The following is a 55236-nucleotide window of genomic DNA, read 5'->3' on the forward strand; positions in this document are numbered from 1 at the left end:
GCGACCGCATCGCCGCGCTGACCCGCACCGTCCGCGCCTATGAAAGCGGGCTTTCGGCCCTGCGCGAGGGACTGCGCCAGGCCAATGCGCGCGAGGCCGAGATCCGCGCCCGCTTCGACCGGGAGCGCGGGCGGCTCGGCGGCATCCTTGCCGCGCTCGAGACCATGCAGGGCTCGCCCGAGGCGCTGTTGCTGCTGCATCCCGACGGCGCGCTCGGCACCGCGCGGGCGGGCATGATCCTGTCCGACGTGACGCCCGCGCTGCTGGCGGAGGTGCAGGGGCTGAAGGTGGCGCTGGAGGAGATCGCGACGCTGCGCGCGCTCGAGGCCAGCGCCGCGACCACGCTGGCCGAGGGGCTGGCGGGGATCCAGGAGGCGCGCACGAAGCTGAGCCTCGCCATGTCCGACCGCACCGACCTTCCGATGCGGCTGACCGAGGATGCCGCGCAGATGAAGCGGCTGGCCGAGGGGGCGCGGACGCTGGAAGGTTTCGCGGCCGGGCTGTCGGCGCTGCCGGGCGACACCGTGGGCCGCAGCCTGCCGGATTTCGCCGATGCGAAGGGCGACCTGGACCTGCCGGTGCAGGGCCGGGTCCTGGCGGGGTTCGACGAGGCCGGGCCGGACGGCGTGAAACGGCCGGGCCTGGTGCTGGCGGTGCCGCCCGGCGCGCTCGTCACCACGCCCTGGCCCGCGACGATCCGCTATCTCGGGCCGCTTCTGGACTACGCAAATGTGATGATCCTTGAGCCCTCTGCCGGGTATCTGCTGGTGCTCGCCGGGCTCGGGACGGTCTATGGTGAGGTCGGCCAGGTGATCCCCGAGGGCAGTCCCGTGGGGCTCATGGGCGGAGGGGCGCCGGGGCTCGAGGGCTTTCTGACGCAGGCCGCGGGCGGGGATGGCCAAGCCCGCGAGGAGACGCTTTATTTGGAACTGAGAGAAGGGCAAGGTCCCGTGGACCCCGCAGGGTGGTTCAGAATGGATGAGGAATGATCGAGAGATGAGAAAATTCGCAGTCGCCGCCCTGGGCGGAACCCTCGCCGGGGTGCTTCTGACATCGCAGATCGCGGGGCCCCTGGTGGCCCAGGAAGCCGAGAAAAACTCCAGCGTCTACGAGCAGCTCGACCTGTTCGGCGACATTTTCGAGCGGATCCGCGCCCAGTACGTCGAGGAGGTGGATCCCGAGAAGCTGATCGAGTCGGCGATCGACGGGATGCTGACCTCGCTCGATCCGCACTCCTCCTACCTGTCGCCGGCGGACGCGGCGGCGATGCGGGTGCAGACGCGGGGCGAATTCGGCGGGCTCGGGATCGAGGTGACGCAGGAAGAGGGCTTCGTGAAGGTCGTCTCGCCGATGGACGGCACGCCGGCCGACGAGGCCGGGGTCGAGGCCGGCGACTTCATCACCCATGTCAACGGCGAGTCGGTGCTGGGCCTGACGCTGGACGAGGCGGTCGAGATGATGCGCGGCCCGGTGGGCAGCGAGATCGTCATCACCGTGGTCCGCGAGGGCAAGGACGAGCCGATGGACATCTCCATCATCCGCGACACGATCAAGCTGACCGCCGTGCGCTCGCGCCGCGAGGGCGAGTCGGTGGTGCTGCGGGTCAGCACCTTCAACGACCAGACCTCGCCCAACCTCGAGGAGGGGATCAAGAAGCAGGTCGAGGAGGCCGGCGGCATGGATCACGTCAACGGCTTCGTCATCGACCTGCGCAACAACCCGGGCGGCCTTCTGACCCAGGCGATCCGCGTCGCCGACGACTTCCTCGAGTCGGGCGAGATCGTGTCGACCCGCGGCCGCGATCCCGCGGACAGCGAGCGCTACAACGCCACCGCGGGCGACCTCGCGAACGGCAAGCCGATCGTCGTGCTGATCAACGGCGGCTCGGCCTCGGCGTCCGAGATCGTCGCGGGCGCGCTGCAGGATCATCGCCGCGCCATCGTCATCGGCACCAAGTCCTTCGGCAAGGGCTCGGTCCAGACGGTGATGCCGCTGCGCAGCTCAGGTGCCATGCGGCTGACCACGGCGCGCTACTACACGCCGTCGGGTCGGTCGATCCAGAACCTCGGCGTTTCGCCCGACATCGTGGTGGCCCAGCCGGCGAAGCGGCCCGAGGCCGAGAGCGAGGAGGATCTTCCGGCACGTCCGCTGCGCTCGGAAGCCGACCTGCGCGGCGCGATCACCAACGACGCGGTGTCCGAGGACGAGCAGAAGATCATCCTCGAAGAGCAGAAGAAGGCCGAGGAGGCCGCCAAGCTGCGCGACGAGGACTACCAGCTGGCCTATGCGATCGACATCCTGAAGGGTCTGTCGGCGCTCGGCCCGAAGGAGTGAGCCGCGCCTGAGACGTGAGGAACGCCCCGGCCTGTCCGGGGCGTTCGCTGTTCCGGGCCTGCCTGCCGGACCATCGGAGAAAGCGAATGACCCCCGAAGAGATCGAGAAGCTGCCCTATCGCCCCTGTGTCGGCGTGATGCTGGTGAACGGCGCGGGGCGTGTCTTCGTCGGCGCGCGGATCGACACGCCCGGCGCCTGGCAGATGCCCCAGGGCGGAATCGACCCCGGCGAGGATCCGCGCGACGCGGCGCTGCGCGAGCTCCGGGAAGAGACGGGGGTCGCGCCCGAGAAGGTCGAGATCGAGGCCGAGACCGACGGCTGGATCGCCTACGACCTGCCGCACCACCTTGTGCCGGGGCACTGGAAGGGACGCTTTCGCGGCCAGAAGCAGCGCTGGTACCTGATGCGCTTCCGCGGCGAGGACGGCGAGATCGACATCTCGGGCCCGCCGCCCGAGTTCTCGGAATGGCAGTGGATGGACAAGGACCGGCTTCTGGACAGCATCGTGCCGTTCAAGCGTGCCGTCTACCAGGCGGTGCTGGCGGAACTGGGGGGCCGGATATGAAGGCCACGGTCGCCGCGCTCTGCCTCGTGGCCACCGCGCAGCAGGCGCTGGCGCTGTCCTGCGTCGCGCCCGACCCCTTGCGCGCCTTCGCCGAGGCGGCGGCGGCGCCCGAGGTGCATATCGTCGTGCAGGGCAGCTTCGCCTTCGAGGGGGCGTTTCCCGAAGGCGGCGGCGACACCCAGCCCGAGCCGAAGGCGATCCCCGCGCGGTTCACCGGCCATGGCCTGACCGCCGAGGGCTTCACCACGCCGCTGTCGATGTGGGTGACGCTGGACGCCTCCTGCCTCGGGCCCTGGTGCGGCAGCCTTGCCCCGGAGACCGAGCAGCTGGCCTTCCTGGAACGGCGCGTCGACGGCTATCACCTGGCGGTGGGTCCCTGTCCGACCCGGCTGTTCGCCCCCGCCGACGTGGCCACCGCCGAAAGCCTGCAGGCCTGCATCGCCAAGCCCGGCGCCTGCGGCGGCTGACCGGCTGGACGCCGCGCAAGACCGGCGACAGGCCCGGGGGCAGCGTGGTAGGGTCCGGGCAGAGCACGGCGGTTCCGGGAACGGGTCCCGCGGCCCGGTCCGTGCCGATGTCCCGGGTCGCGTGCCCCTGGGGGCCGCCCCGCCGTTCGTTCAGGATTTTTCAACATGTCATTCGTGCAGGCCAGACTGAACCGCGCCTTCTCCACCTTCCTGCATTCCCTGAAGGGAAGCGAGAAAGCCGACATGGACGCGATCCTCGCGGACATCCGCATGATGAACAATCCCTCGGTGCACCAGAATCTGGGCAATCCCCGCCTGTATACCGCCGGGTTCTGGGTGCGTGACCTGCCTGCCATGAAGGGCGTGGACAAGGGCGCCAACCGCTTGATCTATTCGGCCCTGGAGCAGGACGCGAATGAGAAGCGCCGCGGCCTGACCGGGCATGTGGATGTCCACGGCATCGGCAATCCCCACGATTCGAGCGGCTTCAACCAGGTGAAGAGCTTCTCGCAGATCAAGTGGCTGTACCACTGACCGGCTGATGCGGGGTGGGCGGACCGCTCCGGGCGGCCCCGCCCTGCGACGACCTTGCGCGGACGACGCCCGCCACCTGCGGCGTCCGCGGCGTCGGCCCGTCGCCGCCGTGCCTACTCCGCCTTCTCGAACTCCACCGCGATGATCGTGCCTTGCGCCGCGCGGGTCACCTGCAGATCGGCGCCCAGCATCTCGGTCAGCCCCGTGACGATCGATCCGCCGACCCCGGAGTGGCCGCAGTGGCCGGTGGTGTCGAGCTCTCCCGACACCGTCTCCGCATGTTCGGTCTGGGTTTCGACGGTCGGTGCCTCGCCGGGCCAGTCGATGCCCTCGGGCAGGCCCACGCCGTCGTCCGCCACGGAAAGACGCACGCCGCCCGTGTCGAGCCGGTGAAATCGCACCTCGATCAGGCCGCTGTCGCGCCCCGCAAAGGCATGTTCGAAGGCGTTGGTCAGCAGCTCCGACAGCAGAAGGCCCAGCCGGGCAGCCTGGTCGATGGGCAGCTCGATCTCCTCGCAGTCCACGTTCAGCCGGATCGCGCTCCGGTCGCCGAGGCGCGACACGACCGAGGCGATGCGGCTGAGATAGGCGCCGGTGCGGATCTTCCGGTTGTCGCCGCCCGATTGCGTGGCCGCGAACATCTCTTCGTAGAGCAGCGCCAGCGCCTCGACCCGGCGCCCGACCGCGCGGAAGGATTCCTCGGTCACCGTGGCGCGGGCCTGGATGCGGATCATGCCGACGACCATCGCGAGGTGGTTCTTCACCCTGTGCTGCAGCTCGCGCAGCAGGTTCAGCGCATCCTCGTTCCGATGCGCCGCGGCGGCTTCGCCGTTCATCTCGCGCTGGACCGAGAAGAAGGCGGTAAGGTCGCCCTGCCGGTCGAACACGGGCGAGATCAGCACCTGATTCGTGAACGGCGTGCCGTCCGCCTTGTAGTTGGTCAGCGTGACCTGGAACTCGGCCTGGCTCCTGAGCCCCTCGCGGATCTTTAGGACCGCTTCGGGTTCGGTGCCCCGGCCCTGCAGGAAGCGGCAGTTGCGCCCCACCGCATAGTCGCGGCTGTAAAGCGTCATGGCCTGGAAGGCGTCGTTCACGAAGGTGATCCGGTGATCGTCGTCGCGGGCATCGGTCAGGACGATGGCAACGGGCGTGCGCTGGATCGCCACTGCGATCAGTTCGTCCGATCCTTCCCCCATGACGCGCGCCTCCCCTCACGGCGTATTGAACGGATTGTATGACCTTCGGTCAACTTTTTTCGTCCCGTTCCGGCCACTTGGCAGCAGGCCGGGGGCCGCTTCCCACAAGCGACTCCCCATGAGAACAAAACGTGAATATACTGGCGACTCGTCCCACCGGAGAAAACGCCATGGATCAGGATCAGACGCCGACACCGGGCTTCGCGGAGCTCTCCGCCACCTCGAACTTCACCTTCCTCACCGGCGGCTCCCACCCCGAGGAATATGTCGAGCGGGCGGCGCTCCTCGGCCTGCCCGCCATCGCCATCGCCGACGAGAACACCGTCGCGGGCATCGTCCGCGCCCATACCCGCACGAAGGAGATCCGCCGCCAGGTCGACCTGCGCCTCGCCGCCGATGCCGATCCCGTCGGCCCGCCGCGCCCCGCCCACCTGCCGCCGCCCCCCGGTCTTGCCATCCGCAACGTCCCCCGTCTGGTCCCGGCGGCGCGGATCGTGCTGGAGGACGGGCTGTCCTTCACCCTGATCCCCCGCGACCGCCCCGGTTGGGGCGGCATGTGCCGACTGCTGACATTGGGGCGGCGGCGTGCGCCGAAGGGCGGCTGCGTGCTGCGCATGGCCGACCTTGCCGAGCACATCGGCGGCTGCGAGCTGCTGGTCCACGCCCCCCGCGAGGCCCGGAAGGGCTGGAGCGCGGGGGTGCGCAACCTCCTGCACCGCTTCCCCGGCGCCGTGTCGCTGATCCTCTGCCCCCGCTACGACGGCCAGGACCGCCGCCGCTTCGCCCGCCTCGCCGCCTTCGCGGCCGAGCTCGGGATTCCCACCGTCGCCTCGGGCGTGCCGCTGATGCACCACGGCGCCCGGCGCCGCCTGACCGACGTGCTGACCGCGATCCGCCTCGGCAAGCGGGTCGACGACCTGGGCCGCGCCGCGCTCGCCAATGCCGAGCAGCGGCTGAGGGGCCCCCGCGAGATGGCCCGCCTCTTCGCCGACCACCCCGAAGCGATGGCCGAGACGCTGAGGATCCTCGACCGCTGCACCTTCTCGCTGAACGAGCTGCGCTATGAATACCCGTCCGAACTGACGGACGGCGAGACGGCGGGCGAACGGCTGTCCCGCCTCGCCCGTGCGGGGCTGAAATGGCGCTATCCCGCCGGCGTGCCGGACAAGGTGGCGGCCATGCTCGCCCACGAACTCGCCCTGATCGGCAAGCTGAGATACGAACCCTATTTCCTGACCGTCCACGACATCGTCGCCTTCGCCCGCTCGCGCAACATCCTCTGCCAGGGGCGGGGATCGGCGGCGAACTCGGTCGTCTGCTACGCCCTCGGCGTCACCTCCGTTTCCCCCGAGATCGGCACCATGGTGTTCGAGCGCTTCGTCTCCGAGGCCCGCGACGAGCCCCCCGACATCGACGTGGACTTCGAGCACGAGCGCCGCGAGGAGGTGATCCAGCACATCTACGAGCGTTACGGCCGCGAGCGTGCAGGCCTCACCGCCACGGTGATCCACTACCGCGGCAAGCGCGCGATCCGCGAGGTCGGCCGCGCCATGGGGCTTTCCGAGGACACGCTCGGCGCCATGTCCTCCCAGCTCTGGGGCTTCTTCTCGACGAAGGGGATCGAGGCGCAGCGGCTGCGCGAGATCGGACTCGACCCCGCCGACCGCCGCCTGGCGCAGACGATGGAACTGGTGGACGAGATCATCGGCTTCCCCCGCCACCTGTCCCAGCACGTCGGCGGCTTCGTCATCACCGAAGGCCGCCTGGACGAACTGGTGCCGGTCGAGAACGCGGCGATGGAGGACCGCACCGTGATCTGTTGGGACAAGGACGACATCGACAGCCTGGGCATCCTCAAGGTCGACATTCTGGCGCTCGGGATGCTGACCTGCATCCGCAAGGGGTTCGACCTGCTCCAGATGCATCACCGGCTGGATTACACGCTGGCGACCCTGCCGCCCGAGGATCCCGAGGTCTACGACATGCTCTGCCGGGCGGATTCCCTCGGCGTCTTCCAGGTGGAGTCCCGCGCGCAGATGAACTTCCTGCCGCGGATGCGGCCGCGCTGCTTCTACGACCTCGTGATCGAGGTCGCGATCATCCGGCCGGGGCCGATCCAGGGCGACATGCTCCACCCCTATCTGCGCCGCCGGAACGGCGAGGAGCAGGTGCGCTTCCCCTCCGACGCCCTCGGCCAGGTGCTGGGCAAGACGCTGGGCGTGCCGCTGTTCCAGGAACAGGCGATGCAGATCGCGATCATCGGGGCGGGCTTCACCCCGGACGAGGCCGACCGGCTGCGCCGCGCGCTGGCGACGTTCAAGAAGCACGGCAGCGTCAGCGAGTTCCGCGACCGCTTCCTGCGCGGCATGGCCGCCAACGGCTATGACCGCGACTTCGCCGAACGCTGCTTCTCGCAGATCGAGGGGTTCGGCAGCTACGGCTTCCCCGAAAGCCACGCGGCCAGCTTCGCGCTGCTCGTCTACGCCTCGGCCTGGCTGAAATGCCATCATCCGGCGGTCTTCGCCTGCGCGCTGCTGAACGCCCAGCCCATGGGCTTCTACGCGCCCGCCCAGATCGTCCGGGACGCGCGCGAACACGGCGTCACGGTGCTGCCGGTCTGCGTCAACCGCAGCTTCTGGGACAACGTGCTGGAGAAGGACCGGAGCGGAGAGCTGTGCCTGCGCCTCGGCTTCCGGCAGATCAAGTCCATGGGCGAGGAGGAGGCGACCTGGATCGCCGCCGCCCGCGGCAACGGCTACCACACGGTGCAGGACGTCTGGCGGCGGGCGGGGATCGCGCCGCAACAGCTGAAGGTGCTGGCCGAGGCCGACGCCTTCGCCGGGCTCGGGCTCGGCCGCCGCGCGGCGATCTGGGAGGCCCGCGGCATCGGCGGCGCCACCCCCCTGCCGCTCTTCGCGGGCGATCTCGACGGCGAGGGCATCGTCGAACCGGCGGCCCACCTTCCCCCAATGGCCGAGAGCGAACAGGTGGTGGAGGACTACGTGGCGATGCGCCTGACCCTGCGGGCGCACCCCATCTCCTTCCTGCGCCCCCGGCTGAGCCCGCGGGAGGACGGGCTGCGCCCGTCCGAGCCTGCGGCGGGCGGGGGGGCCGCCCTGCGGGCGGCCCCGCAGGACGGCGCGCGGGTGCTCGCGATGGCGGGATGAACCGCGGCCGTCGGGCATCGCCCCGCGGTCTGTCGCGGCATCTTCCGTGGCGCCCGATGCCGCCCGTGCCGGGCGGCTGCCTCCGGCGGGGATATTTGGGAAGCAAAGATGGGAAGGACAGCCTCAAGGGCCGTCACGTAGCGTGAAGAGAAACGGGCCCTCGCGCGGATCAGCGAGCCCCCGAAACGAAGAACGGTCCGCCCGAGGGGGGGCGGACCGCCATCTTCGCTTGCGGTCACAGGCTTCCCGGCCTGTGCCGCATGTGCAGCCTGAGGGAGAAAGGTTGCGTTAAGGTTAACGCCCCCCATCTTTGCTTCTCAAATATCCTCGGGGGAGGCGGCGCAGCCGCCGCGGGGGCAGACAGCCCCCGTCGACGCCTGCCACGGGCGGAGGTTCCGGGACAGGAGCGCCGCATCCCGGAAACCGTATCAGGCCACCGGCGGGCGGGTTGCCTGCATCGACGGGCGTTCGGCGAAACGTTCGTACCAGGCGGCGAGACCCGGGTTCCCGCTGCGCCAGCCGCGGACCTCGTGGCGCAGGTCGAGGTAGCCGAGCGCGCAGGCGACCGCGATCTGCCCCATGTCGAGCCGCCCCGACAGGTGGCTCATCCACCGCGTCTCCAGCGCCGAGAGCGCGCGCGAGGCCTTGCCCCACTGCGCCTCGATCCAGTCGTCGAACTGCCTGTCCTCCGGGCGCACGCGCTTCTCGTAGACCATCAGCACCGCCGCCTCCATGATCGCGTCCGCCGTCGCCTCCAGCGTCAGCGTGTCCCAGATCCGCACCTCGGGATAGAGCTTGCCGCCCTTGCGCGCGTCGAGGTACCGGCAGATCACCCGGCTGTCGTAGAGCGCGGGGCCGTCGGGGCGGGTCAGGGCGGGGATCTTGCCGGGGGGGGTGTGGGCCAGGATCTCCGGCGCCGACTTCACCGGCGTCGTCTGCACCGCCACCAGCTCGACCTCGTCCAGCTGGCCGGTTTCGTGGAGCGTGACCATGACCTTGCGCACGAAGGGCGAGGCGGGGGAGTGGAAGAGCTGCATGTCGGGTCTCCGGGATGATGTTCGCGCGCACCCTACGGCGCGTCGCCGGGGAGCGGAAGCGGTCATCGGCGGCGCGGGCGCGCCGCAGGGCGCCCTTGTCCTGCCGGGGGTCAGGCCGTGGCCGGGGGGCGCGCCATCAGCGCGGCCAGAGCCGAGGTCTCCTGGCCGATGCCGTGGTCGCCCATGGCGCGGGCGGCGGCCCGGCGCACCTGCTCGGGCTTGTTCTGGTTCAGCTTCCAGGTGCTGTCGACCGTCTCGATCCGCAGCCGGCAGGGCACGATCGCGCGCATCATCCGCTCCATCACGCCGGGGCTCATCTTGGCCGAGGTCCAGGGCCGCTTCGGCACCAGCATCGCCTCGAAATGCGCCGACTGGCGGTCCAGCATGTCGCGCATTTCCCCCTCCGCCAGCCGCTCCAGCGTGCCGCGCAGGTGGACGGCGACGTAGTTCCAGGTCGGCACCTGGTCCTCGACGCCGTACCAGTCGGGCGAGACATAGCCGTCGGGGCCGTGCACGGCGATCACGGCGGGGCAGGGGGCATCGAGCAGCCCGAGGATCGGGTTCGAGCGCACGAGGTGCAGATCGGCCGAACTGCCGTCGTCGCTTGGCAGGATCGGGACGTGGGACAGGAGCGGCCCCTCCGCCGCGTTGACGGCCAGCGTGCCGAAGGCGCGGGCGCGCACGAAGGCGAGGCTCTCGTCCTCGGGCGTCTGGCGGAAGGCGGGATTGGGGTGCATGGCGGCGCTCCTTCTGGTCCCCGAGTGCTAGCGCCGGGCGCGCTGCCTGCCAAGACGGGGCGACGGGGTTCAGCGTTCTTGCGGCGCGGGCCCGGCGCGGCGCCTGCCGCGGCCCGTCAGAGGGCAACCGCCGCCAGCCGCGCCCCGTCCCGGCCGGTGATCCGGGCGGTCACGATCCGTCCCTCGGGCTGGTCGGCGGCGAAGTCCACCTCGGCGAACTGCTCGGTCCGGCCCATGCGCGGGCTTTCCATCAGCACCCGGTGAACCTGTCCGACCTGCGCCGCCAGGTGCGACTCGGCCGCGCGGTCTCCGGCCGCGCGCAGACGCGCCGCGCGGCCCTTGATCGTGGCGCCGTCCACCGCGGGCATCCGCGCCGCCGGGGTGCCCTGCCGCGGCGAATAGGGGAAGACGTGAAGCCAGGTCAGCCCGCAGTCGGCCACGAGGTCGAGGGACGCTTCGAAATGCTCTTCCGTCTCGGTCGGGAAGCCCGCGATGATGTCGGCGCCGAACACCATGTCGGGGCGCAGGCGGCGCGCCTCCTCGCAGAAGCGGATCGCGTCGCCCCGCAGATGCCGCCGCTTCATCCGCTTAAGGATCAGGTCGTGGCCGTGCTGGAGCGACAGGTGAAGGTGCGGCATCAGCCGCGGCTCGGTCGCGATGGCCTCCATCAGGTCGGGGTCCACCTCGATGCTGTCGATCGACGAGATCCTGAGCCGCGGCAGGTCCGGCACCAGCTTCAGGATCCGCCGCACGAGGTTGCCGAGGCGGGGCGCCCCCGGCAGGTCGGCGCCCCAGCTCGTCAGGTCGACGCCGGTCAGCACCACCTCCTCGAAGCCCTTGCCGACCAGCCGCGCGATCTGCTCCACCACGACCCCGGCGGGGACCGAGCGGGAATTGCCCCGTCCGTAGGGGATGATGCAGAAGGTGCAGCGGTGGTCGCAGCCGTTCTGCACCTGGACATAGGCGCGCGAGCGGGTGCCGAAGCCGTCGATCAGGTGGCCCGCGGTTTCCGTCACCGACATGATGTCGTCGACCTGCACCCGCTCGGTCCCGAAATCCTCCCAGGTGGCGGGCTGCATCTTTTCGGCGTTGCCGATCACGCGGTCGACCTCGGGCATGGCGGCGAAGGTCTGGGGCTCGGTCTGGGCGGCGCAGCCGGTGACGATCAGCGTCGCGCCGGGGTTCTCGCGGCGCAGGCGGCGGATGTCCTTGCGCGCCTTCCTGACCGCCTCGGCCGTCACGGCGCAGGTGTTGACGATCACCGCGTTCTCGACGCCGGCGCGGGTGGCGAGATCGCGCATCGCCTCGGATTCGTAGGCGTTCAGGCGGCAGCCATGGGTCGAGACCACCGGAGCCTTCTTCAGGAACGGCGCGTTCATGCGATGGCCTCCAGGAAGGCGGGGGTCAGCTCGGCCGTGAAGACATGGGCGGTGGGCCCCGTCATCCACACGCCGTCGTCGCGCCAGTCGATGTCGATGCGCCCGCCGTCGAGGTCGATCCGGACGCGCCGCCCCGTCAGCCCCCGCCGCGCCGCCGCCACCGCCACCGCGCAGGAGGAGGAGCCGGAGGCGAGCGTCAGGCCCACGCCCCGTTCCCACACCCGCATCCGCAGGTGATCGGGGCCGACGACATGGGCGACCTGCACGTTGGTGCGTTCCGGAAACAGCGGATCGCGCTCGGTCGCCGGGCCGAGGGTGGAAAGGTCCACCGCCTCGGCATCCTCAACGAAGAAGGTGCAGTGCGGGTTGCCCATGCCCGTCGCCACCGGATCGCCGTTGAGCGGCAGGTGCAGCGTGTCCATCTGCCGCGCCAGCGGGATCCTTTGCCAGTCCAGCAGCGGCGCACCCATGTTCACGGCCGTCAGCCCGTCACCGCGATCCTCGGCCGCGAGCAGCCCGCGTTCGGTCCTCAGCGTCAGCGCCCGCGCCCCGGTCTCGGCCATCTCGTGCGCGGCGATGCAGCGGGTGGCGTTGCCGCAGGCCCCGGCGGTCGAGCCGTCGGCGTTCCAGAAGGTGAGCGCAAGGTCGGCGTCGCGGCCCGCCTCGATCACCGCCAGCTGGTCGAATCCGACGCCCCGGTGCCGGTCGCCGAGCGCCCGCGCCAATGCAGGCGTCACGGCACGCCCGCCCGCGCGGCGGTCGATCACCACGAAGTCGTTGCCGAGGCCATGGAACTTCATGAACCGGAGCGGGGTATGGGGGCTGCCGTCTTGCATGGCGGGCGATATATCCCCCCGCGCGGCCATTTGAAAGGGAGAGCCGAAGAAGGTCAGGATTTCGGCTTGACCTCGAAAATCAGGGCCGTTAGGTGAGCGCCCAGTGGGCCTGTAGCTCAGTTGGTAGAGCAACTGACTTTTAATCAGTAGGTCACGGGTTCGAACCCCGTCGGGCTCACCACTTCGCCTCGATCCGGCCGGTGAACAGGGCGCAGCCCCGGCATCCGGACTCCGCGCGCGTCACGGTGCATCTGGGCCCCGTCCCGCCCGCCCGTGGCGGAAAACCGCAGCCCGCCCTTGTTCCGCCCCCCCGGTTTCGGGCATGTCGTGGCCTGTTGGCGCGGGGCCAGCGCCGGAAGCGGGAAGAAACGCCATGCCGACAGATGCCGCGGTGCAGATCGTCTTCGTGAAATGGGGCCGCAAGTACGGCCCCGAATACGTCAACGCCATGGTCGAGGCGCTGCTGGCCACCGCCTCGCTGCCGCTGAAGCTGATCTGCTTCACCGAACACCCCGAGGGGCTGCACCCTGACGTCGAGACGCGCCCCTTCCCCGATTTCGGCGTGCCGGTCGAATCGATGACCGGGCGGGGCGGCTCGCTCTTGAAGATGTCGATGTTCGAGAAGGGGCAGCTGGAGCCCGGCGTTCCCGCGATCTACCTCGATCTCGACAGCTCGGTCATGGGCGACATCGCGCCGCTGGTCCGCTGCCTCGAACGGCAGCGCGGCCTCTACCTGCTGGTGCGCCACGCCATCCCCCACTGGCGCTTCCGCGGCCTCGTGCGGCTGCTGGCGCCCCACCGCTACTACCTCGGCAACACCGCCGTCATGGCGCTCTATCCCGAGGACTGGTGGCACATCGCCGAGGGTTTCCGCCGCGACTTCCCGAAATATCGCGCGGATCCGGGGCAGCTCGATCCCGTCACCCGCCGCCTCTATGACGAGGGGAACGAGCGCATCATCTCCCACGCCGCCCGCGACGTCTCGCGCGTGTTCCCGGACGACGTGGCGGTGAAGTTCACCCAGGGCTACATGTCCCACTTCCTGTGGCTCGCCAAGCTCAGGAACCGCCTGCCGCAGGTCAGGGCGCGGCGGGCGCGGCAGGCCGTCATCTCCTATCACGGGGACGCCCTGAAGCCCGAGCACCTGGTGAATTTCCGCGAGGGCGACCTCGTCACCTACAAGTCCTACAAGACGATCTGGGACTATCCCGCGATCTCCGCCTACTGGGCGAAGGTGTTCCGCCGCGCCTGAGGCTTGCCTTCCGCGCCGCTTCGCCGCAGGCTCGGACGCAGCGGCGGAAGACCGCAGCAGGGAGGGGCCCATGGCGGTGCTGCGCTCGCAGATCTCACCGAACTCCGACGCCTTCAGGTCCAACGCCGCCGCCCACGCGGAAGCGATGGAGAAGGTGCGCGACGCCGCCGGGGCCGCCATGGCCGGCGGGGGCGAGGCCGCGCGGCAACGCCACACCGCCCGCGGCAAGCTCCTGCCGCGCGAGAGGGTGGCGCGCCTGCTCGACCCCGGCGCGCCCTTCCTCGAGATCGGCCTCTTCGCCGCCCACGGCATGTACGACGGCGCGGCCCCCGGGGCGGGCATGATCGCCGGTGTGGGCCGCGTGATGGGCCGCGCGGTCATGGTGGTGTGCAACGACGCCACGGTGAAGGGCGGCACCTACTATCCGATGTCGGTGAAGAAGCACCTGCGCGCCCAGGAGATCGCCGAGGCGAACCGCCTGCCCTGCATCTACCTCGTGGATTCGGGCGGCGCCAACCTGCCGAACCAGGACGAGGTCTTCCCGGACCGCGACCACTTCGGGCGGATCTTCTACAACCAGGCCCGGATGTCGGCCCAGTGCATCGCGCAGATCGCCGTCGTCATGGGCTCCTGCACCGCCGGCGGCGCCTATGTGCCGGCCATGTCCGACGTGGCGATCATCGTGAAGGAGCAGGGGACGATCTTCCTCGCCGGCCCGCCCCTGGTGAAGGCCGCGACGGGCGAGGTGGTGAGCGCCGAGGATCTGGGCGGCGGCGACGTGCACACCCGGCTCTCGGGCGTCGCCGACTACCTGGCCGAGAACGACGCCCATGCGCTGGCGCTGGCGCGGCGGGCGGTGGGTTCGCTCGGGGCGGGCGCCGGGCCGAAGCCCGGCCCCGATACCATCGAGCCGCCGCTCTACGACCCGGCCGAGATCACGGGCGTCGTACCCGCCGACCTGAAGACCCCCTACGACGTGCGCGAGGTGATCGCCCGCCTCGTCGACGGCTCGTGCTTCGACGAGTTCAAGCCGCGCTACGGCGCCACCCTCGTCACCGGCTTCGCGCAGATCTACGGGATGCCCGTCGGCCTGCTGGGCAACAACGGCGTGCTGCTGAGCGAATCCGCCCAGAAGGGCGCGCATTTCGTCGAGCTCTGTTCGCAGCGCAGGATCCCGCTGGTGTTCCTGCAGAACATCACCGGCTTCATGGTCGGCCGGAAGGCCGAGACGGGGGGCATTGCCAAGGACGGGGCGAAGATGGTGACGGCGGTGGCGACGACGGCGGTGCCGAAGATCACCATGATCGTCGGCGGCAGCTTCGGCGCGGGCAATTACGGCATGTGCGGCCGCGCCTATTCGCCCCGGTTCCTGTGGACCTGGCCGAACGCCCGCATCTCGGTCATGGGCGGCGAACAGGCGGCGGGCGTGCTCGCCACCGTGCGCCGCGAGGGGATCGAGCGGAAGGGCGGTGTCTGGACCGAGGAGGAGGAGACCGCCTTCAGGCAGCCGACCCTCGACATGTTCGCCGAACAGTCCCACCCCCTCTACGCCTCCGCCCGGCTCTGGGACGACGGCATCGTCGATCCGCGCAGGAGCCGCGAGGTGCTGGCCCTGTCGCTCGCCGCCGCGCTGAACGCCCCGGTGCCCGACACGCGCTTCGGCGTGTTCAGGATGTGAGGGGCGGGCGATGCGGATCGAGGTCATCGAAGGCGACATCACGCGGCTGGAAGTCGATGCCGTCGTCAACGCCGCCAACCGGTCCCTGCTCGGCGGCGGCGGGGTCGACGGGGCGATCCACCGCGCGGCGGGGCCGCGTCTGCTCGATGCCTGCCGCGCGCTCGGCGGGTGCGAGACCGGAGAGGCAAAGCTCACCCCCGGCTTCGACCTGCCCGCGCGTTTCGTGATCCACGCCGTCGGCCCGGTCTGGCGGGGCGGTGCGGAAGGCGAGGCGGACCTGCTCGCCGCCTGTTACCGCAACGCGCTCGCCCTTGCGGCGGAGGCGGAGTGCAGGACCATCGCCTTCCCCGCGATCTCGACCGGCGTCTACGGCTACCCGGCGGACGAGGCGGCGCGGATCGCGGTCGGCGTGCTGACCGCCCATGACGCAGCCCTGCCCGAAACCGCCTGCCTCGTCGCCTTCGGCGCCGCCGCGCGCCGGACGATCGAGACGGCCCTGGCGGAGGCCGCGCAATGAGCCCGCGCGTCACGCCGGCCCGCGCCGGACAGCACCCCAACTGGGCACCCGGCCACCCTGGCGGTCGCAGGCAGCCCCCGTGCAGGATCCTCGCGCACCCGCCCTGCTTCTTCTTTGCCCAAATACTCCCGCCGGAGGCGTCCCACCCTTTCCGCCAGCCCCGCCGCGAGGGTCGATGCGCACCGGGGGCATACCCTGACCTTGATCGCCACCCCTCCACGCGCCCTGCTTCCTCCTTTTCAAGATACGCGCGCCGGAGGCATCCGGCCCCCTCCGTCACTCCTGCCGTGCGGACCGGGGAGCGCCGCTGATGTTCACGAAGATCCTCATCGCCAACCGGGGCGAGATCGCGGCGCGGGTCATGGCCACTGCCCGCCGCCTCGGCATCGCCACCGTCGCCGTCCACTCCGACGCCGACGCAGGAGCGCTGCATGTCCGGCACGCCGACGTGGCGGTGCGGATCGGCCCCGCTCCCGCTGCCGAAAGCTACCTGGACCAGCAGGCGATCCTCGAGGCCGCCCGCGCCACGGGGGCCGAGGCGATCCATCCGGGCTACGGCTTCCTGTCGGAGAACCCGGAGTTCGTGGACGCGGTGGAGGCGGCGGGCCTCGTCTTCATCGGCCCGCCCGCGCAGGCGATCCGCGCCATGGGGCTGAAGGACGCGGCGAAGGCGCTGATGGAGAAGGCAGGCGTGCCGGTGGTGCCGGGCTATCACGGCGCGGACCAGGATCCGGGCCTGCTGGCGCAAGAGGCCGAAAGGATCGGCTATCCCGTCCTGATCAAGGCCCGCGCCGGGGGCGGGGGCAAGGGGATGCGGCTGGTGGAACGGCCGCAGGACTTCGCCCGCCTGCTGGAAGGCGCGCAGGGAGAGGCGCGGGCCAGCTTCGGCGACGCGGGCGTGCTGGTCGAGAAATACGTCACCAGCCCCCGGCACATCGAGATCCAGGTCTTCGCCGATGCCCATGGCAACACCGTCCACCTGTTCGAACGCGACTGCTCGCTCCAGCGCCGCCACCAGAAGGTGATCGAGGAGGCGCCGGCCCCGGACAGGCCCGAGGCGGTGCGCGCCGCCATGGGCCGCGCGGCGGTGGAGGCGGCGAGGGCCGTCGGCTATGTCGGGGCGGGCACGGTCGAGTTCATCGCCGACGGCGCGGGCGGGCTGACCGAGGACGGGTTCTGGTTCATGGAGATGAACACCCGCCTCCAGGTCGAACACCCGGTGTCCGAGGCGATCACCGGGCTCGACTTCGTCGAGCTGCAACTGCGCGTCGCCGCCGGGGAACCGCTGCCCTTCGCGCAGGGCGACCTGACGATCACCGGCCACGCGGTCGAGGCGCGGCTTTACGCCGAGGATGCGGCGAAGGGCTTCCTGCCCGCGACCGGCCCGCTCGACCACCTCCGCCTCCCGCCCCATGCCGCCTTCGCCCGCGCCCCCGTGCGGATCGACAGCGGCGTCGAGGCGGGGGATGCGATCACTCCCTGGTACGACCCGATGATCGCCAAGGTCATCGTCCACGCCCCGGACCGCGCGGCGGCCCTCGCCCGCCTCGCCCGGACGCTGGACGAGACCGAGGTGGCGGGCTGCACCACCAACCGCGCCTTCCTCGCCGCCCTCTGCCGCGACGCGGACTTCGCCGCGGGGCGCCTCGACACCGGGTTGATCGCCCGCAAGGCCGACGCCCTCACCGCCGCCGCCCCGCCTTCGCGCAACGCGCTGGCGCTGGCCGCGCTGCTGGCCGAGGGCCTGCTGGACCCCGCCGATCCCGCCGACCCCTGGCAGGCGCTGGCGGGGTATGCCCACTGGGCGCCCATGGATCGCCCCGTGACGCTGCACATCGGGGACCGGGAAGCGACGCTGACCCTGGCCGTCGAGGCCCCCGGCCGGTTCCGGATCGCCGACGCCGAAGGCGCCCGCACCCTCGCCGTCCAACAGCTCGGCGCGGGGCGCTACAGGCTGGGAGAGGAGTCCCTCTCCCAGACCCTCTCCGCCGTCCGCCTCACGGACAGGGTGCACGTCTTTGACCGGGGCCAGAGTCACGCCTTCGCCAGCCCCGATCCGCTGGCGGCGGCCGGGGAGGCGGGGCAGGGGGGCGATCACGTCGCCGCGCCGATGCCGGGGCTCGTGCGCCGCGTCACCGCCGCGCCCGGCGCCGCGGTGGCGCGGGGCGATCCGCTGCTGGTGCTGGAGGCGATGAAGATGGAACACACCCTGACCGCGCCGCGCGACGGCACCGTGGCCGAGGTGCTGGCCGAGGAGGGCCAGCAGGTCGCCGAGGGCGCGCGCCTGATCGTGCTGGAGCCCGACGATGCCTGAACATGTCCGCCTCTACGAGATGGCCCCCCGCGACGGGTTGCAGAACGAGAAGGCGCAGGTCGCCACCGCCGACAAGATCCGCCTTGTGAACCTGCTGTCGGACACGGGTCTGAGCCATATCGAGGTGACGAGCTTCGTCAGTCCGAAATGGGTGCCGCAGATGGCGGACGCCGCCGAAGTGATGGACGGCATCCGCCGCCGGCCCGGCGTGACCTACGGCGCGCTCACCCCGAACATGACGGGGTTCGAGGCGGCGCTTGCGGCGAAGGCGAACGAGGTCGCCGTCTTCGCCTCGGCCTCCGAGGGCTTCTCGAAGGCGAACATCAACTGCACCGTGGCCGAGAGCCTGCGCCGCTTCCCGCCGGTGCTGGAGGCGGCGTTCCTCCATGGCATCCCGGTGCGCGGCTATGTCTCCTGCGTCACCGACTGCCCCTACGACGGCCCCGTCGCCCCGGAGGACACCGCCCGCGTCGCAAGGGCGCTCTGGGACATGGGCTGTCACGAGATCTCGCTTGGCGACACCATCGGCCGGGCGACGCCGGGCACCGCGCGGGCGATGCTCGAGGCGGTGCTGGACCACGTCCCGGCCGACCGGCTGGCGGGGCATTTCCACGACACCGGCGGCCGCGCGCTCGACAACATCGAGGCGGCGCTCGGCCTTGGCGTCAGGATCTTCGACGCGGCGGCGGGGGGGCTGGGCGGCTGCCCCCATGCGCCGGGCGCGGCGGGCAACGTCGCGACCGAGCGGGTGGTGGAGATGCTGGAGGCTCTCGGCTATGCCACCGGCATCGACCGCGAGAAACTTGCCGTCGCCGCCGCCTTCGCCCGCAGCCTGAGGAGCGCCGGAACGCCATGACCTACGACACCCTCCTGGTCGACCGCGACGCCCGCGGCGTCGCCCGCGTGACCCTGAACCTGCCCGGGAAGCGCAACGCCATGTCGGGGCGGATGATCGAGGAACTGACCCACCTGGCGGGCCACCTCGCCACCGCGCCAGAAACCCGGGTGATCGTGCTGGAGGGTGCGGGAAAGGTGTTCTGCGCGGGTGGAGACCTGGCCTGGATGCAGGCGCAGACCGCCGCCGACCGGGCGACGCGGATCGCCGAGGCGCGGAAGCTGGCCCTGATGCTGAGGGCGCTGAACGAGCTGCCGGTGCCGCTGATCTCGGTGCTGCACGGCGGGGCCTTCGGCGGCGGCGTCGGTCTGGCCTGCGTCAGCGACGTGGCGCTTGCGGCGCGGGACTGCCGCTTCGGGCTGACCGAGACGCGGCTGGGGCTGATCCCGGCCACCATCGGCCCCTATGTCGTCGCCCGCATGGGCGAGGGGAAGGCGCGGCGGGTGTTCATGTCGTCCCGCCTGTTCGGCGCGGAGGAGGCGCGGGACCTCGGCATCGTCGCCGGGCTGTTCGAGGCCGCGGAGCGCGAGGCCGCGGTGGCAGCCGAGGTCGATCCCTACCTCTCGGTCGCACCGGGCGCGGTCGCGGCCGCCAAGGCGCTGGCCCGCAGCCTCGGGCCGCGGATCGACGACGCGGTGATCGAGTCCACGATCGCCCGCCTCGCCGACACCTGGGAGGGGGAGGAGGCGGCCCACGGCATCGCCGCCTTCCTCGACCGCAGGCCGGCGCGCTGGTCCGGGGAGGGGGGCGGGCAGGGGTGAGCGGTCGGCTTCGCGCGGGGCCGGCGGCTGGACTCGCCTTCGGCTTCGCCCACCCGCCGACCCCGCGCGCCTTGGGGAGCCGCTTCTCGGCGGGAACCTGCCTCCGGAGACGGTCGGCAAGGCGCCTTTGCCGCCGATGCCGGTCCGGCCGGAACACCTCTGTCGGGGACCACGTTCGGGAACATAACGTCATCCCAAGGGAGCATCCCCATGAAGACCGCCATCCTCACCGCCGCCCTCGCCCTCGCCACCGCGCTGCCCGCCGTCGCGCAGGACGAGCCGATGCCGTCCACCACCCTCTGCGGCGACTACCTGACCATGACCCGCGAGCAGCAGCTTGCCGGTCTCACCTCGCTTCGGGTCGACGAAGGCGAGGTCGGCGGCAGCAACGCCACCGCCGACGCCTCGGACGCGAACGACGCCGCCGACACCAACGCGGGCATGGAGCCCGAGTCGCAGGAAGAGATGGAGGCCAGCGTCGACGCGCTGATCGCCAAGTGCGAGACCAACCCGAACCTGATGGCGTCCCAGGCGCTGGTCGACGTCAGCAAGTGACGGAAGGCTCCGGCGGCGACAGGCTGCCGGAGGCAAGGATCCGGCCCGGTGCGCCTGCGAGGCGCCCCGGGCCTTTTCGTGTCGGCCCGGTCTTTTCGATACCGGCACCGGCGACTCCGCGTTTCCCTTCCGGACGCAATGCTTCTAGCCTCGGGGGAGAGGGATCAGGACGGGGCAGGAGACATGGACGCATTCGCAAACCCCTGGCGCGGTCACGGTCTGCCCGCGGACAGGTTGCCGTCGGATCTGCCCTTTCCTGCCGCGGATGCAGGCCCGCCGCTGGCCCTTCTGGCGCGCTGTCCCGCTGCCGCGGCAACGCCGCTGACGCAGGCTCCCGCCCTGGCCGGGCGGTTCGGCCTGGCCGGGCTTGCGGTGAAGGACGAACGCGGCCGCATGGGTCTGGGCAGTTTCAAGGCGCTTGGCGCCGCCTATGTCATCGCCCATCTCGCCGCCGCGGCGGGCGGTCGGCTGGAGGGAGAGACCTTCGCCACGGCGAGCGCAGGCAACCATGGCCTGTCGGTGGCCGCGGGGGCGCGCGTCTTCGGGGCGCGGGCCGTGGTGTTCATCGCCGCCAGCGTGCCCGAGAGCTTCGCCGCCCGGCTGGCCGCCGAGGGGGCGGAGGTGGTGCGCGCCGGGGCGGATTATGCCGCCAGCATGGCGGCGGCCGAGCGGTCGGCGGCGCAGAACGGCTGGACCCTGCTGTCGGACAGCTCCTGGCCCGGATACGTCGAGCTGCCGCACCGGCTGATGGAGGGCTACCTGGTGATGGCGCAGGAGATCGCGGAGGCGGCGGAGGAGCCGCCGAGCCACGTCTTCCTCCAGGCGGGGGTCGGCGGCATGGCGGCGGCGGTGGCGGCGCTGCTCCGCCGGGCCTGGGGGGAGGCGCCGCACATCGCCGTGGTGGAACCCGCGCTGGCGCCGGCCCTGATCGAAAGCGTCCGGGCCGGGCGCCCGGTCGTCTCCGAGGGCGGCGAATCGGCCATGGGACGGCTCGACTGCAAGGAACCCTCGCTGATCGCCCTGGCAGGACTGGCCCGCGACGCCGACAGTTTCCTGACGATCACCGAGGAGGAGGCCGCGGCCGCGCTGCCGGTGCTCGCGGCGGCGGGGTTCGAGACCTCGGCCTCGGGCGGCGCGGGGCTGGCGGCGCTGATGGCGCTGGCGGAGCACGCGGACGCGGACTCGGACCGGGCGCGGGTGCGCGAGCTGCTGGGACTGGGCCCGCGGTCCCGCGCGCTCTGCATCCTGAGCGAGGGCGCATGAGCGTCTTTCCCGTGGCCGAGTACCGCGCCCGGCTGGCCCGCGCGCAGGGGGCGATGGCCGGGGCCGGGCTGACCGCGCTGCTGCTGACGACCGAGCCCGAGGTGCGCTATTTCACCGGCTTCCTGACGCGGTTCTGGGAAAGCCCGACCCGTCCGTGGTTCGTGGTCGTTCCGGCGGCGGGCGATCCGGTGGCGGTGATCCCCTCGATCGGGGCGCCGCTGATGGCGCGCGGCTGGCTGACCGACATCCGCACCTGGGTCTCGCCCGATCCGGCGAACGACGGCATCCCGCTTCTCGCCGAGACCCTGCGCGAGAAGGGCGGGGCGCGCATCGGTCTGCCGTCCGGGCCGGAGACCCACGTCAGGATCCCGCTCGAGTCCTTCCGGGCGCTGACCGCCGCCGTCGCCCCGGCGCGGCTGGGCGGCGACGGCGGGCTGATGGCGCGGCTGCGCGCGGTGAAGTCCCCGGCCGAGATCGCGCTGATCCGCTCCGCCTGCGCCATCGCCGGGCGTGCCTTCGCCCGGGTGCCCGAGATCGCCCGCCCCGGCGTGCCGCTGTCGCAGGTGTTCCGCGACTTCCAGTGTCTCGCGCTGGCCGAGGGGGCGGACTGGGTGCCCTACCTCGCCGGCGGCGCGGGACCGCGGGGGCAGGGCGACGTGATCTCGCCCGCCACCGACGCGCCGCTCGCCGCGGGCGATGTGCTGATGCTCGACACCGGGCTGGTGAAGGGCGGTTATTTCTGCGACTTCGACCGGAATTTCGCCCTTGGCCCCGTGACGCGGGAGATCGACGACGCCTACAGGACCCTGATCGAGGCGACCCGTGCCGCCTTCGGCGCCGCCCGCCCGGGCGCCACGGCCCGCGACCTCTACGCGGTGATGGAGGGCTTCCTGCACACCGGCGGGCAGGGGCGGCTGGGCCACGGGCTCGGGATGCAGCTGACCGAGGGGTTGTCGCTGATCGCCGCCGACCCGACGCCGCTGGAGCCCGGCATGGTGCTGACGCTGGAGCCCTGGATCGCCACCGGGCCGGGCAGCCTGCTGGTGCACGAGGAGAACATCGTCATCACCGGGGGCGGTGCCGAGTGGCTGACGTCGCCCGCCCCCGAAACCCTGCCGAGGATCTGAGGAAAGACAATGGCTTATCCCTACGACCTGATCGGTCCCCACGGGGACAGGACGCTGGGCCTGATCGTGCTGAAGTCCGACGAGACGATCGAGCCCGACTTCCGCCGCCTGTTCCCCTCGCCGAAGACCGCGCTCTACGTCAGCCGGGTCGAGAGCGCGCCGGAAGTCACCCGCGACACGCTGGCGATGATGGAGGACGACCTGCCCGCCGCCGCCGGGCTGATGCCCGAGTCGGTGCAGTTCCACGCCGTCGGCTACGGCTGCACCTCCGGCACCTCGGTCATCGGCGCGGCGCGGATCGCCGAACTGGTCTCGGCGGGCTGCCGGACCGAGGCCGTGACCGAACCCGTCTCGGGTCTCGTCGCTGCCTGCCGGGCGAAGGGGATCACCCGGCTCGCCTTCCTGTCACCCTACATCGAGCCAGTGAGCCGCAGGCTGCGCACGGTGCTGTCGGACCAGGGCATCGCCACGCCGGTCTTCGGCTCCTTCGACGAGGCGCGGGAGGCGGCCGTGGCGCGGATCTCGCCCGACGCCGTCCGCAACGCGGCGCAGGATCTGGCGGGGCAGGGGGAGGTCGACGGCATCTTCATGTCCTGCACCAACCTGCGCACGCTGGACGTGATCCCCGGGTTGAAGGAGGAACTCGGCATGCCGGTGCTGTCGAGCAACCTGGTGCTGGCTTGGCACATGGCCCAACTGACCGGGGCGGAGACGGCGGCGGCGATCTGAGGCGCCGGGTGTTGCGCCTGGAAAGAGTGGGCCGGTTCGAACGGCTGGACGACTGCGAAGGGATGATGGATGAACGATCCGGCACTCGGACGGTGCCTCTGCGGCGCCGTATCGTTCCGCGTCAGCGGGGCGTTCGAGCATTTCTTCCTCTGCCACTGCGGGCGGTGTCGCAAGGACAGCGGCTCGGTCCATTCGGCCAACCTGTTCTCGTCCACCGCGACGCTCGAATGGCAGTCGGGCGAGGATCACGTCACGACGTTCGGCCTTCCCGGCTCGCGGCACGTCAAGTGCTTCTGCGCGCGCTGCGGTTCGGCGCTGCCTTACGTCCAGCCGGATCCCGCAGCGCTCGTGGTTCCGGCCGGATCGCTCGATGGCCCGATCCATCTGCGACCGGAGGCACACATCTGCTTCGCAAGCCGCGCGGAATGGGAGGACGATCTTGCTGCCCTGCCGCGGCTCGACGGGCTTCCGGGCCAGAACCTGCCGCCTGACTGAAAATGCGAAGGCCCCGGCGTTTCCGCCGGGGCCCCGCGATGTTCCGGACGGGAGGGCGCTTATTCCGCGCCTTCCTCGGCCTTGGCTTCCTCGCCGGTCTCCTGGTTCACGACCTTCATAGACAGGCGCACCTTGCCGCGGTCGTCGAAGCCCAGCAGCTTGACCCACACTTCCTGGCCTTCCTTCAGGACGTCCGAAGGATGGTTCAGGCGGCGGTTCTCGATCTGCGAGACGTGCACCAGGCCGTCGCGCTTGCCGAAGAAGTTCACGAAGGCGCCGAAGTCGACCAGCTTGACGACCGTGCCCTTGTAGATCTTGCCTTCTTCCGGCTCGGCCACGATCGAGTAGATCATGTCGTAGGCCTTCTTGATCGAGTCGCCGTTGGCGGACGCGATCTTGATGATGCCGTCGTCGTTGATGTCGACCTTGGCGCCCGAGACCTCCACGATCTCGCGGATGACCTTGCCGCCCGAGCCGATGACTTCGCGGATCTTGTCGACCGGCACCTGCATCGTCTCGATGCGCGGCGCGTGGACGCTGAACTCCTGCGCGCCGGACAGCGCCTTGTTCATCTCGCCGAGGATGTGGAGGCGGCCGTCCTTGGCCTGGGCCAGGGCCTTCTCCATGATCTCGGGGGTGATGCCCGCGACCTTGATGTCCATCTGCAGCGAGGTGATGCCGTTCTCGGTACCTGCGACCTTGAAGTCCATGTCGCCGAGGTGGTCTTCATCCCCGAGAATGTCGGTCAGGATGGCATAGCTGCCGTCGTCTTCCAGGATCAGGCCCATGGCCACACCGGCGACCGGCGCCTTCAGCGGCACGCCCGCGTCCATCATCGACAGCGACCCGCCGCAGACCGAAGCCATGGAGGAGGAGCCGTTGGACTCGGTGATCTCCGACACCACGCGGATGGTGTAGGGGAAATCGGTGGCGGCGGGCAGGACGGCCTGAAGGGCGCGCCAGGCCAGCTTGCCGTGGCCGATCTCGCGGCGGCCCGGAGGGCCGAAGCGGCCGACTTCACCGACCGAGTAGGGCGGGAAGTTGTAGTGCAGCAGGAAGTTCGACTTGTAGGTGCCATGCAGCGCGTCGATCATCTGTTCGTCGTCGCCGGTGCCGAGGGTGGTGATCACCAGACCCTGAGTCTCGCCCCGGGTGAACAGGGCCGAACCGTGGGTGCGGGGCAGCAGGCCGGTCTCGCAGACGATGGGGCGCACGGTCTTGGTGTCGCGCCCGTCGATCCGCTTGCCCGTCTTCACCACGTCGCCGCGCAGGATGCCCGACTCGAGCTTCTTGATGGCAGAGCCGAGGTTCTCGTCGGCCAGCTGCTCTTCCGAGAGCTTGCCCTTGATCGACTCGACGGCGTTCGCGATCGCGGTGGTCCGCTCCTGCTTGTCGGTGATCGCGAAGGCGGCGCGCATCTCGGTCTCGCCCGCGGCCTTCACGGCGGCGTAGAGATCGGAGTAGTCGACCGGCTGGAAGTCGAACGGCTCTTTCGCGGCGGCTTCGGCCAGGTCGATGATCAGGTCGATCACCGGCTGGATCTGCTGGTGGGCGAAGTTCACGGCGCCCAGCATCTCGGCCTCGGTCAGCTCGTAGGCTTCCGATTCCACCATCATCACGGCGTCTTTGGTGCCCGCGACGACGAGGTCCAGCCGCTGCTCGGGGTTGAGCCGCAGGTTGTGCATGTCGTCGATTTCGGGATTCAGGACGTATTCGCCGTTGGCAAAGCCCACGCGGCAGCCTGCGATCGGGCCCATGAACGGCGCGCCCGAGATCGTCAGGGCGGCGGAGGCCGCGATCATCGCCACGATGTCGGGATCGTTGACGAGGTCATGGGACAGCACGGTGCAGATCACCAGCACTTCGTTCTTGAAGCCGGGGACGAACAGCGGGCGGATCGGACGGTCGATCAGGCGGGAGGTCAGCGTTTCCTTCTCGGTCGGCCGCGCCTCGCGCTTGAAGAAGCCGCCGGGCACCTTGCCCGCGGCATAGTATTTCTCGTTGTAGTGGACGGTCAGGGGGAAGAAGTCCTGGCCCGGCTTCTGCGTCTTGGCGAAGGTGACGTTGGCCATCACGCTCGTCTCGCCGAGCGTCGCGATGACCGAACCGTCGGCCTGCCGCGCGATCTTGCCGGTTTCCAAGGTGAGGGTTTCCTGCCCCCACTGCATCTCTTTCTTGGTGACGTTGAACATCGGTGTTCCTCAAACAGGCCCGCAGGCCATTGCGTAGGGGGCGCATTCCCCCTGACTCCGGTATCTTCTTTGTCGGGCGCTGGAGTCCGGGCGCCGGATTTTCAGATTGTGCGGCCCTATACGACTTTCGCCCTGATGGAAAGGTTCTTGATCGTCACGTCTTTCGGCGGCCCCTGGGCCTTTCGGGCGGTTTCGCGCGGGGCGGGCGGGCAGCGCGCGCCGTGACGCTCCAGCCGCCGGAGGCCATGGCGGTACTCCGCCCGCCCGGCTCGCGCCGAGGCTGCGGTTCTCGATCACCTTGCCGCCGCAGGATCGACCGGGCCCAGGGCTGACGGTCGGAGAGGGCGAGCGCGGGAAGGTCGGCCACGGCGGAACCCATGTGCAGGATGGCGCGCTTCGGGGGCTCCGGGCTTGAGCAACGGGCCGCAGCGCCCCACCTTCACGCCATGGCATCCACAACCCCACGGAGTCTCCCATGTCCAACACGGCTCTCGTCACCGGTGCATCGTCCGGCATCGGCAAGGAAATCGCCCGCCTGCACGCGGAAAAGGGCGGCGACCTGATCATCACCGCGCGGAGCGCCGGGGCGCTGGAGGCGCTGAAGGCCGAGCTGGAACCGGCGCACCAGGTGAAGGTCCATGTGTTCCCGCTGGACCTCGGGGCCGAGGGCGGGGCGCAGGAACTCTACGACAAGGTGAAGGCCGCGGGGCTGGCGGTCGACATCCTGGTGAACAACGCGGGGTTCGGCGGCCACGGCCTGCACACCGAGCGGGCGCTGGCCGACGAACTGGCGATGATCGACCTGAACGTGAAGGCGCTGGTGACGCTGACCCACGCCTTCGCGAGGGACATGGTGGCACGGGGCGGCGGGCGGATCCTGAACGTCGGCTCCAGCGCGGGCTTCATGCCGGGGCCCTACCAGGCGGTCTATTTCGCCACCAAGGCCTTCGTCGCCTCGTTCAGCCAGGCGATCGACCAGGAACTGCGCGACAAGGGCGTGACCTGCACCGTCCTGGCCCCCGGCTATGTCGAGACGGGCTTCGCCAAGGCGGCGAACCTGGAAGGCACCGGGCTGGTGTCGGGCGGCGGCGCGACGGCGCGCTCGGTCGCCAAGGAGGGCTACGACGCCATGCGCCGCGGCGCGCTGGTGGCGTTCAACGAGGGCAGGATCGACTTCGCGGCGAACTGGCTGATCCCGCTGCTGCCGCGCCGCGCCGTGCTGAAGATGGTCGAGAAGATGCAGAAGAAGTGACGCCCCCCGGAAACGAAAAACGCCCGCGTCGTGCGGGCGTTTTCCTGAACTCTGCGCGGGCTGCGGCTCAGCGGCGGATGCCGAGGCTCTCGATCAGCTTGCGGTAGCGCTCTTCGTCCTTGTTCTTGGTGTAGTCCAGCAACTTGCGGCGCTGGGCGACGAGCTTCAGAAGGCCACGGCGCGAGTGGTTGTCCTTCTTGTGGGTCTTGAAGTGCTCGGTCAGGGCGGAGATGCGCGAGGTCAGGATGGCGACCTGGACTTCGGGCGAACCGGTGTCGCCCTCCTTGGTCGCGTATTCCTTCATCAGGCGGGTCTTTTCTTCGGCAGTGATCGACATCGGGATCTCCTTTCGGGGTCAGGGGTGATGGCGCAAGCCGGGATGTCGTCCAGCAGGGCCCGTGGAGAATGCCGCACGGACGCGGCCCGCCGTCCCTAGAGGATTCGCGCCGCGATGGGAAGGGGGCTTGGCGCGAGATTGCCGCGCGGGCGGTGCAGGCGGCGGCGGCAGGCCGGCCTCCAGATCGCTCCACAATCCGGCCTGTCCGGTCGGGATTGTTTCGCGGCTGCCCTGAAAAAGCCACGTTTCCGAACGGCCGGTGAATTTCCATTTACTTTTCATGTGCTTGTGGGACGATTTCGTTGTGGGCCGGGGTGGTCCATCGCGGGGGCATTTTCTTCGGAGAACTTTTCATGCTCATTCTGGCAGCCGCATTGGGAGTGGTCGCGATCGGTTTCCTGATCGACGCATCCAACAACGACGACGACGAACCTGCGGCGCAGGGCCCCGAGGACGGCCAGCAACTGGCCGGCGGGTCCGACGGCGACCTTCTGGAAGGATTCGGCGGGGCCGACACGATCGACGGCAACGGCGGCGACGACACGCTGCGCGGCGGTCCGGGGCGGGACGAGATGACCGGCGGTCCGGGCGAGGACGTCATGGCCGGCGGAGCGGGCGACGATGCCATGGCCGGGGGCGCCGGCGACGACCAGATGCGCGGCGGCCCGGGCTCCGACCTTCTTCTCGGCCTCGGCGGGGCCGACACGCTGGCGGGCGGCGGCGGCGCGGACATCCTCGACGGCGGGACGGACGCCGACCTGCTGAACGGCGGGCCGGGCACCGACACGCTGTTCGGCGACACCGGCGCCGACACGCTCGCGGGGGGCGGCAACGACGATATCCTCGACGGCTGGGACGGCGACGACCGGGTCGACGGCGGCAGCGGTGACGACATCGCCTTCGGCGGCGCGGGCGCCGACACGATGACCGGCGGCACCGGAGACGACGGCCTGTCCGGCGGCGACGACGCCGACAGCATGGACGGCGGACAAGGGGGCGACCTGCTGTTCGGCGGTCTGGGCGCCGACACGATCTCGGGCGGCGACGGCGACGACATGCTCGTCGGCACCGCACCCGCCGAGGACATCCTGACCCTGGCGCCCACCGCCGACGCCGACACCGGCGACGCGATCGACGGCGGGCAGGGGGCCGACACGATCTTCGTCGGCCAGGGCGATACCGTCAGCGGCGGCGCGGACGAGGACAGTTTCGTCATGGGCACCTGGGGGGCGGCGGGGGCGCCCGCGGCCTCGATCATCGATTTCGCGGCCGGGGAGGATGCGCTGGTGCTGGCCTACGATCCGGCGCTGACCCCGGCGCCGGTGCTTGCCGTCGACTACGCGGCGGGCAGCAGCGACGCGATCATCAGCGTCGACGGCGTCACGGTGGCGACCGTACTGAACGCCCCGGGGCTGACCCCCGACGACATCGCGCTGGTCGAGCAGGTCTATACCGATGCGGCGGCCCTTGGCGCGACCGCCGCGGCGACATCCGGCGGGACGGGGGCATCCGCGCCGGTCTGACCGCGACCCTGCCGACGGCCGCCCGGGCGGCCGTCGGCTCGGCATCAGTCGGCGGCGAAGAAGGGCAGGAAGGTGTCCAGCACCGCCTGCGGGTTCTCCTCGATCACGAAGTGGCCGCTGGTGCAGGAGGCCGTGCGCAGATCCGGCGCCCAGCCGCGCCAGAGCCCGCCGGGATCGCCGGTGCGCGCGGGGAAGCCGCTGTCGGCGTAGAGGTAGCAGAGCGGCGCCGCGATCCGTCGCCCCGCCGCCCGGTCCGCCTCGTCCAGCGCCCGGTCGAAGGTCGCCCCGGCGCGGTAATCGGCGCACATGGCGGCGACGCGGGCCGGATCGCGGGCCTGCCGCCGGTAGCTCTCCAGCGCCGCCGCCGAGAAGGGCGACAGGTCGCGGCCGCCCGTCCAGCTGGCCAGCGTGTGGTCGATGTAGGCGACCGGATCGGCGCCGATCATCCGCTCGGGCAGGGGCGCGGACTGGGCGAGGAAGGTCCAGTGATAGGCCGCCATGGCCAGCTCGGCACTCCAGGCGCGCCAGAAGTCGCCGGTCGGCACGATCTCGACGATGCCGAGCCTGCGGACCCTGTCGGGATGGTCCAGCGCCAGGCGGTAGGCGACCCGCGCGCCGCGGTCGTGGCCCAGCACATGCGCCGCCTCGATCCCCAGCCGGTCCATCAGCCCCACGATGTCCCGCGCCATGGTCCGCTTGGAATAGACGGTGTGACCGGCGTCGTCCGGTGGCGCGTCGCTGTCGCCATAGCCGCGCAGGTCGGGGACCAGCACCCGGAAGCGCCCGGCCAGCTGCGGGGCGACCGGCGCCCAGGTCATGTGGTTCTGCGGAAACCCGTGCAGCAGGATCAGCGGCGTGCCCGATCCGGCCTCGTGGACCGAAAGCGTCGCCGCGCCGGTGTCGATCCGGGTCCGGCGGAACCCCGGGATGGCGTCGTCCATGGGCACCTCCTGCCGTTAACCTCAAATTGAACTTCCGTTCGACACCCGAAGTCAACGCGAACACTGTAGCAGCGGGGGGCGAGGGCTTGCTTCGGAGGTCGACATGCTTGCCGGTCTGTTCTTTCTGGGTGTCATAGCGGCCACCGCCATGCCCGATGTCGTGGGGTTGCTGCGGGGCAGCGCCGATGCCGGGCCCGACGAGGACGGACCGCAGGACGATGGCGGGGAGGGGGACCGCGCCGGGTCCGACGGCGGCTCGCTCCTCGACCTGATGCATGGCGTCGAAGGTGCCGCCGCGGATGCCGAAGCCGATCCCGATGCCGGGGACGGGGCGGATGCGGACTCCGGCGACGATGGCGGCGTCGACCTGTTCGCCGAACCCCAGCCGGGCAGCGTCACCACGGTCGAGGCCTTCCGTCCCGGCGCCGACACGCTGACGCTCCGGGTGCCGGAGGGCGCCACCGGTTTCGGCCTCCACGAGGCCGCACCGGGGGAAAGCCCGGGCTTCGGCTATACCCTTGACGGGCAGGCGGTATCGGTCCGCTTCGAGGGGCTGGACACGGTGCCGGTGGGCGACGTCTTCCTCAGGATGCCCGATACCGACGCGCCCGGCCACGATTCCGATGTCGCGCTCGGCCAGCTTCTGCCGCCGCCTGCCGCGGAGGCCGATGACGGGTCCGCGGCAGGCGGGGACGCGTTGCAACCGGTCGATCCCGAGCTTCCCGATCTGCCGCCGGAACCGACCTCCGCCGCGGACCCCGTGCTCGATCCCGTGGACCCCGAACTGCCCGACGATCCGCCGCCCCCCGTCCATGATCCCGTCCATGATCCCGCCCCCGATCCCGTCGTGGTGCTGGATCCGGTCGATCCGGAACTGCCCGACACGCCTGCGCCCCCGCCGGACGGGGCAACCGGCGTCCTCGACCCGGTGGACGACACGCAGGAGATCCCGGAGGGCGGCGCGGAACTGGCCGGGCTGGTCCTGCGCGACGGCGGCGATCCCACGGGGCTCGACACGGCCGGCCCCGCGGCCGACCTGCGGGGCGACGGCGACGAAACGGTGCAGCTGCCCTCCGACGGGGGCGGCGCGCCCGGTCGGCTGGCGTTTTCCGAGGCGATGCCGGTGCTCGTCCCCGGTGACGGCGGCGCGGCGGTCACGGTGACGGACCTCGGCGGCGGCGACGACGTGTTCCAGGCGGGCGACGGCCCCGCCTACGGCTTCGGCGGGGCGGGGGACGACACGATGACGGGCGGCAGCGGGGCCGCGGCGCTGTACGGCGGCGACGGCAGCGACGCGCTCTCGGCCGGGCAGGCACCTTCGGGCGCGGCGCTGCTGCACGGCGGTGCGGGCGACGACCTGCTGACCGGCAGCGCCGGCGCCGATCACCTGGACGGCGGAGAGCACGGGACGGCGGCGGCCGGGGGTGGCGCCGACACCATCCTCGGATACGGCGGCGACGACGTGATCCGCGGCGGGCTCGGCGCTGACGTGCTCTCGGGGGGCGACGGCAGCGACCTCGTCGACCATCGCGGCACCGATGCCGAGCGGATCGTGGCCGAGCATTCGGAACATGCCTGGCACATCGACGGCGCACCCGACGACCTGGACGGCGGCAGCGGCGACGACACGCTGATCTTCGACGGCGCCGACCGGGCCACCGGCGGTGGCGGATCGGATGTCTTCTGGCTCTACTCCGACGCGGTGACGGGGGTTTCGGTGGCCGAGGTGACCGATTTCACGCCGGGCGAGGATTTCCTGCGCATCTCGCTGAACCCCCATGGCGGGGCGACCGGCAATGTCGACGTGGTGGGAAGCGAGGACGGCGCCGACGGCCTGGTGCGGATCGACGGGGTGACGGTGGCGGTGCTGCGCGGCGCGCCGATGGCCACGGTCGGCGACATTTACGTCGAGATCCGGCCCGACGTGTTTCCCTGATCCGCGCGGGATCCTCGCCTGATCCCGCCGCCTCCCTGTCCCGCGGGCCCCCTCGGGGTTGCGGGGGGCGGATCGGGCGCTAGGCTCTGACCGGCCCCTGCCGGAGACCAGAGATGAGCGACGAGATCCAGACCACCGCCGAAGCCGCCGAGGCCGCGGCGATGCCGCGCGCCCATGCCGTCCACACCGATCCCGACGCCCCCTGCGCCGAGCGCGAGCAGCTGCCCGCGACGCTGGCGAAGACCCCGCTCAGCCGGAAAAGCCCGGCGGAATGGGCCTATCAGCGGCTGGTCCTCTACATCCGCACCTTCGAGAAGCAGCTGGACGGCGATCACGAGGTGGCGATGGGATTCGTCGGCGGCGCGCCCGGCGTAATGCGGATCGAGGGGATGGGATACTACGATCCCGACATCGTGACCTTCTACGGCAGCGACCCCTCGGGCACGCGGACCCAGCTGATCCAGCATGTCGGCCAGCTGAACGTGATGCTGCGGGCGCTGCCGAAGGCGGACAAGCAGGCCGAACCGGCGCGGATCGGCTTCCGCCTCTCGGCCGACCTTGAGGGGGCCGAGGCCGCGGAGCCCGGCGAACCGCGGCCCTGAGGGGCGCGGGCGGGGCGCCGCGCTGCGGCGAATTTGCGCCCTCCGGGGCGCCAACAGGCGCGTGACAGGCGCGCGCGGATGGTCTATCCCGCTTCGCGACACGCCGTTTCAGAGGACTTGAGCATGGCCGACCACCACAAGCACGGATCTATGGACATCGAGGTGCAGGAGAAGACCTTCGCGGGCTTCGTCACCTTCGCGACCCGGACGGCCATCGTGATCGTGGTGGGGCTGATCCTCCTCGCCATCGTCAACGGCTGAGTTCAGGTTCGGTGAAGGTTCTGGTTCGCGCGTTTGCCGCGCTCTGTCTCGTCGCGCTGGCCGCCTGCGGCAAGCCGGTCGTCCTTGCCCCCTTGGCCGAAGTGCAGGCGCGGGCCTATCACCATCCCGGCCCGCCCGCGCTGACGCTCTATACCGTCATCAACAACCGCTCGGGGTCGGGCGCGCACACGGCGCTGATGGTCAGCGGCAGCCAGCGGGTGCTCTGGGATCCGGCGGGCAGCTTCAAGGTGCCCTTCGTCCCCGAGCGCAACGACGTGCTTTTCGGCATGACCGAGCAGGCGCGGAAGATCTACATCGACTACCACGCGCGCGAGACGTTCCGCATCGTCGAGCAGACGGTCGAGGTGTCGCCCGAGACCGCGGAACTGGCGCTGAAGCTGGTGCAGGAGCAGGGCAATGCCGGTGACGCGACCTGTTCGCTGACCACCAGCCGCATCCTGTCGAAGCTTCCGGGTTTCGAGGGCTTTCCGGTCAGCTGGTTCCCGGTCAAGACGATGGAAGCCTTCGCCGCGCGCACGGGCGTGCAGGGCCGCACCATCACCGACGACGACGCCGACGAGAACCACGGCGTGCTGATCCGCGCCACCGAGGCGCCGCCGAACACCTTCTGAGCGGCGCGTCCCGCCGCTCAGCCGACGAGGAACAGCAGGCTGTAGAGCGTCGCCGCACCGCCCGCCATGGCCAGGAGCGTGTTCTTCGTGACCAGCCCGAGGCCCAGCGTCACCACCGCCGCCATGCCGCGGGCGAGGTCCGGCTCGCCCCCCGTCGCCGCCGGGAACAGCACCAGCGGCGCCACCATCCCCGGGATCACGGCCACCGGCGTATAGCGCAGCAGGCGCAGAAGCCAGGGCGGCATCGGCCGGTCGCCGATCAGTCCCAGGAACGAGACGCGGATCAGGTAGGTGCCCGCGCCGAGGGCCAGGATCACGGTCCAGATCTGCCAGGGCGCATAGCTCATCGTTCCATCCATCCCTCGACCGCGGCGCCCACGACCATGGCGCAGGCGGCCGCCAGCAGAAGCCCCATGCCCCAGGGCACGAAGGCGAGCGCCAGCGCCGCGACGATCGAGGTCAGGGCGGCGGCGACATGGGCGAGGCTCTTCAGCATCGGGCCGATCAGGGCGAGGAAGGTGATCGGCATGGCGAAGTCCAGCGCGAAGGCGTCGGGGATCGCCCCGCCGACCAGCGCGCCGACGATGGCGAAGGTGTACCAGACGGGAATGATCGGCGTGGCGACGCCCGCGAAATACCCGAGCTTCTCGTCCAGGCTCATCTCCGGGCGCCGCTCGAACTCCAGCACCGAGGCGGCATAGGTCTGGTCGACGTTGAGATAGGCGAGCACGGCGCGCTTCCAGAACGGCAGCGCACCGAAGTGCGGCACCAGTGCCGCGGAATACATCGCCATGCGCAGGTTCACCGCGAGGGCCGTGGCGATGACCACCAGCACCGGCGCGTTGTCGTTCATCTGGCTGATCGCCGCGAACTGCGAGGCGCCGGCGATGACGAGGACGTTGAAGCCCATGGCCTCGGTCAGGCTCAGCCCGGCGTCCATCGCCACCACGCCGAACAGCAGCGAGAAGGGCATGACGACCAGCACGAAGGGCGCGCCGTCGCGCAAGCCCCTCAAGTAGGCCGATTTCACTGTGGAGCCTGCCATGGGAAAGCCTTAGGTTGCCCGCACATGCCTACCGGCCGCCGGGGAGAGGTTCAAATGCCAAATGCGCCCTATCTGATCGCGCCCGATCCCGCCCGCGCGGGGCTGACGCGGGTGGTCGAGGGCGTGGATCACACCGGCGCCGCGGGGCCGGTTTCGGTGGTCGAGGAACGGCCGCTGACGATCTACCTGAACGGGGCCGAGATCGTGACCGCCATGACCATCGGCGATTACCCAGAATACCTCGCGCTCGGCTTCCTCAGGAACCAGGGGATGCTGAAGGACGGCGAGACGGTGAAGGGCGTCGAGTACGACGAGGATCTCCAGGTTGTCGTCGTGCGCACCGACGGATCGACCAGCTTCGAGGAGAAGCTGAAGAAGAAGACCCGCACCTCGGGTTGCGCCGTGGGCACGGTTTTCGGCGACATGATGGAGGGGCTCGAGGGCATGGTCCTGCCCGCGGCCGAGGTGCGGACGTCCTGGCTCTATGCCCTGGCCGATACGATCAACCGCACCCCCTCGCTCTATCTCGAGGCGGGCGCGATCCACGGCACGGTGCTGTGCGAGAAGGACCGCCCGCTGGTCTACATGGAGGATGTCGGCCGCCACAACGCGGTCGACAAGATCGCCGGCTGGATGTTCGCCGAGAAGGTGAGCGCGGCGGACAAGATCCTTTACACCACCGGCCGTCTAACCTCGGAGATGGTCATCAAGACGGCGCTGATGGGCATCCCGGTGCTCGCCTCCCGCTCGGGCTTCACCGCCTGGGGGGTGGAAATCGCCCGGCAGGTTGGGCTGACCCTGATCGGCCGGATGCGCGGTCGCCGCTATGTCTGCCTCTCGGGGGCCGAGCGGCTGATCCGCGATGCGGACCTCTCGGCCGTGGCGGAGGAGCCGCGGCGGATGGCGCGGAAGGGGGCGGAGTGAACTTTCTCGCGCGCGATATCGGGCCTTGGTTCCGGCCCGTGGCAGTGTCCGATGAGGGGCAGCCGCGGAGATTCTTCGTCCGGCGGCAACGCCGGGCAGCCCCTGACCGTTCCGTCACGCCGAAGGCGTGCCTCCGACACCACGGGCGGAGGCTTCTCCTGCGATCGTGGGCTGCCGTTTGTGCGGAGCGGCACGCGAAGAAGCATGTCGACATCACAATTCACGAAAGGCATCTGCCTTTTCGCGGCGACCGTCGCGCGCCCGGTCTTCCCCTTCCGGGGTGCACCGCATGAACCATCCCCTCGGCGTGATCCTCGCGGGCGGCCTCGCGCGGCGCATGGGCGGCGGCGACAAGGGGCTGCTGCCGCTCGGGCACGGCACGATCCTGTCCCATGTCATCGCCCGGCTCGCGCCACAGACGGCCGCCCTTGCGCTGAACGCGAACGGCGATCCCGCGCGCTTCGCCGCGACCGGGCTGCCCGTCCTGCCCGACCCGGTAGAGGGCTTCGTCGGCCCCCTGGGCGGCGTTCTCGCCGGACTCGACTGGGCGGCGGGGCAGGGGGCCACCCACATCGTCACTGCCGCCGCCGACACGCCCTTCTTCCCCTGCGACCTTGTTCCCCGCCTGCTGCTCGCCGCCGAGACCGAAGGCACCCCCATCGCGCTTGCCGCCACCTCGGAAGGCCGCCACCCGACCTTCGGCCTCTGGCCCGTCGCCCTGCGCGACGACCTGCGCGCGGCGCTCGAAGGCGGGCTCAGGAAGGTCGTCCAGTGGACCGACCGCCACGGCGCCGCCACCGCCCAGTTCGCCGACGCGGGCGAGCCCTTCTTCAACGTCAACACGCCCGGGGACCTGGCCCGGGCCGAGGAAATGCTGTGAAGCTCTACGGCGTCACCGGTTGGAAGAACGCCGGCAAGACCGGCCTGATGGAGCGGCTGGTGGCCGAGTTCACCGCCCGCGGCCTGACGGTCAGCACCCTGAAACACGCCCATCACACCTTCGACGTGGACCACCCCGGCAAGGACAGCCACCGCCACCGCCAGGCCGGCGCGCACCAGGTGCTGCTGTCCTCGGCCAATCGCTGGGCGCTGATGACCGAGCTGCGCGGCACGCCCGAGCCGCCGCTTTCGGAGCTGCTGGCGCGGCTCGATCCGGTGGATCTGGTGCTGGTAGAGGGCTGGAAGCGCGACACCCACCCGAAGGTCGAGGCCTGGCGCGCCGCCACCGGCAACCCGCTGATCGCCCCGGGCGACCCGACGATCCGTGCCGTCGCCTGCGACACCCCCGTGGACCTGCCCGACCGGCCGCAGTTCCACCTCGACGCCACCGCCGCCGTCGCCGATTTCATCGCGGCCGAGCTGGATCTGTGAGCGGGTTCGACCTGGTCTTCGTGGTCGACTGGTCGGCCAGCGCCGTACCATCGCCCGAACGCCCCTCCGCCGATGCGATCTGGTTGGCCCGCGCCGAGCGCGACGGGTGCACGACCTTCTACTTCCGCACCCGCGCCGCCTGCATGGCCTGGCTCGAAGACGCCTTCACCGAGGCACGCAGGCGTGACCAGCGGGTTCTGGCCGGGTTCGACTTCCCCTTCGGCTATCCGAGGGGGTTCGCCGAGCGGGTCACAGGTTCGCGCGATCCGCTGGCGCTCTGGGACTGGCTGGCGCGGGCGATCGAGGACCGCGAGGACAATTCGAACAACCGGTTCGAGGTGGCCGCAGCCCTCAATGCCATGTTTCCCGACCATCTGCCGTTCTGGGGGCGGCCGGCCCACCTGGACCTGCCCGACCTGTCGCCGAGGAAGGACCGGGCGCATTACGATGAACGGCTCGCCGAGCGCCGGGCGATCGAAACGGTGATCCCGCGCGCCCAGCCCTGCTGGAAACTCTATACCACCGGCTCGGTCGGATCGCAGGCGTTGCTGGGCATCGCCCGGCTCAACGGGTTGCGCGCCCGGTTCGCGGGCGACCTCTCCGTCTGGCCGTTCGAGAAACCCCACGCTCCGATCGTCTTGGCCGAGATCTATCCCTCGCTCCTGAGCGCCGAGGTTCGGGCCGCCACCGGCGAGAACGACATCAAGGACGAGGTGCAGGTGCGCCTCCTTGCCCGACGCCTGAAGGCGCTGTCGGACACCTCGGGTCTGGCGGACCTCTTCGATGCGCCCGACATTGCCAGCGAGGAAGCCTGGATGCTGGGCGTGGGCCGGAGCGGTCCCGCTCTCGGCAAGGCCGACAGTGGAGGACCCGCAGTCGAAGCCGTGTCGCCGCTGCCGCGGCTGGCCAACGACTGCTTCGCCCTGCCGCCGGGTATCCGCTGGACGCCAGTGAACGAGGCCCTGGCGCTTTTGCGGGAACGGCTCGTCCCGGTCGTCGGGACCGAAACCCTGCCGCTGGAGCGGGCCGACGGCCGCATCCTCGCCGCGGACCTGGCCGCGAGGCGGGCCAATCCGCCGGGCGCGAATGCCGCGGTCGACGGCTATGGCTTCACCCATGCCAGCCTCGCCCCCGGCGCGCAGGACCTGCCGCTGGCCGCGGGCCGGGCGGCGGCCGGGGGACCCTTCGCGGGCACCGTGCCGCCGGGCCATGCGCTGCGGATCCTGACCGGCGCGCTGCTGCCCGAGGGCGTCGATACCGTGGTGCTTCAGGAAGATTGCGAGGTGTCCGGGGGCCGCGTCCGCTTCGCCGCGCTGCCGAAACCGGGCGCCAACACCCGCCGCGCGGGCGAGGACGTAGCCGCCGGCGCGGCGGTCCTGGGCGTCGGCCACAGGTTGCGGCCCCCCGACCTCGCGCTGCTGGCGGCGGTGGGCCATGCCGCGGTGCCGGTCTTCCGCCCGCTCCGGGTCGGCGTCCTGTCCACGGGGGACGAGCTTGCCCCGCCGGGCAGCACGCAGGATGCGGCGCGCACCTACGATGCGAACCGGCCGATGCTGCTGGCCCTGGCCGCCCGCTGGGGCTGCACGGCGGTTGACCTCGGCCATGTCGGCGACGACCGGGCGGCGCTGCGCGACCGCCTCGACCATGCCGCGCGCGCGGCGGACGTGGTGCTGACCTCCGGCGGCGCCTCGGCGGGAGACGAGGACCACGTCTCGGCGCTGCTGAAGGAGACGGGATCGCTCACATCCTGGCGGATCGCGCTGAAGCCGGGACGGCCCCTGGCGCTCGGTCTCTGGGAGGGGTGCCCGGTCTTCGGCCTGCCGGGCAACCCGGTGGCGGCGCTGGTCTGCGCGCTGGTCTTCGCGCGGCCCGCGCTCTCGGTTCTCGGCGGCGGCGCCTGGAACGCGCCTGCGGGCTTCGAGGTTCCGGCGGATTTCGAGAAGCGCAAGAAGGCGGGCCGGCGCGAATACCTGCGCGCCCGGCTGGTCGTGGGTCGGGCGGCGGTCTTTGCCTCGGAGGGGTCCGGGCGGATCTCGGGACTGTCCTGGGCCGAGGGGCTGGTGGAACTGCCGGAAGAGGCAATGACCGTCCGCCCGGGCGATCCCGTGCGCTTCCTGCCCTACGCGGCATTCGGCATCTGAGACGGCTGGTGTCCCGTGTGGCGGACGGTTGGGGCGGTGCCAGTTTCCTTGAGGAAACCGGACCATTTTCCTGAAGGAAAATGGGGGCGCCCTGCGGGCCGCGTCGGTCTCCGGATTGGCGCGAAAGGCCGGTCGTGAGGCGGTGATCCGGATTCCTCGAGGAAACCGGTCCATTTTCCTCGAGGAAAATGGCGCCCCGCTGCCCGCGCGCGGGAGGGGGCCGAAGGCTGGACGCCTCCGGCGGGAGTATTTTCACAAAGAAGAAGCCGGGGGCCGGTGCAGGTCAGCCTGCCACGCAGTCGGCGAAGAAGTGGAGGCTGCCGTCCTCCGCCGTCTCCTGCACGAGGCCGTGGATGTCGGTTTCGAAGCCGGGGCATTCGCGGGCGAAGGCGCGGTTGAACTTCAGGTATTCCACGATCTTGCGGTTGAACACCTCGCCCGGGATCAGGAGCGGGATGCCCGGCGGATAGGGGGTGACGAGGGAGGTGGTGATCCGCCCTTCCAGATCGTCGATGGCCACCCGTTCGGTCGTGCGCCGCGCGATGTGGGCATAGGCGTCGGTGGGCTTCATCGCCGGGGTGAGGTCGCTGAGGTACATCTCGGTCGAGAGACGCGCGACGTCGTACTTGGCATAGAGCCGGTGGACGTGGTCGCAGAGGTCGCGCAGGCCCATGCCTTCGTAGCGTGGCTGGCTGGCGCAGAACTCGGGCATGCTGCGCCACATCGGCTGGTTCTTGGCGTAGTCGTCCTTGAACTGCTGGAGCGCGGTCAGGAGCGTGTTCCAACGGCCCTTGGTGATGCCGATGGTGAACATGATGAAGAAGCTGTAGAGGCCCGTCTTTTCCACCACCACGCCGTGCTCGGCGAGGTACTTGGTGACGATGGAGGCGGGGATGCCCGACTCCTCGAACCGGCCGTCGAGGTTCAGACCCGGCGTCACGATGGTCGCCTTGATCGGGTCGAGCATGTTGAAGCCCGGCGCCATGTCGCCGAAGCCGTGCCAGCTGTCCTCGCCGTCGCGCTGCACGCCCTCGCTGTCGGTGCGGCGCAGGACCCAGTCCCTGGCGCGGCCGATCCCTTCCTCCTCCAGCGCCTCGGGGCCCCAGACCTGGAACCACCAGTCGTTGCCGAACTCGGCGTCGACCTTCCGCATGGCGCGGCGGAAATCCAGCGCCTCGGCGATGCTCTCCTCGACGAGCGCGGTGCCGCCCGGCGGCTCCATCATCGCCGCCGCCACGTCGCAGCTCGCGATGATCGAGTACTGGGGCGAGGTCGAGGTGTGCATCAGGTAGGCTTCGTTGAACAGGTGCCGGTCGAGCCTGGTGTCCTGGCTGTCCTGCACCAGCACGTGGCTGGCCTGGCTGATCCCCGCGAGGAGCTTGTGGATCGACTGGGTGGCGTAGGTGACCGAGTGCTGCGGGCGCGCGCGCTTGCGGCCCATGGCGTGGTAGCCGCCGTAGAAGGGATGGAAGGCGGCGTGGGGCAGCCAGGCCTCGTCGAAGTGCAGGTTCTCGACGTAGCCGTCGAGCAGCGTCTTGATCTCCTCGGTGTTGTAGAGGACGCCGTCGTAGGTCGACTGGGTCAGGGTCATGATCCGGGGCTTGACCGTGTCGGCGTCGACGTCGGCGAGCAGCGGGTTGGCGCGGATCTTGGCCTTGATGCTGTCGATCTCGAACTCCGAGCGCGGGATCGGACCGATGATGCCGTAGTGGTTGCGCGTCGGCTTCAGGAAGACCGGGATCGCGCCGGTCATGATGATCGAGTGCAGGATCGACTTGTGGCAGTTGCGGTCCACCACCACCACGTCGCCCGGCGCCACGGTGTGGTGCCAGACCATCTTGTTGGAGGTCGAGGTGCCGTTCGTCACGAAGAAGCAGTGGTCGGCGTTGAAGATCCTTGCCGCGTTCCGCTCTGACGCTCCGATGGCGCCGTTGTGGTCCAGGAGTTGTCCCAGTTCCTCGACCGAGTTGCAGACGTCGGCCCTCAGCATGTTCTCGCCGTAGAACTGGTGGTACATCTGGCCGATCGGCGATTTCAGGAAGGCGACGCCGCCGGAATGGCCGGGGCAGTGCCAGGAATAGGAGCCGTCCTCGGCGTAATCCAGCAGCGCGCGGAAGAACGGCGGCTGGATGCCTTCGAGATAGCTCTTGGCCTCGCGGATGATGTGCTTGGCGACGAATTCCGGCGTGTCCTCGAACATGTGGATGAAGCCGTGCAGCTCGCGCAGGATGTCGTTCGGCAGGTGGCGGCTCGTCTTCGTCTCGCCGTAGATGTAGATCGGCACGTCGGCGTTCTTCCAGCGCACCTCCTCGATGAAGCTCCGGAGGTTGACCACGGCCGGGTCGAGGTCGGGACCCGGCGTGAACTCCTCGTCGTCGATGGAGAGCACGAAGGCCGAGGCACGGGACTGCTGCTGGGCGAACTGCGACAGGTCGCCGTAGCTGGTGACGCCCAGCACCTCGAAGCCCTCGTCCTCGATGGCCTTGGCCATGGCGCGGATGCCGAGGCCCGAGGAGTTCTCGGAGCGGAAGTCCTCGTCGATGATGACGATGGGAAAGCGGAATTTCATGCTGGTCTCCGGCCTTGGCCCCGGGGGGCAGGGTTGCCTGGTCTGGTGTGCGCGATGAAGGCCCCGGGCAGCGGGGCGGCGCCGTTTCCCCCCGTATGTTTCCGGTGGCGGGGGCGGCGTCAAGGCGTGGCGGCGGTCAAATCCCGCGGCGCGGCTCAGTCGAAGGTGCCGGTCACGCGGCCGAGCAGCATGAAGGCGCGGGCGGTGCGGGTGTCGGTCAGGCCCGCGATTTCCGCGTCGTTCGCCGTCTTCTCGAACTCGGCGAAGGTGTGGTCGAACTTCCGCAGGAAATGGTGGGCGGCGTCGCGGAAGATCGTGTCCGAGCGCATCCGCGCGGCGGCGAGCGCGAGGGACGAGCGGTCGCGGATCCCGCCGAGGCTGGCCACGGTCCGGCCACGCTCGCCGTTTGCGAACTTCCTCCAGATCTCGGGGCGGGCGCGGTCGGGGCGCAGGTCGTCCATGTAGATGCCTTCCTGCGCCAGCAGCGTCAGGATGTCTTGCGCCGCCTGGATCAGCTGCGCGGCGCGGCGGTCCTGGAGGGCGCGGCGCAGGGCGCGGAAGCCTTCCTTGTCCTCGGGGCTTTCGGGGAACTGGAGGGCCGAGATGAAATCCTCGCTGTTCAGCGGCGGCGCCGTGTCCTCGGCCGCGGTGCCGAGGGCGAGGGAGGGCTGGTCGTCGCCCGAGGAGACCACGACCGGCCGGGTGTCGGGCGCGGGGCGTTCGGGCAGGTTGCGCACCGAGATGAACATGGCCAGCGCGCTTTCGGTCTTCTTCTGCGCCTCGGCGATCTCGTTCAGCTTCTGGCTGACATCGGGCGAGGAGGCGCCGGCCGCCGCCTTCTGCTGGTTCAGGTAGGCGAGGCGCATGGCTTCGACGGCAACGTGCAGCCGTTCCGATTCCTCGCGCATGGTGCGGGCCGAGCGGACGACCGTGGCCGCGACCCAGATCAGGGCGACCGGCATGAACATGGCGAGGATGGTGACGACGAAGCGCAGCGAATCGGGCCCCTCTTCGGCGCTGCCGAACACCAGGAACAGAACCGCCGTTGCGGCCAGCCAGAGCGCCGAGAGGGCGATGGCGATCACCTCGACATCGCCGAGGGCCGCGCCCCTGTCCTTGCGCTGGTACAGACCGAGGTCCGCGGGACGTTCTACAGGGGCTCCGGCCATGTTCGTCCTCTCGGGGTCGTGCGGCGGCACGCCCGTCAGCTGTAGACGATCTTCAGGATCTCGTAGCTCTTCTCGCCGCCGGGGGTGCGCACCTCGACGCTGTCGCCTTCGTCCTTGCCGATCAGGGCGCGGGCCAGCGGCGACTTGATGTTCAGCTTGCCGTTCTCGAGGTTCGCCTCGGGCTCGCCGACGATCTGGTAGGTCTTCTCCTCGTCGGTGTCCTCGTCCACCAGGGTGACGCGGGCGCCGAACTTGATGTTGCCCGACATCTTCGAGGTGTCGATCACGTCGGCAAGGGCGAGAATCCCCTCGATCTCCTTGATCCGGCCCTCGATGAACGACTGCTTCTCCTTGGCGGAGTGGTACTCGGCGTTCTCCGACAGGTCGCCATGTTCGCGGGCCTCGGCGATGGCGCGGATGATCGCCGGCCGCTCGACGCTTTTCAGCGTCTTCAGCTCGGCGTTCAGGGCGTCCTGGCCGGACTTGGTCAGCGGAATCTTGTCCATGATGGCTAGGGTCTCGGTTCGGGCCTCGGGAAAGTATCATGCTGTTTGTCCAATCCACGGGAGCAAAGTCAAGTCCCGCGGCGGCCGCCCCGGAGGCGGCGGCGCAATTCGCCGCCTGCGCGCTCGCGCCGCGGCCCTCTGCCGCCGCGGGACGCCCGGTCGCAATTGACCCTGTGCCGCGGCTCTGCATAGTCGTGCCGGACCGGCCCTCGGGGCCACCGGAATTGCAGGAGGAGCACGCCATGACCGAACACGCCCGGGAGTCCATGGAATACGACGTGGTGATCGTCGGGGCGGGACCGGCGGGGTTGTCGGCGGCGATCCGCCTGAAGCAGCTCGACGCCGACCTGAACGTCGTCGTGCTGGAGAAGGGCTCGGAAGTCGGCGCGCACATCCTGTCGGGCGCGGTGCTGGATCCTTGCGGCCTCGACGCGCTGCTGCCGGACTGGCGCGACATGGGCGCGCCGATCACCGTGCCGGTGAAGGAGGACAACTTCTACCTTCTGGGCGAGGGCGGGAAGGTCAGGATCCCGAACGTCCTGATGCCGAAGCTGATGAACAACCACGGCAACTACATCGTGTCGATGGGCAACGTCTGCCGATGGATGGCCGAACAGGCCGAGGCGCTGGGGGTCGAGATCTTCCCGGGCATGTCCTGCTCCGAACTCGTCTACGGCGAGAACGGCGAGGTGAAGGGCGTGGTCGCGGGCGAATTCGGCCGCAACCCCGACGGCACCGAGGGGCCGGGCTATGAGCCGGGCATGGAGCTGCACGGCAAGTACGTGTTCCTCGGCGAAGGCGTGCGCGGATCGCTTTCGAAGCAGGTGATCGCGAAGTACGACCTGGCGGCGAAGAGCGACGTGCAGAAGTACGGCCTCGGCATGAAGGAGATCTGGGAGATCGACCCGGCCAGGCACCGCGCGGGCACCGTGACCCACACGATGGGCTGGCCGCTCGGCAGCAACGCCGGGGGCGGGTCGTTCATCTATCACCTGGACAACAACCAGGTCTACGTCGGCTTCGTCGTCCACCTGAACTACGAGAATCCCTATGTCTTCCCGTACATGGAGTTCCAGCGGTTCAAGCATCACCCGATGGTGGCCGAGCTGCTGAAGGGCGGCAAGCGCGTGGCCTACGGGGCGCGGGCGATCAGCGAGGGCGGCTTCCAGTCGATCCCGCAGACGGCGTTCCCGGGTGGCGCGCTGCTCGGCTGCTCGGCGGGGCTGGTCAACGTGCCGCGGATCAAGGGCAACCACAACGCGATGCTCTCGGGCAAGCTGGCAGCCGAGAAGGCGTTCGAGGCGATCGGCGCGGGCCGCGCTGGCGACGTGCTGGAGGATTACGACCGCGACCTTCGCAAGGGCCCCATCGGGGAGGATCTGCGCAAGGTGAAGAACGTCAAGCCGCTCTGGTCGCGCTTCGGCCTCACCGCGTCGCTGGCCGTCGGCGGGTTCGACATGTGGTGCCAGCAGATCTTCGGCGGATCGTTCCTCGGCACGCTGAAGCACGGCAAGTCCGATGCCGAGGCGACGCGGAAGCATTACGCCTACCAGCCGATCGACTATCCCAAACCCGACGGCACGCTGTCCTTCGACCGTCTGACCAACGTCAGCTTCTCCTTCACCAACCACGAGGAGAACCAGCCTGCCCACCTGAAGCTGAAGGATCCCGAGATCCCGGTGGACGTGAACCTGCCGGAATACGCCGGCCCCTCGGCAAGGTATTGCCCGGCCGGTGTCTACGAGTTCGTGAAGGAGGAGGGGAAGCGCGCGCGCTTCGTCATCAACTTCCAGAACTGCGTCCACTGCAAGACCTGCGACATCAAGGACCCGAGCCAGAACATCGTCTGGACGGTGCCCCAAGGCGGCGACGGGCCGAACTATCCCAACATGTAACGCTTGCGTCAGGCCCGCCGCCCGGCGGGCCTCTTCGCATGGACAGGCGCGGCAGGGCGGTCTAGATTCCCGCAAACCGGATCAAGCGACAGGATCGCCACCATGCCCCATCGTACCACGCTCCGACTGCTCGCCGCCTCGGCCCTGGCGCTGCTGCCCTTGTCGGCAACTGCACAGGACCAGACGCCGGTGAACGCCGGGGCCTACTTGGCGGCGCGGCACGCGACGGTGGCGAACGATTTCCAGGCGGCGTCGATGTATTACGCGCAGGCGCTGGCGCGGGATCCGAAGAACCCCGCGATCCTCGAATTCGCGACCTCGGCCTATGTCAGCCTCGGCGATGTCGAACGCGCCGTGACCGTCGCCCGGCAGATGGTGCAGCTTGGCCTCGACAACCAGATCGCCAACCTGGTGCTGATCGGCGACGCCGCGAAGCAGGAGGAATGGCGCGACATCCTCGACGACCTGGATGCCGGGCAATCGGTGGGGCCGCTGTTCGACGGGCTGATCAAGGCCTGGGCGCTGATCGGCGACGGCCAGCGCGACGCGGCGCTGAAGCAGTTCGACCTCGTGACCGAGACGCAGGGTGTCCGCGCCTTCGGGCTCTACCACAAGGCGCTGGCCCTGGCCTCGCTCGGCGATTACGAGGCGGCCGAGGCGGTGCTGAGCGATCCGGCCGAGGGGGGCCTGCGCCTTGCGCGCCGCGGCCTCGTCGCCCGCGCCGAGATCCTGAGCCAGCTCGGCCGCAACGACGACGCACTCACCTTCCTGCGCGAGGCCTTCGGGCCGGAGACCGACCGCGCGCTCGACCAGATCCTGGCCATGCTCGAGGCGGGCGAGACGCTGCCCTTCGACGTGACCCCCACCGCCAAGGACGGCGTGGCCGAGGTCTATTTCTCGATCGCCAACGCGCTGCGCGGCGATGCCTCCGAAGCCTACACGCTGCTCTATGCGCGCATGGCAGGCTACATGCGCCCCGGCAGCGTCGATACCGAGCTTCTGACGGCCGGGATGCTCGACGCGCTCGGCCGGTTCGACCTGGCGATCGACTCCTATGGCGCGATCCCGGAGAGCGATCCCGCCTGGGACGCCGCCCAGCTGGGCCGCAGCCAGGCGATGCGCCGGGCGGGCGACATCGACGGCGCCATCGACGTGCTGAAGGGACTGGCCGCGGAGCGCCCGGAACTGGCGGTGATCCAGGTCACGCTGGGCGATGCCCTGCGCGAGGCCAACCGCTTCGGCGAGGCGGTGAGCGCCTATGACAAGGCCATCGCCCTGTTCCCCGAGGAGGAGCCGGGCCAGTGGGTCGTCTATTTCGCCCGCGCCATCAGCCACGAACGGCAGGACCAGTGGGACCAGGCCGAGGCCGACTTCCAGAAGGCGCTGGAGCTGAACCCCGACCAGCCGCAGGTGCTGAACTATCTCGGCTATTCCTGGGTCGAGCAGCGGCGCAACCTCGACCAGGCGCTCGGCATGATCGAGAAGGCGGCGCAGGCCGTGCCCGACAGCGGCGCCATCGCCGACAGCCTGGGCTGGGCGCTCTACCGTCTCGGCCGCTACGAGGAAGCGGTGGAGCCGATGGAGAACGCGGTGGAACTGATGCCGGTGGACGCGGTGGTGAACGATCACCTCGGAGATGTCTACTGGGCCGTCGGGCGCGAGCTGGAGGCGCGGTTCCAGTGGAAGCGCGCCCTGTCCTTCGTGGACGAGAAGGACCCCAACAACGAGGCCGACCCCGAGCGCATCCGCCGCAAGCTGGAAGTCGGGCTCGACACCGTGCTGAAGGAAGAGGGGGCGGAGCCGCTGAAGGTTGCCCATGACGGCTGAGGCCTTCGCCCCGGCCAAGATCAACCTCACCCTCCACGTCACCGGCCAGCGCGCCGACGGCTATCACCTGCTGGATTCGCTGGTCGTCTTCGCGGGCGTCGGCGACACGGTGTCGGCCCGCCCGGACGACACCCTCTCCCTCACCATCGACGGCCCTTATGGCGCGGGCCTGTCCGCGGACCCCGACAACCTTGTCCTGCGCGCCGCCCGCGCCTTCGGGGGCGGGCAGGGGGTGGCCCTGCACCTGACCAAGCGGCTGCCGGTCGCCTCGGGCATCGGCGGCGGCTCGGCCGATGCGGCGGCCACCCTGCGCCTGCTGTCGAACCTGTGGGATTGCCCGCTGCCCGACGAGGCGGCGATCCTCGCCCTTGGCGCCGACGTGCCTGTCTGCCTGCGCGGAGCGCCGGTGCGGATGGCAGGGACGGGGGAGATCCTGTCGGACGTCCCGCCGATCCCGCCTTTCGACCTGCTGCTGGTGAACCCCAGCGTCGCGGTGTCGACCCCCGCCGTGTTCCGTGCGCTCGCCACCAAGACCAACCCCGGCATGGGCGCGCTGCCGGAGTGGGGGAGCCTCGCGGCCTTCGCCGACTGGCTGGCGGCGCAGCGCAACGATCTGCTGCGACCGGCCGTCTCTCTCGCCCCGGTCCTGACAGAAGCGCTCGACCTGATCCGCGGCACCGGCGCGCTCTTCGCGGGCATGTCGGGTTCGGGGGCGACCTGCTTCGGGATCTTCCCCACGGGCGCTGCGACCGGGGCGGAGGCGGCGATCCGGGCCGCGCGCCCCGACTGGTGGAGCGTTGCGACCGAGGCTCAGGTGATGCGCGCCACCACGTAGTCGGCCATGTCCATCAGCATGTCGCGCAGTGGATCGTCCGGAAGCGCCGCGAGCGCCGCCTTGCCCTCGGCCGCCCAGCCGAGCGCGGTGTCCCGCGTGCTTTCGAGCGTGCCGTGACGGCGCAGAAGCTCCAGCGCCTGCTCGAGGTCGCCCTCGCCCTGCTTGCCCTTGCCGATGGTGCGCACCCAGAAGGCCCATTCCGTCGAATCCGCCGCCGCCACGGCGCGGATCACCGGCAGGGTCAGCTTCCGTTCGCGGAAGTCGTCGCCGATGTTCTTGCCGATTCCGGCGCCGCCGGTCCAGTCGAGGAGGTCGTCCACCATCTGGAACGCGATGCCGAGCGCGTCGCCGTAGGTGTGCAGCGCGCGCACCCGCCCTTCCGGCGCCCCGGCGATCACCCCGCCCACCTCGGTCGCGGCCGAGAACAGCGCCGCTGTCTTGCCGCGCACGATCTTCAGATAGGTGTCCTCGAGCGTCGCCAGGTCCTGCGCCGCCGTCAGTTGCAGCACCTCGCCCTCGGCGATGGTGGCGGCGGCGTTGGCGAGGATGTCGAGCACCCGGATCGACCCCGTCTCGACCATCAGCTGGAACGAGCGCGCGAAGAGGTAGTCGCCCACCAGCACCGACGACTTGTTGTCCCAGAGCAGGTTCGCCGTGGGCCGCCCGCGCCGCTGGCCGGATTCGTCCACCACGTCGTCGTGCAGCAGGGTGGCGGTGTGGATGAACTCGACCGTCGCGGCGAGGTGGACGTGATAGGGCCCGTCGTAGCCGCAGAGCCGCGCCGCGGCGAGCGTCAGCATCGGGCGGATCCGCTTGCCGCCGGCCTCGATCAGGTGCGCCGTGACCTCGGGGATGCGCGGCGCATGCTCGCTCGCCATGCGTTCGCGGATCAGCGCGTTCACGGCGGCAAGGTCGTCGGCCAGCGCCGCCGCCAGCCGTTCGTGGGGTTTCACTTCGGCATGATCCAGGCTCATCACGGCTTACCTCCCCGGGCGATTTCAGAGGTCTCGACAAACCCGGCGGTCTGCCTTTTAGTCCCTTGCATGAAGGAACTGATCCGCACCAGCGACCCGACCGTCATCGCGTTCGCGACGATGCTTCTCGAGGGCGAGGATATAGATTGCTTTGAGATGGACGTCCATATGAGCGTCCTCGAAGGCTCCCTCGGCGTGCTGCCCCGCCGCCTGATGGTGCGCGAGAAGGACCTGTTCCGCGCCCGTGCGGTGCTGAAGGACAACGACATCGACATCGGCGGCTGAGCCGTGACCGACGACGCGCTGACCCGCGACGCCTTCCTCGGCGGCCGCCTCTCCATCCTGCAACCGAAGACCGGTTATCGCGCGGGGATTGACGCCGTGCTGCTGGCCGCCGCCACCCCCGCCGCACCGGGGCAGAGCGTGCTGGACCTCGGCTGCGGGGTGGGCGTCGCGGCGCTCTGCCTCGGGGCGCGGGTGCCGGGGCTGACGCTTGCGGGGCTGGAACTGCAGGAGGACTATGCCGCGCTCGCGAGGCGCAACGCGGCCACGAACGGGATGGACCTCGAGGTCTTCACCGGCGACGTCGCGCGGCTGCCCGCGGCGCTGCGGCAACGGCGGTTCGACCATGTCATCGTGAACCCGCCCTATTTCCGCGCCGCCACCCGCACCGCCGCCCGCGATGCCGGGCGCGAGACGGCCCATGCGGGCCCGGCGCCCCTTCAGGCCTGGATCGACACCGCGACCCGGCGGCTGCTGCCGGGCGGTCGGCTGACCGTGATCCAGCGGATGGACCGACTGCCGGACCTGATGAAGTCCTGCGACGGGCGACTCGGGTCGATAGTGCTTCACCCGTTGCAGCCGCGCGCCGGCCGCCCGCCGCACCTGGCGCTGCTGGCTGCCAAAAAAGGAGGCAGGGCGGCGTTCGCGATGATGGGCCCGACAATTCTACATAAGGGCGATCGGCACGAATACGATATCGAATCCTATACCGAATCGATTCGCGGTGTATTGCGCGACGCCATGCCGCTCATTTGAAGCAGAATGTCCACAGGAAATCGCCGGTCTTCGTAACAACCGGATGACAGAAGCTCTTTTCTGTGCTGCACTGAAGGGGCAGCAACAACGAGAGGAGTACGACCATGAATTTGAGTTCGCACGTTCAGGAGCTTCGCCGGAAGCACCAGCACCTCTCGGAGATGGTGGAGCAAGCGCAGCGCAGCCCTGCCGCGGACGACCTCCACATCACCGCCCTGAAGAAGCAGAAACTGCAACTGAAAGAGCAAATCGAGCGGTTGGGAAACGCTTGAGCTGAACGCGCGCTGGCCCGGGTGGCCAGCGCAGTCCCCTTCCGCGGTGGCGACGATGCCGCGGACCGCAATCCTTCCAAGACTAGATGACTCGAGGTGCCGTTTTCCTGGAGGAAAACGGTCCGGTTTCCTTGAGGAAACCGACCCCGCCTCGCACAGGGTTTACCGCCTCACGGTGCCCGTGACACTAAGGGCGGGCCCGGGTGCCCGCCCCCGCGGGCCACCTCAGCGCTCGACGCAGAGCGCCACGCCCATGCCGCCGCCGATGCAGAGGGTGGCGATCCCCTTCTTCGCATCGCGCCGCTTCATCTCGAACAGGAGCGTGTTCAGCACCCGGCAGCCCGAGGCGCCGATGGGGTGGCCGATGGCGATGGCGCCGCCGTTGACGTTCACGATCTCCGGGTCCCAGCCCATGTCCTTGTTCACGGCGCAGGCCTGGGCGGCGAAGGCCTCGTTCGCCTCGACCAGATCGACGTCGCCGACCTTCCAGCCCGCCTTTTCCAGCGCCTTGCGCGAGGCATAGATCGGCCCGGCGCCCATGATCGAAGGGTCGAGCCCCGCCGTCGCATAGCTCGCGATCCGGGCGAGCGGGGTCAGGCCGCGCCTCTCGGCCTCCTTCTCGCTCATCAGCAGGACCGCGGCGGCGCCGTCGTTCAGGCCCGAGGCGTTGCCGGCCGTCACGCTGCCGTCCTTGGTGAAGGCCGGGCGCAGCTTGGCCATCGCGTCCATGTTGGCGCCGTGGCGGATGTACTCGTCCTTGTCGACGGTGACATCGCCCTTCCGCGTCTTGATCGTGTAGCTCACGATCTCGTCGTCGAAGCGGCCCGCCTTCTGCGCGGCCTCGGCCTTGTTCTGGGACGCGACGGCGAACTCGTCCTGCTGTTCGCGGCTGATCTGCCATTTCTGGGCGACGTTCTCGGCCGTCTGGCCCATGTGGTAGCCGTTGAAGGCGTCCCACAGCCCGTCCTTGATCATCGAGTCGATGAAGCTCAGGTCGCCCATCTTCTGGCCCTGGCGCAGGTTCGCGACATGGGGCGCCATCGACATGTTCTCCTGCCCGCCGGCGGCGACGATCCCGGCGTCGCCCAGCATGATGTGCTGCGCGCCGAGCGCCACGGCCCTGAGGCCCGAGCCGCAGACCTGGTTGATGCCCCAGGCCGCCGATTCCTCGGGCAGGCCGGCGTTGATGTGGGCCTGCCGGGCGGGGTTCTGGCCCTGGCCGCCCGTCAGCACCTGGCCGAGGATCGTCTCGCTGACCTCGCCCTTGTCGATTCCGGCGCGGGCGACGATTTCCTTCAGGACGGCGGCGCCGAGGTCGTGGGCGGGGGTCTGGGCGAAGGATCCGAGGAAACTGCCGACCGCCGTGCGCGCGGCAGAGACGATTACAACATTGGTCATGGAACGTGGCCCCTTTGTATCTGGCTTCGATGGCAGGGGACGACGCCCTTTCGCAGCCCTTCCGGGCCGAGCGCGCCCCCCGGCCGGCTCGCCGCCAGATTAGGCAGAGCGGCGGCAAAGCACAACGGGAACGGGCGGGGCCGCGGAAGCGCCCGATGTCACGCGGTTTTCTGCCTTTCCGCGGCCGCCCAACGGGTCCGCACGCTGGGGGCGCCGAAGAAATAGCCCTGCATGCAGTCCACGCCGAGCGCGGTGAGCAGGGCCGTATCCTCGGCCGTCTCCACGGATTCGGCGATGGTGACCATGTCGAAGTGCCGCCCGATGGACAGCAGCGCCTTGACCACCGCCTGGTTGTCGGGATTCCGGGCGATGCCGCGGATGAACTGGCCGTCGATCTTCAGGATGTCGAAGTACAGGTCCTTCAGGTACCGCAGCGAGGTGTAGCCGGCCCCGAAATCGTCGATGGCGAAGCTGACGCCCTGGCGTTGCAGATCGTCCATGAAGCCCTGCACCACGTCGGGCATCAGGATCGCCGAGCTTTCGGTGATCTCCAGGATCAGCCGTTCGCCCACCGTGGGGTCGCGCCGCAGCATGTCGTCGAGGGTGGCGGACCAGCGCCGATAGCCGATCGAGCGGGCGGACATGTTGATCGCCAGCCGCAGGCGCGGATGTTCGGAGAGGCAGCGCAGGCCCTTCTCCAGCGCGAGGCAGTCCAGCCGCCGCCCCAGTTCCATCGTTTCGACCGTCGGCATGAAGTCGCGGGCGGGGATGATGCGGCCGCTGCGGTCCAGCACGCGGATCAGCCCTTCGTAGAAGGCGGGGCGGTCCTGCCGGCCCGAGGGGACCACGGGCTGGAAGGCCAGCAGGACGTCACCCGCCCCCACCGCGGCCTCGACCATGGCGATCGTGTCGCGATCCCGTTCGTTGATGGCCCCGGTGAACGGGCTGTCCGGCTGCTCCGTCGGGTCGTCGACGACGTTCGGGTAATCCTGCGGCATCTTGATCTCCAACCGGTCTCGCCCGAACGTGGCATGAAGGGTTCTAACGAGCCGTGAAGATTCTTATTTTGTTCCAATTGTCCGGGTTTCCCGGACGCCCCGATTGGAGGTCTCCCCGATGCCCGAACGCTGCGACTGGTGCGGAAGCGATCCGCTTTACGTCGCCTACCACGACACCGAATGGGGCGTGCCCGAGTACGACAGCCGCGCGCTGTGGGAGAAGCTGGTGCTCGACGGGTTCCAGGCGGGGCTGAGCTGGATCACCATCCTGAGAAAGCGCGAGGCGTTCCGCGCCGCCTTCGCCGGGTTCGACCCCGCGGTGATCGCGACCTGGGGCGAGGCCGAGGTGCAGCGCCTGCTGGCCGATCCCGGCATCGTCCGCCACCGCGGCAAGATCGAGGCGACCATCGGCAACGCCCGCGCCTACCTGGACCTCGAGGCGAGGCACGGGTTCGACCGCTTCCTCTGGGACCGCGTCGGCGGCAGCCCGCTCCAGAACCGCTTCGCCTCGATGGCCGAGGTGCCGCCCCAGACGCCGCTGTCGGTGCAGGTCTCGAAGGAGCTGAAGCAGGCCGGATTCAGGTTCTGCGGCCCCACCATCGTCTATGCCTTCATGGAGGCCTGCGGGCTGGTCAACGACCACCTCGTGACCTGCCACCGTCACCCCCAGGTCGCCGCGCTGGCCTGAGCCGCCGGAACGCGCGGCGCCCGAGCCGCGTTGGGTTCCGTCACAAACGGGAGACCGGACATGAGCGGCGGAAAGGCACCGAAGAAGAAGCCCGAGGACCAGTCCAAAGGGGCCGAGGCCGCGAAGGCGGTCAAGAAGTCGGATGGCCGCGTTGAGGCCTTCGCGAAGCTTGCGAAGCGCATCGGCGAGGGCGAACAGATCGTGCCGCCGGTCTATCTCGAGGGCGAGGCGCGCCGCCGCCACGTCCGCTCGACCCTGCGCGAGGACCACCAGACGCGGATCGAGGAACGCTCTTCGGGTGCGGAGGAGAAGTTCGACGAGCTGGCGGATTCGCTCTTCTCCTTCTTCCGCGGCACCGCGCTGCTCTTCTACCGCGATCTTGTCGGCACCGATGCCGAGATGCCAAGCGTGCTGGTCCTGGGCGACGTTCACCCGGAAAACTTCGGGGTGATGCCGAATGCCGACAACGTGCCGATCTTCGGCGTCAACGATTTCGACGAGGTCTGCTATGCCCCCTTCACCTGGGACCTGATCCGCGGCTCGACCGGTTTCATGCTGGCGGCCGAGGAGGTCGGCGGCATGGGCAAGGGCCACCAGCGGCGGATCGTGAAGCATTTCCTCAAGGGCTACCTGAAGGCGATGCGCGAGTTCGCCGATCACGCCACCGAGAAGACCACCGAGATGCGGATGGACAACAGCCCGCCGGTGATCCAGCGCCTGTTCGAACAGGCCTGGGAACAGCGCGAGGCCTGGCTGCGCGACGATTACCGCGACGAGAAGGGGCTCGGGTTCCGGCCGACCGACGAGATCACGCCGCTGACCAGCCGCCGCGACGAGTTCCAGGAGCACATCAACGCGCTGGTCGAGAAGAACGCCATCGGCGAGCATCCCCGCGCCTCCGAGCTGAAGGTGAAGGACGTGGCGTTGCGTCACGGGCAGGGCACGGCCTCGCTCGGGCTGCCGCGCTATTACGTGATGATCGAGGGGCCGACCCAGGACGGCACCGACGACATCATCATCGAGTTCAAGCGCGCCCGCCGCTCGGCCCTCGAAGGGCTGATGCCGCCGACCGAGTTCAACGCCGGCAACGAGGGCGACCGGATCGCCCACGGGCAGAAGGTGCAGCTGGCCCACGGCGACATCTTCTACGGCTCGGTGAAGATCGACGGCGTCAGCTTCATGACCCGCGAACGCGCGCCGTTCCGCGACGACATCGACCTCGAGGATCTGTCGAAGAAGTCCTGGCGCGACTATGCCCGCAGTTGCGGCCGCGCCCTGGCCCACGCCCATGCGCTGTCGGATGACCTGGGGCGGATCGACTACGACATCGAGCCCGCCATCGTCGAGGCGGCGCGCCCGAAGAAGCTGTTCCTGCGCGACATCCGCCGCAGCGCCGAGGAGGCGGCGGACCGGGTGCGCCGCGACCACGGGTATTTCCGCGCCGACCACAGGCGGAAGGCCTTCCGCAACATCGACCGGATCTGGCGGTAGACCCCGCTCAGTCCGTCGCGGGCGCCATCAGCGCGGTCAGGATCGCCTTCGCGCTGTCGCTGTTCCAGTCCGCGCCGCCCTGAAGGCGGGCGATCTCCTGCCCCTCGGGGTTCAGGATGACCGTGATCGGCAGGCCCAGCACCGCCATCTCGCGGGCGACGGCCTGTTTCGGGTCGGTCAGGATCGGCAGGGCGGTGACGTCCACCTCGTCGAAGAAGCGCTGGATCGCGGGCAGGGCGTTGCGGCCCGTCGCCAGCGTCACCACCTCGAAATCCTCGCCGCCCATCTCCTTCTGGAGCGCGTCGAGATGCGGCATCTCCTCGCGGCAGGGGGCGCACCAGGTGGCCCAGAAGTTCAGCAGCACCAGCTTGCCCTGCCAGTCCGACAGGTGATGTTCGCGCCCCTCGGCATCGGTGAAGGCCTGGTCCGACACGGGCTTTGGCGCCTCGTGGAACGCCAGCTTCTTCATGTCGCCCTCCCTAAGGGCGTTCAGCTGGTCCAGATCGGCGGCATTTGCACCAAGCCCGAGGCCCGTATAAAGCAGCGCGGCAAGCAGAGCGGATTTCATCACCAAGGGGGC

52 protein-coding genes and 1 tRNA gene are annotated in these 55236 nt (G+C 70.1%); 36 read left to right on the forward strand and 17 right to left on the reverse strand.

All coding sequences use genetic code 11. The features are described 5' to 3' along the window. The 5 genes from A7B20_RS12965 to A7B20_RS12985 all read left to right on the forward strand — a co-directional run. The coding region (locus A7B20_RS12965; protein WP_102109012.1) for a murein hydrolase activator EnvC family protein at positions 1-989 on the forward strand (989 nt) is incomplete at its 5' end. Positions 990-996: 7 nt separating this feature from the next. Beyond that, a complete protein-coding gene (locus tag A7B20_RS12970; RefSeq protein WP_102109013.1) occupies positions 997-2334 on the forward strand; it encodes a S41 family peptidase in 1338 nt (445 codons plus the stop codon). Between the two features lie 86 nt (positions 2335-2420). Further along, positions 2421-2900 (forward strand): RNA pyrophosphohydrolase, encoded by a 480-nt coding sequence (locus A7B20_RS12975; RefSeq protein WP_102109014.1) that lies wholly within the window; start codon positions 2421-2423, stop codon positions 2898-2900. Then, the gene (locus tag A7B20_RS12980; RefSeq protein ID WP_102109015.1) at positions 2897-3367 is read left to right on the forward strand and encodes a hypothetical protein; all 471 of its coding nucleotides are present in this window, start codon (positions 2897-2899) and stop codon (positions 3365-3367) included. The genes A7B20_RS12975 and A7B20_RS12980 overlap by 4 nt, the downstream gene beginning before the upstream one ends. A 165-nt stretch (positions 3368-3532) precedes the next feature. Continuing rightward, complete coding sequence (locus A7B20_RS12985; protein ID WP_102109016.1) at positions 3533-3901, forward strand: hypothetical protein; 369 nt, start codon at positions 3533-3535, stop codon at positions 3899-3901. Positions 3902-4014: 113 nt separating this feature from the next. On the opposite strand, the gene A7B20_RS12990 is transcribed toward A7B20_RS12985, so the two are convergent. Next, a complete protein-coding gene (locus A7B20_RS12990; RefSeq protein ID WP_102109017.1) occupies positions 4015-5097 on the reverse strand; it encodes a PAS domain-containing protein in 1083 nt (360 codons plus the stop codon). A 170-nt stretch (positions 5098-5267) separates the two neighbouring features. Between A7B20_RS12990 and A7B20_RS12995 the strand changes: the two genes are divergently transcribed. Continuing rightward, the gene (locus A7B20_RS12995; RefSeq protein ID WP_102109018.1) at positions 5268-8264 is read left to right on the forward strand and encodes an error-prone DNA polymerase; all 2997 of its coding nucleotides are present in this window, start codon (positions 5268-5270) and stop codon (positions 8262-8264) included. A 428-nt stretch (positions 8265-8692) separates the two neighbouring features. Here A7B20_RS12995 and A7B20_RS13000 read toward each other — a convergent pair whose 3' ends face one another. From A7B20_RS13000 to dapF, 4 genes are all read right to left on the reverse strand, one after another. Beyond that, the gene (locus tag A7B20_RS13000; protein ID WP_102109019.1) at positions 8693-9301 is read right to left on the reverse strand and encodes a glutathione S-transferase; all 609 of its coding nucleotides are present in this window, start codon (positions 9299-9301) and stop codon (positions 8693-8695) included. Between the two features lie 110 nt (positions 9302-9411). After that, on the reverse strand, positions 9412-10038 hold the full coding sequence (locus A7B20_RS13005; RefSeq protein ID WP_102109020.1) for an FMN-binding negative transcriptional regulator: 627 nt from the start codon (positions 10036-10038) through the stop codon (positions 9412-9414). A gap of 116 nt (positions 10039-10154) precedes the next feature. Beyond that, positions 10155-11417 (reverse strand): tRNA (N(6)-L-threonylcarbamoyladenosine(37)-C(2))-methylthiotransferase MtaB, encoded by a 1263-nt coding sequence (gene mtaB, locus A7B20_RS13010; RefSeq protein WP_102109021.1) that lies wholly within the window; start codon positions 11415-11417, stop codon positions 10155-10157. Further along, on the reverse strand, positions 11414-12253 hold the full coding sequence (gene dapF, locus A7B20_RS13015; protein ID WP_172961014.1) for a diaminopimelate epimerase: 840 nt from the start codon (positions 12251-12253) through the stop codon (positions 11414-11416). Before dapF ends, mtaB begins: the two co-directional genes overlap by 4 nt. Before the next feature lie 105 nt (positions 12254-12358). Here dapF and A7B20_RS13020 point away from each other — a divergent pair. The 12 genes from A7B20_RS13020 to A7B20_RS13075 all read left to right on the forward strand — a co-directional run bounded on the left by A7B20_RS13020 (position 12359) and on the right by A7B20_RS13075 (position 23839). Further along, positions 12359-12434 (forward strand) — tRNA-Lys (locus A7B20_RS13020). Positions 12435-12626: 192 nt separating this feature from the next. Then, the gene (locus tag A7B20_RS13025) at positions 12627-13505 is read left to right on the forward strand and encodes a hypothetical protein (protein WP_102109023.1); all 879 of its coding nucleotides are present in this window, start codon (positions 12627-12629) and stop codon (positions 13503-13505) included. A 70-nt stretch (positions 13506-13575) separates the two neighbouring features. After that, positions 13576-15183, forward strand: a complete 1608-nt coding sequence (locus A7B20_RS13030; RefSeq protein WP_102109024.1) for a carboxyl transferase domain-containing protein — start codon at positions 13576-13578, stop codon at positions 15181-15183. A gap of 10 nt (positions 15184-15193) precedes the next feature. Continuing rightward, positions 15194-15700, forward strand: a complete 507-nt coding sequence (locus tag A7B20_RS13035) for an O-acetyl-ADP-ribose deacetylase (protein WP_102109025.1) — start codon at positions 15194-15196, stop codon at positions 15698-15700. A 310-nt stretch (positions 15701-16010) separates the two neighbouring features. Then, a complete protein-coding gene (locus A7B20_RS13040; protein WP_102109026.1) occupies positions 16011-18014 on the forward strand; it encodes an acetyl/propionyl/methylcrotonyl-CoA carboxylase subunit alpha in 2004 nt (667 codons plus the stop codon). After that, the gene (locus A7B20_RS13045; protein WP_102109027.1) at positions 18007-18870 is read left to right on the forward strand and encodes a hydroxymethylglutaryl-CoA lyase; all 864 of its coding nucleotides are present in this window, start codon (positions 18007-18009) and stop codon (positions 18868-18870) included. Before A7B20_RS13040 ends, A7B20_RS13045 begins: the two co-directional genes overlap by 8 nt. Next, complete coding sequence (locus A7B20_RS13050) at positions 18867-19670, forward strand: crotonase/enoyl-CoA hydratase family protein (RefSeq protein WP_102109028.1); 804 nt, start codon at positions 18867-18869, stop codon at positions 19668-19670. The genes A7B20_RS13045 and A7B20_RS13050 overlap by 4 nt, the downstream gene beginning before the upstream one ends. A gap of 210 nt (positions 19671-19880) precedes the next feature. Beyond that, the gene (locus A7B20_RS13055) at positions 19881-20225 is read left to right on the forward strand and encodes a hypothetical protein (RefSeq protein WP_102109029.1); all 345 of its coding nucleotides are present in this window, start codon (positions 19881-19883) and stop codon (positions 20223-20225) included. A 183-nt stretch (positions 20226-20408) separates the two neighbouring features. Beyond that, positions 20409-21488 carry a pyridoxal-phosphate dependent enzyme gene (locus A7B20_RS13060; protein ID WP_102109030.1) on the forward strand — a complete coding sequence of 360 codons (1080 nt, stop codon included), beginning with the start codon at positions 20409-20411 and terminating at the stop codon, positions 21486-21488. Next, positions 21485-22615 (forward strand): M24 family metallopeptidase, encoded by a 1131-nt coding sequence (locus A7B20_RS13065; RefSeq protein ID WP_102109031.1) that lies wholly within the window; start codon positions 21485-21487, stop codon positions 22613-22615. Before A7B20_RS13060 ends, A7B20_RS13065 begins: the two co-directional genes overlap by 4 nt. Before the next feature lie 9 nt (positions 22616-22624). After that, complete coding sequence (locus A7B20_RS13070; RefSeq protein WP_102109032.1) at positions 22625-23344, forward strand: maleate cis-trans isomerase family protein; 720 nt, start codon at positions 22625-22627, stop codon at positions 23342-23344. Positions 23345-23413: 69 nt separating this feature from the next. After that, a complete protein-coding gene (locus tag A7B20_RS13075) occupies positions 23414-23839 on the forward strand; it encodes a GFA family protein (RefSeq protein WP_102109033.1) in 426 nt (141 codons plus the stop codon). A gap of 59 nt (positions 23840-23898) precedes the next feature. Here the strand turns inward: A7B20_RS13075 and pnp are convergent, their stop codons facing one another. Beyond that, positions 23899-26031 (reverse strand): polyribonucleotide nucleotidyltransferase, encoded by a 2133-nt coding sequence (gene pnp, locus A7B20_RS13080; protein WP_102109034.1) that lies wholly within the window; start codon positions 26029-26031, stop codon positions 23899-23901. A 475-nt stretch (positions 26032-26506) separates the two neighbouring features. On the opposite strand from pnp, the gene A7B20_RS13085 reads away from it, so the two are divergent. Further along, on the forward strand, positions 26507-27283 hold the full coding sequence (locus A7B20_RS13085; RefSeq protein ID WP_102109035.1) for an SDR family NAD(P)-dependent oxidoreductase: 777 nt from the start codon (positions 26507-26509) through the stop codon (positions 27281-27283). Positions 27284-27350: 67 nt separating this feature from the next. Here A7B20_RS13085 and rpsO read toward each other — a convergent pair whose 3' ends face one another. Continuing rightward, on the reverse strand, positions 27351-27620 hold the full coding sequence (gene rpsO, locus A7B20_RS13090) for a 30S ribosomal protein S15 (protein ID WP_102109036.1): 270 nt from the start codon (positions 27618-27620) through the stop codon (positions 27351-27353). A gap of 353 nt (positions 27621-27973) precedes the next feature. On the opposite strand from rpsO, the gene A7B20_RS13095 reads away from it, so the two are divergent. Beyond that, positions 27974-29143 carry a calcium-binding protein gene (locus tag A7B20_RS13095; protein ID WP_109791158.1) on the forward strand — a complete coding sequence of 390 codons (1170 nt, stop codon included), beginning with the start codon at positions 27974-27976 and terminating at the stop codon, positions 29141-29143. A 44-nt stretch (positions 29144-29187) separates the two neighbouring features. Here A7B20_RS13095 and A7B20_RS13100 read toward each other — a convergent pair whose 3' ends face one another. After that, complete coding sequence (locus A7B20_RS13100; protein WP_102109038.1) at positions 29188-30084, reverse strand: alpha/beta fold hydrolase; 897 nt, start codon at positions 30082-30084, stop codon at positions 29188-29190. 103 nt (positions 30085-30187) lie between these two features. Here A7B20_RS13100 and A7B20_RS21720 point away from each other — a divergent pair, with 103 nt between their 5' ends. From A7B20_RS21720 to A7B20_RS13120, 4 genes are all read left to right on the forward strand, one after another. Next, complete coding sequence (locus tag A7B20_RS21720; protein ID WP_102109039.1) at positions 30188-32020, forward strand: calcium-binding protein; 1833 nt, start codon at positions 30188-30190, stop codon at positions 32018-32020. Positions 32021-32133: 113 nt separating this feature from the next. Continuing rightward, positions 32134-32622: a DUF6173 family protein gene (locus A7B20_RS13110; protein WP_102109040.1), complete on the forward strand. Its 489-nt coding sequence runs from the start codon at positions 32134-32136 to the stop codon at positions 32620-32622. 123 nt (positions 32623-32745) lie between these two features. Continuing rightward, on the forward strand, positions 32746-32883 hold the full coding sequence (locus A7B20_RS13115; protein WP_102109041.1) for an aa3-type cytochrome c oxidase subunit IV: 138 nt from the start codon (positions 32746-32748) through the stop codon (positions 32881-32883). Between the two features lie 11 nt (positions 32884-32894). Further along, the gene (locus tag A7B20_RS13120; RefSeq protein WP_245866897.1) at positions 32895-33515 is read left to right on the forward strand and encodes a hypothetical protein; all 621 of its coding nucleotides are present in this window, start codon (positions 32895-32897) and stop codon (positions 33513-33515) included. A 17-nt stretch (positions 33516-33532) separates the two neighbouring features. Here the strand turns inward: A7B20_RS13120 and A7B20_RS13125 are convergent, their stop codons facing one another. Both A7B20_RS13125 and A7B20_RS13130 read right to left on the reverse strand, forming a co-directional pair. Further along, positions 33533-33862, reverse strand: a complete 330-nt coding sequence (locus A7B20_RS13125) for an AzlD domain-containing protein (RefSeq protein WP_102109042.1) — start codon at positions 33860-33862, stop codon at positions 33533-33535. Beyond that, positions 33859-34560, reverse strand: a complete 702-nt coding sequence (locus A7B20_RS13130) for an AzlC family ABC transporter permease (RefSeq protein WP_102109043.1) — start codon at positions 34558-34560, stop codon at positions 33859-33861. Before A7B20_RS13130 ends, A7B20_RS13125 begins: the two co-directional genes overlap by 4 nt. A 54-nt stretch (positions 34561-34614) precedes the next feature. On the opposite strand from A7B20_RS13130, the gene A7B20_RS13135 reads away from it, so the two are divergent. The 4 genes from A7B20_RS13135 to A7B20_RS13150 all read left to right on the forward strand — a co-directional run bounded on the left by A7B20_RS13135 (position 34615) and on the right by A7B20_RS13150 (position 38996). Next, positions 34615-35484: a formate dehydrogenase accessory sulfurtransferase FdhD gene (locus A7B20_RS13135; protein ID WP_102109044.1), complete on the forward strand. Its 870-nt coding sequence runs from the start codon at positions 34615-34617 to the stop codon at positions 35482-35484. Between the two features lie 289 nt (positions 35485-35773). Beyond that, entirely contained in the window at positions 35774-36364 is a 591-nt protein-coding gene (mobA, locus tag A7B20_RS13140) for a molybdenum cofactor guanylyltransferase MobA (RefSeq protein WP_102109045.1), read from the forward strand. Beyond that, complete coding sequence (gene mobB, locus A7B20_RS13145; protein WP_102109046.1) at positions 36361-36855, forward strand: molybdopterin-guanine dinucleotide biosynthesis protein B; 495 nt, start codon at positions 36361-36363, stop codon at positions 36853-36855. The genes mobA and mobB overlap by 4 nt, the downstream gene beginning before the upstream one ends. Next, positions 36852-38996 carry a molybdopterin-binding protein gene (locus A7B20_RS13150; protein ID WP_102109047.1) on the forward strand — a complete coding sequence of 715 codons (2145 nt, stop codon included), beginning with the start codon at positions 36852-36854 and terminating at the stop codon, positions 38994-38996. Before mobB ends, A7B20_RS13150 begins: the two co-directional genes overlap by 4 nt. A gap of 283 nt (positions 38997-39279) precedes the next feature. On the opposite strand, the gene A7B20_RS13155 is transcribed toward A7B20_RS13150, so the two are convergent. The 3 genes from A7B20_RS13155 to greA all read right to left on the reverse strand — a co-directional run bounded on the left by A7B20_RS13155 (position 39280) and on the right by greA (position 43240). After that, entirely contained in the window at positions 39280-41565 is a 2286-nt protein-coding gene (locus A7B20_RS13155) for an arginine/lysine/ornithine decarboxylase (protein ID WP_102109048.1), read from the reverse strand. Positions 41566-41720: 155 nt separating this feature from the next. Next, positions 41721-42734: a hypothetical protein gene (locus tag A7B20_RS13160; RefSeq protein WP_102109049.1), complete on the reverse strand. Its 1014-nt coding sequence runs from the start codon at positions 42732-42734 to the stop codon at positions 41721-41723. Positions 42735-42769: 35 nt separating this feature from the next. Then, complete coding sequence (gene greA, locus A7B20_RS13165) at positions 42770-43240, reverse strand: transcription elongation factor GreA (RefSeq protein ID WP_102109050.1); 471 nt, start codon at positions 43238-43240, stop codon at positions 42770-42772. Between the two features lie 242 nt (positions 43241-43482). On the opposite strand from greA, the gene A7B20_RS13170 reads away from it, so the two are divergent. From A7B20_RS13170 to A7B20_RS13180, 3 genes are all read left to right on the forward strand, one after another. After that, positions 43483-45135: an electron transfer flavoprotein-ubiquinone oxidoreductase gene (locus A7B20_RS13170; RefSeq protein ID WP_102109051.1), complete on the forward strand. Its 1653-nt coding sequence runs from the start codon at positions 43483-43485 to the stop codon at positions 45133-45135. Positions 45136-45237: 102 nt separating this feature from the next. Then, the gene (locus A7B20_RS13175) at positions 45238-46962 is read left to right on the forward strand and encodes a tetratricopeptide repeat protein (protein ID WP_102109052.1); all 1725 of its coding nucleotides are present in this window, start codon (positions 45238-45240) and stop codon (positions 46960-46962) included. Further along, positions 46952-47797: a 4-(cytidine 5'-diphospho)-2-C-methyl-D-erythritol kinase gene (locus A7B20_RS13180; protein ID WP_102109053.1), complete on the forward strand. Its 846-nt coding sequence runs from the start codon at positions 46952-46954 to the stop codon at positions 47795-47797. The genes A7B20_RS13175 and A7B20_RS13180 overlap by 11 nt, the downstream gene beginning before the upstream one ends. Here A7B20_RS13180 and A7B20_RS13185 read toward each other — a convergent pair. Further along, positions 47773-48771 carry a polyprenyl synthetase family protein gene (locus A7B20_RS13185; RefSeq protein ID WP_102109054.1) on the reverse strand — a complete coding sequence of 333 codons (999 nt, stop codon included), beginning with the start codon at positions 48769-48771 and terminating at the stop codon, positions 47773-47775. The genes A7B20_RS13180 and A7B20_RS13185 overlap by 25 nt on opposite strands. Before the next feature lie 69 nt (positions 48772-48840). Between A7B20_RS13185 and A7B20_RS13190 the strand changes: the two genes are divergently transcribed. The 3 genes from A7B20_RS13190 to A7B20_RS13200 all read left to right on the forward strand — a co-directional run bounded on the left by A7B20_RS13190 (position 48841) and on the right by A7B20_RS13200 (position 50081). After that, positions 48841-49056 (forward strand): putative signal transducing protein, encoded by a 216-nt coding sequence (locus A7B20_RS13190; RefSeq protein WP_102109055.1) that lies wholly within the window; start codon positions 48841-48843, stop codon positions 49054-49056. Between the two features lie 3 nt (positions 49057-49059). Further along, positions 49060-49809, forward strand: coding sequence for a tRNA1(Val) (adenine(37)-N6)-methyltransferase (locus A7B20_RS13195; RefSeq protein WP_102109056.1), 750 nt, complete (start codon positions 49060-49062; stop codon positions 49807-49809). A 104-nt stretch (positions 49810-49913) separates the two neighbouring features. Beyond that, positions 49914-50081, forward strand: coding sequence for a YdcH family protein (locus A7B20_RS13200; protein WP_102109057.1), 168 nt, complete (start codon positions 49914-49916; stop codon positions 50079-50081). A 225-nt stretch (positions 50082-50306) separates the two neighbouring features. Here the strand turns inward: A7B20_RS13200 and A7B20_RS13205 are convergent, their stop codons facing one another. After that, complete coding sequence (locus A7B20_RS13205) at positions 50307-51479, reverse strand: acetyl-CoA C-acetyltransferase (protein ID WP_102109058.1); 1173 nt, start codon at positions 51477-51479, stop codon at positions 50307-50309. A 158-nt stretch (positions 51480-51637) separates the two neighbouring features. Further along, positions 51638-52477 (reverse strand): EAL domain-containing protein, encoded by an 840-nt coding sequence (locus A7B20_RS13210; RefSeq protein WP_102109072.1) that lies wholly within the window; start codon positions 52475-52477, stop codon positions 51638-51640. A gap of 118 nt (positions 52478-52595) precedes the next feature. On the opposite strand from A7B20_RS13210, the gene A7B20_RS13215 reads away from it, so the two are divergent. Then, on the forward strand, positions 52596-53165 hold the full coding sequence (locus tag A7B20_RS13215) for a DNA-3-methyladenine glycosylase I (RefSeq protein ID WP_102109073.1): 570 nt from the start codon (positions 52596-52598) through the stop codon (positions 53163-53165). A 60-nt stretch (positions 53166-53225) separates the two neighbouring features. After that, positions 53226-54656: a DUF2252 domain-containing protein gene (locus tag A7B20_RS13220; RefSeq protein WP_102109059.1), complete on the forward strand. Its 1431-nt coding sequence runs from the start codon at positions 53226-53228 to the stop codon at positions 54654-54656. A 7-nt stretch (positions 54657-54663) separates the two neighbouring features. On the opposite strand, the gene A7B20_RS13225 is transcribed toward A7B20_RS13220, so the two are convergent. Beyond that, positions 54664-55224, reverse strand: coding sequence for a TlpA disulfide reductase family protein (locus tag A7B20_RS13225; protein ID WP_102109074.1), 561 nt, complete (start codon positions 55222-55224; stop codon positions 54664-54666). Positions 55225-55236 lie beyond the last annotated feature (12 nt).

This window comes from Oceaniglobus roseus (assembly GCF_002869745.1).
Lineage (GTDB): Bacteria > Pseudomonadota > Alphaproteobacteria > Rhodobacterales > Rhodobacteraceae > Oceaniglobus > Oceaniglobus roseus.

What these genes read in the sequence shown, in the direction of transcription:
- A7B20_RS13135 (WP_102109044.1), top strand. Translation starts at nt 34,615, where the DNA reads ATGCCAAATGCGCCCTATCTGATCGCGCCCGATCCCGCCCGCGCGGGG.
- A7B20_RS13095 (WP_109791158.1), top strand. Translation starts at nt 27,974, where the DNA reads ATGCTCATTCTGGCAGCCGCATTGGGAGTGGTCGCGATCGGTTTCCTG.
- A7B20_RS13200 (WP_102109057.1), top strand. Translation starts at nt 49,914, where the DNA reads ATGAATTTGAGTTCGCACGTTCAGGAGCTTCGCCGGAAGCACCAGCAC.
- A7B20_RS13005 (WP_102109020.1), bottom strand. Translation starts at nt 10,038, where the DNA reads ATGCACCCCAATCCCGCCTTCCGCCAGACGCCCGAGGACGAGAGCCTC.
- mobA (WP_102109045.1), top strand. Translation starts at nt 35,774, where the DNA reads ATGAACCATCCCCTCGGCGTGATCCTCGCGGGCGGCCTCGCGCGGCGC.
- A7B20_RS13220 (WP_102109059.1), top strand. Translation starts at nt 53,226, where the DNA reads ATGAGCGGCGGAAAGGCACCGAAGAAGAAGCCCGAGGACCAGTCCAAA.
- greA (WP_102109050.1), bottom strand. Translation starts at nt 43,240, where the DNA reads ATGGACAAGATTCCGCTGACCAAGTCCGGCCAGGACGCCCTGAACGCC.
- A7B20_RS13115 (WP_102109041.1), top strand. Translation starts at nt 32,746, where the DNA reads ATGGCCGACCACCACAAGCACGGATCTATGGACATCGAGGTGCAGGAG.
- A7B20_RS13060 (WP_102109030.1), top strand. Translation starts at nt 20,409, where the DNA reads ATGGACGCATTCGCAAACCCCTGGCGCGGTCACGGTCTGCCCGCGGAC.
- A7B20_RS13065 (WP_102109031.1), top strand. Translation starts at nt 21,485, where the DNA reads ATGAGCGTCTTTCCCGTGGCCGAGTACCGCGCCCGGCTGGCCCGCGCG.
- mtaB (WP_102109021.1), bottom strand. Translation starts at nt 11,417, where the DNA reads ATGAACGCGCCGTTCCTGAAGAAGGCTCCGGTGGTCTCGACCCATGGC.
- A7B20_RS13025 (WP_102109023.1), top strand. Translation starts at nt 12,627, where the DNA reads ATGCCGACAGATGCCGCGGTGCAGATCGTCTTCGTGAAATGGGGCCGC.
- A7B20_RS13040 (WP_102109026.1), top strand. Translation starts at nt 16,011, where the DNA reads ATGTTCACGAAGATCCTCATCGCCAACCGGGGCGAGATCGCGGCGCGG.
- A7B20_RS13030 (WP_102109024.1), top strand. Translation starts at nt 13,576, where the DNA reads ATGGCGGTGCTGCGCTCGCAGATCTCACCGAACTCCGACGCCTTCAGG.
- A7B20_RS13160 (WP_102109049.1), bottom strand. Translation starts at nt 42,734, where the DNA reads ATGGCCGGAGCCCCTGTAGAACGTCCCGCGGACCTCGGTCTGTACCAG.
- A7B20_RS13205 (WP_102109058.1), bottom strand. Translation starts at nt 51,479, where the DNA reads ATGACCAATGTTGTAATCGTCTCTGCCGCGCGCACGGCGGTCGGCAGT.
- A7B20_RS13085 (WP_102109035.1), top strand. Translation starts at nt 26,507, where the DNA reads ATGTCCAACACGGCTCTCGTCACCGGTGCATCGTCCGGCATCGGCAAG.
- A7B20_RS13000 (WP_102109019.1), bottom strand. Translation starts at nt 9,301, where the DNA reads ATGCAGCTCTTCCACTCCCCCGCCTCGCCCTTCGTGCGCAAGGTCATG.
- A7B20_RS13210 (WP_102109072.1), bottom strand. Translation starts at nt 52,477, where the DNA reads ATGCCGCAGGATTACCCGAACGTCGTCGACGACCCGACGGAGCAGCCG.
- dapF (WP_172961014.1), bottom strand. Translation starts at nt 12,253, where the DNA reads ATGCAAGACGGCAGCCCCCATACCCCGCTCCGGTTCATGAAGTTCCAT.
- A7B20_RS13070 (WP_102109032.1), top strand. Translation starts at nt 22,625, where the DNA reads ATGGCTTATCCCTACGACCTGATCGGTCCCCACGGGGACAGGACGCTG.
- pnp (WP_102109034.1), bottom strand. Translation starts at nt 26,031, where the DNA reads ATGTTCAACGTCACCAAGAAAGAGATGCAGTGGGGGCAGGAAACCCTC.
- A7B20_RS13050 (WP_102109028.1), top strand. Translation starts at nt 18,867, where the DNA reads ATGACCTACGACACCCTCCTGGTCGACCGCGACGCCCGCGGCGTCGCC.
- A7B20_RS12985 (WP_102109016.1), top strand. Translation starts at nt 3,533, where the DNA reads ATGTCATTCGTGCAGGCCAGACTGAACCGCGCCTTCTCCACCTTCCTG.
- A7B20_RS13185 (WP_102109054.1), bottom strand. Translation starts at nt 48,771, where the DNA reads ATGAGCCTGGATCATGCCGAAGTGAAACCCCACGAACGGCTGGCGGCG.
- A7B20_RS12995 (WP_102109018.1), top strand. Translation starts at nt 5,268, where the DNA reads ATGGATCAGGATCAGACGCCGACACCGGGCTTCGCGGAGCTCTCCGCC.
- A7B20_RS13110 (WP_102109040.1), top strand. Translation starts at nt 32,134, where the DNA reads ATGAGCGACGAGATCCAGACCACCGCCGAAGCCGCCGAGGCCGCGGCG.
- A7B20_RS13215 (WP_102109073.1), top strand. Translation starts at nt 52,596, where the DNA reads ATGCCCGAACGCTGCGACTGGTGCGGAAGCGATCCGCTTTACGTCGCC.
- A7B20_RS13175 (WP_102109052.1), top strand. Translation starts at nt 45,238, where the DNA reads ATGCCCCATCGTACCACGCTCCGACTGCTCGCCGCCTCGGCCCTGGCG.
- A7B20_RS13180 (WP_102109053.1), top strand. Translation starts at nt 46,952, where the DNA reads ATGACGGCTGAGGCCTTCGCCCCGGCCAAGATCAACCTCACCCTCCAC.
- A7B20_RS13075 (WP_102109033.1), top strand. Translation starts at nt 23,414, where the DNA reads ATGAACGATCCGGCACTCGGACGGTGCCTCTGCGGCGCCGTATCGTTC.
- A7B20_RS12970 (WP_102109013.1), top strand. Translation starts at nt 997, where the DNA reads ATGAGAAAATTCGCAGTCGCCGCCCTGGGCGGAACCCTCGCCGGGGTG.
- A7B20_RS13170 (WP_102109051.1), top strand. Translation starts at nt 43,483, where the DNA reads ATGACCGAACACGCCCGGGAGTCCATGGAATACGACGTGGTGATCGTC.
- A7B20_RS13130 (WP_102109043.1), bottom strand. Translation starts at nt 34,560, where the DNA reads ATGGCAGGCTCCACAGTGAAATCGGCCTACTTGAGGGGCTTGCGCGAC.
- A7B20_RS13035 (WP_102109025.1), top strand. Translation starts at nt 15,194, where the DNA reads ATGCGGATCGAGGTCATCGAAGGCGACATCACGCGGCTGGAAGTCGAT.
- A7B20_RS13125 (WP_102109042.1), bottom strand. Translation starts at nt 33,862, where the DNA reads ATGAGCTATGCGCCCTGGCAGATCTGGACCGTGATCCTGGCCCTCGGC.
- A7B20_RS21720 (WP_102109039.1), top strand. Translation starts at nt 30,188, where the DNA reads ATGCTTGCCGGTCTGTTCTTTCTGGGTGTCATAGCGGCCACCGCCATG.
- A7B20_RS13155 (WP_102109048.1), bottom strand. Translation starts at nt 41,565, where the DNA reads ATGAAATTCCGCTTTCCCATCGTCATCATCGACGAGGACTTCCGCTCC.
- A7B20_RS12990 (WP_102109017.1), bottom strand. Translation starts at nt 5,097, where the DNA reads ATGGGGGAAGGATCGGACGAACTGATCGCAGTGGCGATCCAGCGCACG.
- A7B20_RS13225 (WP_102109074.1), bottom strand. Translation starts at nt 55,224, where the DNA reads ATGAAATCCGCTCTGCTTGCCGCGCTGCTTTATACGGGCCTCGGGCTT.
- A7B20_RS13190 (WP_102109055.1), top strand. Translation starts at nt 48,841, where the DNA reads ATGAAGGAACTGATCCGCACCAGCGACCCGACCGTCATCGCGTTCGCG.
- A7B20_RS13055 (WP_102109029.1), top strand. Translation starts at nt 19,881, where the DNA reads ATGAAGACCGCCATCCTCACCGCCGCCCTCGCCCTCGCCACCGCGCTG.
- A7B20_RS12975 (WP_102109014.1), top strand. Translation starts at nt 2,421, where the DNA reads ATGACCCCCGAAGAGATCGAGAAGCTGCCCTATCGCCCCTGTGTCGGC.
- A7B20_RS12980 (WP_102109015.1), top strand. Translation starts at nt 2,897, where the DNA reads ATGAAGGCCACGGTCGCCGCGCTCTGCCTCGTGGCCACCGCGCAGCAG.
- A7B20_RS13045 (WP_102109027.1), top strand. Translation starts at nt 18,007, where the DNA reads ATGCCTGAACATGTCCGCCTCTACGAGATGGCCCCCCGCGACGGGTTG.
- rpsO (WP_102109036.1), bottom strand. Translation starts at nt 27,620, where the DNA reads ATGTCGATCACTGCCGAAGAAAAGACCCGCCTGATGAAGGAATACGCG.
- A7B20_RS13100 (WP_102109038.1), bottom strand. Translation starts at nt 30,084, where the DNA reads ATGGACGACGCCATCCCGGGGTTCCGCCGGACCCGGATCGACACCGGC.